This window comes from Paenibacillus sanguinis 2301083 = DSM 16941 (assembly GCF_000374825.1).
Lineage (GTDB): Bacteria > Bacillota > Bacilli > Paenibacillales > Paenibacillaceae > Fontibacillus > Fontibacillus sanguinis.
In genome coordinates this window covers 1-57,671 of sequence record NZ_KB895390.1, presented here as the reverse complement: position 1 = coordinate 57,671, position 57,671 = coordinate 1, and the positions used below count along the sequence as shown (strand labels likewise).

The following is a 57,671-nucleotide window of genomic DNA, read 5'->3' as shown; positions in this document are numbered from 1 at the left end:
TGAATTTGTTGCACTTCGTATCTTGCTTTATCGTAAGTAAGCGTCAAAATAAAACGCTCACCTGGCTGAGCATACATTCTTAATGGTACGTTCAATTGACCTATGGACAGCAGGTCAGAAAAGGTGAGATCTCCACCCGATAACTCCTGCGAGATGTCCACGGGGTAGTTTAGATATACAAGCGTTCGTTCATAGACCGCTTGTTGTAGCACGTTGTAAGGTACACCTGTCCATTTGGCAATCTGATGTGGACTTACATGCTCGTATTTCATCATTTCTACCAGTTGGTCCTGTAGGCACTTGAACTGCTGATTCAGGTCCCTTTCGCCTCTGACTTGGATACGAACAGGCAAGGAATTCGTGAATAATCCAACCATCACGTCGAGTCCTTCGAGATTCGCCGTACGTCCTGAAGTAATCAGACTGACTAGCACATCGTCAGTGTCGGATTGCTCGGCTTGGCAGAGCGCCCAAGCTCCGATGGCAATCGTGCTAAGGGTCAGACCAAGTTCTTTCGCTCGAATGTTCAGTTGGTTAGTCTCCTCTTCTGTGAGCAGGAGTTCACGCTTTGCCGGAGAGACGGTTTGCTGTGTCTGCTGCTCTGCCGTACCAAGTTCCTTGAGAGTCGGTGTGTATCCACTGAAACATCTTTTCCAGTAGTCGCTCGCGAGCTCCGAATCTTGCTCATGAAGCCAACGGATATATGAGGAGAAAGGTGGTGCAGGAGGCAAGGAGATATTTCCCTCCCTACTATCAGCCCTTACCTTTGATTGGTAATAGCTAAGCACTTCTTTAAAGACTAAAGAAATAGCCCACCCGTCAATAAGTGAGTTTTGGAAACTCCATACGAAGTGATAAGCACTGTCAACCTTGATCATATGAATTCGCATTAACGGGAAATTACTCACTTTAAATCCTCTCTTACATTCGGAGTCTACAAACTCCTTATAAGCCGAGGTTTGTTCTTCTCTAGTTAGCTCCGTCCAATCATATTCTGTCCACGGTAGTTCCGCATTTTCATATACCAATTGAACAGGGTATTCAAGACGACGCCAACGGAACGTGGTACGCAAAATGGAATGACGGTTCATTGCCCATTGCCATGCCTCACGGAACTGGTCGATGTGTAGTTCTCCAACTACTCGGCAAGCGAACATGCCCGTGTCCAAACCGGTACCTGCTGAGAACAGATTATGCGTCAAAATCACTTGTTGCATCGGAGTCAAAGGATAAATCCCTCGAATGTTGGTATCTCCGCTAACCAAACGTTCTATCGTACTTTCCTCAAATGTGATCAGCGATGTGTCGAGCTCGTTGCCCGCACACACAGACTCCTTGGTCGTTTCATTCGTATGACCCACCTGTTGATATTCTATCGATTCCTTAATGCGCTCTGAGACCCCAGCCAGAGATGAGGATTCAAAAAAGCCTGCAATCGGTAGTCGCACACCAAACTCTTTTTGGATTTTTGAGATTACAATGATTGCTTTAAGCGAATCACCGCCAAGTTCTAGAAAATCATCCAGTCTTCCGATACGATCCAAGCCGAAGAATTGCTGCCAAAGACAAGACAATCGTTGCTCGACTTCATCAGCAGGTGCCACGTACTCTGTGCTCAAGTCTGGGCGGGCGTGAATATCTGCTGCAATTGTCACACCTGCTTGCAAGATATCGTCCGAGAGTTCTCCCTTGGGCACTTGAAGCTGTGGTCTTTCAATGGCTACAGCAATCTGAGCGACCGTGGTTTCAAGCAACTTAGCGAACGCCTTCTGACCTTCTACACGGGTAATGCCTCCCTCGAGTACTTCACCTGTTAATCGGCGATGCAACTCTTCAACGTTTCGTGCAATCCCGATACTACGCCAACGATCCCAGTTTACGGAGAGTGTCACGCCATTCTCACGAGCAGTCTTATAATGTGCAAATGCGTCGAGGAAAGCGTTGGCACCAGTATAGGCTACTTGTCCGAACCCACCTTGGACAGAAGCCATCGAGGAGCACAGCAGGAAAAAGTCCGGTTCCATTCCACTCAACACTTCATTCAGCAACAAGGTCCCACGAATTTTCGGAGCGAGAATGTTTTCGGTATTTTCAACGGTCCTTCGCTGGATCATCGCACCATCGGCAAGACCGGCTGCATGAATAACACCATGCAGGGTCGTGAAACGGGCTCGTACTTGTTCGATCGCCGTTTGTAGTTGTGCTTTATCCGTTAAATCGGCTTGCAGAACGAGCACCTCACTCCCCTTCGACTCCAATTGTCGCAGGGATTCTTGTTTTTCAACACTTGGAGCTGAACGCCCGATCAAGATGAGCTTAACGGGAGCAGCGCTCGCCAGTACCTCCGCAAAAGCTAAACCCATGTCACCCAATCCGCCGGTAATTAGGTAGACACCATTTTCTCGTACAGGTGGTAAAGAAGTTGAGCCTTTTCCCACGTGTACCTCTTCAAAAGTCTGTACCAGACGGTACCCCCCGCGATAGGCGACGATTTGGTCCGTACCTTCAGACCTCACTTCGTCGAGAATTTGATGAATTTGCTTCGCTTCCTGTTCTTGGGTTTCTGGGACACGGAGATCGATGGATATACAGTTTATATTCGAGTATTCAAGTGGAATTACCTTGACTGGACCCAGCAAAGTTGCCTTTTCCGGATCGCAGAGATCACCGCCTTGCACGTCTTGCATGAAGCTGCTGATTACCGACAGAGTGATTGGCGTTTCCACGCGATACTTGCCAAGCGCTTGTGTCAAGTAGAGCAAACTGTAAAAACCACGGGCCAGCAGACTTTCCATTCGCCTGACACTCGGTTCGATTTCATCCGGTCGATCATAGTTCCAGAGGTGTACAATACGATTCGGAAGCAGACCGTCTGCTTTCAAGTCCGCCACCAACTGCTCATACTGAACACTTTGCTCTGGGTTGAGGGTGAACGTATTGGATTCACGTTGAAACGTTACTCCAGATCGAATACGTACGACATGATGACCTTCCGCTCTCAAAGCTGTGATTAGGCGATCCCCGAATCCCAAATCATCTTCAAAGAACCACCATGTAGCCGGCGTTATATCAACTGCACCCTGTAGGGAGCGTTTCCAAGATGGGATATGATAGCGGACTGGCTTTTTGCCTGTCTCCACTGCCGTTGCATCCTCTCCGTTCAGACCCATGCGTGTGGCTTGCAGTACTTGGGTTGGGTGAGGAACGTTTGCTGGAAAATGTCGTTGTTCAAATGGGTAGGTTGGAAGTGCGATCCGAATCCGTCTTTCGCCATTGTAGAACGCCTTCCAATTTAATTTGACGCCATGCGCCCAGAGACCCGCAACTTTGTACAAAAAGTAGAAGTGATCCGACACCTCTCGCGCTGGAATCCGTATAAGATCGAAAACTTGTTGCGTTGAATCTGGCTTGAGGAAACGACGAGTCAACACGGATAGATCTCGACCTGGACCTACCTCGATAAACAGCGCGTTTGGCTGTTTCAACAATTCCTCTACACCATCGGCAAACCGTACCGTGTCGCGAATATGACGTACCCAATACTCAACCGACGTCGCTTCTTCAACCGTGATCCACCCGCTGCTGATGTCCGAGATATAAGGTAATTGCGGTTTGTGGAAAGTCACGCTACGCACGACTTTTTCGAATTCTCCCAAAATGCCATCCATCAATAGAGAATGTCCAGCTAGTGGGGAATTGACCCGCATGCACAGCAAGCGACGGTCTCTCATTTTCGTTTCGAATGCCTCGATTGCCTGTATAGAACCTGCAACAATACACGAATTTCCGTTGTCCACCGCCAGAGACACATCCGGGGTCAACAACGGTTGCAGTTCCTGCTCCCTCATTGGCACGCTTAACATCGAACCCGATGGCACAGATTGCATCAGTTTCCCACGCGTAATGATCAGTTTGAGCGCGTCGTCCAGGGAAAAGACGCCTGCGAGACAAGCTGCCGCATATTCCCCTAAGCTATATCCTATCATCGCCGATGGCTGCAATCCCCAGTACATTAGCAACTTGGCGAGGCTGTATTCGAAGGCAAAAATCAACGGTTGTGCATACTGCGTCTGGCTAAGCAGGCTTTTTGAAACTTCCGTCTCCTCTTTCACTGGATAGAGAATGCAGGCGAAGGTTTCACCCGTCAGCACTTGTAACTTATCTAAACACTCATTTAGATGATCTCGGAAAATAGGTTCCTGTTCGTAAAGTTCGCGTCCCATTTGTATGTACTGAGATCCTTGACCTGGGAACAAGAAGTACAAGGGACGCCGATCTTGAGAAACTGCCAAATGAGCACGGGCGCTTTGTTTACTTGGATTGACCAGCGATTCCAACTCGCGCACGGCTTCTTCTACAGACGATACAACCAAGCTACGACGATGCTTCATCTCCCGACGCCCAACTTTCAGCGTGTAGGCGATATCCGCAAGTGATACCTGCGAGTTGTGTTTGAAAAAGTTCAGTAGGTTCTCCGTTTGCTTCTCCAACGCCCTAGGTGTCATCGCGGACAGTATCAGGATCTGCTGAGAACGTTGAGAAGGGGCGCTCTCGACTTGTGGTGCTTGTTCTAAGATTACATGCACGTTCGTCCCGCCGATACCAAACGAACTGACCCCAGCCCGAAGCGGTTCACTCTCCTCTTTCCACTCGTTCAACCGAGCGTTTACAACAAACGTACCTTTCGCCAGGTCTGTACGTGGATTCTGTTTTTCAAAATGTAGGCTCGGCGGCAGATAACCATGTTGCAATGATAGGACCGTTTTAATAAAACCTGCCACCCCTGCAGCCGCATCTAGATGCCCGATGTTCGATTTAACCGAACCAATTTTAATACCAGGTCGTGCTTTCGTCCCAAATGCAACTTTTAACGCCTCCAATTCGATCGGATCACCCATCACAGTCCCCGTACCATGTGCTTCAATGTAGGAGATCGTTTCAGGTTCAACGCGAGCAATCCGGTGCGAAGCACGGATGACTTCTGCCTGTCCCTCAATACTTGGGGCCGTATACCCAACCTTGCGAACACCGTCATTGTTTGAAGCCGACCCTTTGATAACCGCATAGATCGTATCTCCATCAGCCAAAGCAGCCTTCAATGGCTTCAGCATGACAACGCCTACCCCCTCACCAGGGACCGACCCTTGAGCCGCTGCATCAAACGGGCGGCAATGTCCATCTGGAGACAAAATCATGCCTTCCGTGTATAGATATCCATCCTTCTGCGGCGTGCTAATGGAAACCCCACCAGCCAAAGCGATACGGCATTCCCCTGTAAGCAGCGCCCGGGATGCCATGTGAATGGCCGCAAGCGATGTCGAACAAGCCGTATTCACAGAAACACTAGGCCCCTGCAAATTGAGTTTGTAGGAGACCCGCGTATTCAGATAGTCGCGGTTGGCCAACTGTCCAACCGCAAACTGCTCGGTGCTTGACTCCATGCCGTTCATTGATGCCGTTATTTGCCAAAAGACATTCGGGGAAGCTCCCGAGTAGAGGCCGATCGCTCCCTCCAAGTCTGGGTTATATCCAGCATGTTCAATCGCTTCCCAAGCGACTTCATGAAAAATGCGAATCTGTGGATCCAAAAGGGCAGCCTCGCGTGGTGAGTATTCGAAAAATTGGTTGTCGAACCAATCCGCGCGTTCGAGAACTCCCTTGGCGGGGACGTAATCGGGGTGTTTGACCAACGACTCGTCTACGCCCGCCGCGAGCAATTCTTCTTCAGAGAAAAATGTGATCGATTCAACTCCGTTTTTTAAGTTGTTCCAAAACCCTGCCAAGTCAGAAGCACCCGGAAAACGGCAAGCCATACCGATAACGGCGATCTCAAGACCAGTACGAGCGGGTTCAACCTTCTTAGTCATGGTGTACCTCCCCAAACAAACTTAATGAAACGTCCAACATATCCAACTGTTCATCCGACAGTTCCCGTACCTTAATCCCTTCTTCCAAACGTAGATACTCCGCAAGCGAATGAATCGTCGGGTAATTGTACATCGTTAGGACAGGAATTGCTTTGGAGAACATCTCATTGACTCGGATGTTCACTTGAACCATGTTGTATGAATCGCCACCCAAGTCGAAAAAGCGATCGTTTACTCCGATTTTCTCCTCATCTATGCTAAGTACGGTGGCCCAGATCTTCCGGATTTCGACTTCTACATCGTTGGAAGGTGTGACATACTCGACCTTTGCTGTACCTGTCACGACTGGGATTGGTAGTGCTTTGATGTCTACTTTACCATTGGCTGTCAGTGGTAGGCTGGGCAGTTGCACAAAGTAGGTTGGCACCATATACGATGGCAACTCTAATGCTAACGTCACGCGAAGCCAATCCGCTTCGAGTTCATCTTTAGCGACAATGTAAGCACAGAGTTTTTCCTGCCCACTGCCTTCACGGATTGGCACCACAACGACGTCTTCGATCTTCGGTGCTTGGAAGTAGCCGATATCCTTTAGTACACGCTCAACATGGTTGGCTTCACCTTTGTAAGTGATTTCCTGCAAACCTTCTTCTCGGGTAATGATGCCAAATCGGATATCCCAAGACGATGGGGCTGCGTAGTTGTGATAACCCTCATTCATCAGATGGACATATATGCCGATATCATTGATACGACAGTTGGACGAGCAAAATCCTGTGTCCTTCGGCGGCACCCAACCTTGTTCATACAGATACTCACGAATCTGGTGAGTCGGTGTATTGTCATAACGAAAGAAGTCCACGAAGTACAACGATTCCACAAAATTTCCATCTAATTCCACATTGAGTGTCTTAGAGAAGATGTTGTCCCGGGTATGGAAGCCCTTGCGAAACAACAGCAGTTTCTCTTCGATCTCCTGCTCGTCAAAGATGCCGAGTTGGAATAGTCCCCATAGACGCATGTCAAAAATTTGACCACGCGATAAGCCGGAGATGATAACTTTGCATCCGGTTTCTTCAGCAAGTTGAGCCCCAAGTCCGTTGATCGCATTCCAACAGCCGTTACAAACGTTGCTAAACGTCTTCAGCGACTTCACGAAGACTGATTTCATCTGGCCCGCCGTTAGGACGCGGTGATCGACACCGAGTCGCTTCGTGATGTTTTTGATGTTGGTAAAGGCACCTTCGGAAATAAAACCGTTGTCGAAGGTAAACGTGAGCACCTTATATCCCATGTTCACCAAGCGGTATAGGACATAGGTGGAATCCTTGCCACCCGAGAAGAGCAACAGAACATCATAATCGGTACCTTTATTTGCATCGACGAGTTCGCGGAAGTCGTCCATCGTCTTGAAATACTTTTCCGTATGTGGTTGATACGTTTCATAGTCTCGGCAAGCGGAGCAGACACCATGGTCGTCAAACGTAATCTTTGGATAGTTAGAGGGCAACACGCAACGTGTGCAATAGGTCACCCCTTCCGGTTGTGCGTATTGCGTAATATCGTGAAAAACTGAGTCTTTAGGTATGTACCTTTCATGCAGATGTAGAAGCTGAGTCTCAATTTCACCGAGTTCAATACGGTAACCGTTAATTTTAACTTGGTTGTCTGCTCGGCCCAAATATTCTAGTTGCCCAGACGGCAAGAACCTGGCGAGATCGCCCGACCTGTAGACGCGTCCTTGAGGTAGAGTAACAAACCGTTCTGCCGTCAATTCAGGACGGTTGCGGTAGCCACGCGCCACGCCATCACCACCGATGAATATCTCGCCAACTACACCCACTGGCACGGGATTTCGATCCGCATCGAGCAGAAAAATGTCCGTGTTGTCAGCAGGAACACCGATCGGCACGGAATCACGTGTATCCGATGACTCGTCAAAGCGGTGAATCATACAACCGACGACCGTCTCGGTAGGACCGTACTCGTTATAGATTTTAATGTTCCCGCCAAAAGCCACGATCACTTCGCGGGCGAGGTCAGCTTTGAGGTCTTCTCCGCCCACAACCAGTCTCTTTACGGAGGAGTTCGACCAATCACGGTGCTTAATTAACTTCAAATGAGAAGGTGTTGCTTTCACAACACCTACACGATTATCTTCCAAGACTCGCTCCAAGAGTCGTTCTTTGTGTTCATCTTGGTAGACAATAACAGCATTGCCGGTCAGGAGCGGAGTGAAGATGGAAGTAACAGTGAGATCAAAGGCGATGGATGTGAACAGTGGAAAATCAACCTTTTCCCCTTGAACGTAATGTTTCGCAGCAAACATTACGTAGTTGACTGCTCCCTTATTCTCGATCAACACCCCTTTTGGTTTACCTGTGGTGCCCGAAGTATAAATAACGTACGCAAGGTTCGATGGTCCTGCGACAGGTGCAAGGTTGGTCTCGTCTTGCTCCGCATACACATCGAGGTCATCAATCAGCAACACACGCTCCGATTCGACACCTTCAAACAGTTCTGCTTGAGTTGTCAGCAAATGCTGTTGTGTTAAGATAACGACCGCTTGGCTATCTTCGAGCAAGAATTTTTTTCGTTCAATTGGGTTGTCTGGATCAATAGGCACATAAGCACCGCCTGCTTTTAATACAGCCAGCATGCCCACAATGGTATCTGCAGAGTTCTCAACGATCAGTGCGACAAGCGAGTCCGCACTGACACCGCGACTTTGCAACACGCGAGCAAGACGGTTGGCATTGGCATTCAATTCTCGGTAGGTCAGCGAGACATCACCCGCCACTACTGCTAGATTTTCATAATTATTTTCCACTTGTTGCTCAAAGAGTTGAGCAACAGTCTTGTCTGCAGGATACTCGGTTGTTTTCGCGTTGTAAGCAACTACCAGAGCCTCCTCTTCCGCTTGACTTAACAACGAAATAGTGGCGAGGTCTGCGTTCATATCGCCAAGCACTTTTTCCAGCAACGTGATGAAGTGGCTAATGATACGCTCGATACTTTCCTCTTGATAGCGGCTGTTATTGTACTCCACCGTCGCCTCTACAACACCGTTACGATGTATAAACACGAAATTCAGCACTGCCGGCAAACGATCAAGATGTTGTGGCAATTGGATGTTTTCCATCACCAGTGAGACCTCATACAAATGCGGGCAATTCAATTTTGTGAGCAGGACTTCCATCGGATATTCCTGATGCTCGACGGCTTCGAGCATCGTTGAGCGCACCTGCAGGAGCAGATCGCGGAACGAATTCCCCGTATCGATTCGTGTTCGAAGTGGCAAGGCCGTGTTCAGGAACTGACCGTCCGTCTCAGGACGGTAAATTGGAGTACCGACAACAAGGTCCCGCTCGCCGGTGTACTTCGCTAGCAACAAATTCAAAGCTGCGGCCAAAATGATATGCAAAGTGTGATCAGACCCTTTGGAAAGCACAGAGACCTTTTCGTACAGCGATCCGGTCAACTCAAAACGCAGACATCTAGTTTGATCTCCGTTCTGGAAAGCGTTATGGTCGGTTGGGAAAGCCGCAGCTGCGACTTCCCCCGATAATTTTTCGATCCAATACACTTCTTCACGAGTGTGTTGGTTGGCAGCCAATACAAGTTCACCGGACAAAACATGGTCGGACATGTGCTTTTCCTCCTTAAAAATCAAACTCGATCGACGGAACGGAACTCTTTGCATCTACTAGATCGTGAATAAACGAGATGTCTCCGATACGTCGGTTTGGATTTTCTGCGACTTGAGCTGCGATTTCGACGAAGCGTTGTATCATTTTTTCAACGGTCTGGCGCTTGAACAGTGCAGTTTTGAAATCAAGCCAAAGCGTGACGGTCTCTCCGCTTTCCACCGCTTGCAGGTAAAGATCGAAGATTGAGGTCTTCATGGATATGTCATAAGGTGTGAGACGCAAACCTTCGAGTTCGACCTTGCCCTCTTCCATATTTTGCATAACCAACACCGTTTCGAACAGTGGGTTGCGGTTCGTCACACGCTCGAGTTGCAAACGTGCCACGAGATCTTCGAATGGATACTCTTGATTTTCGTAAGCATCAAGTGCGTGTTTCTTCACTTCTCCGAGTAGTTCGGTAAATGTCTTATCGGCTGTCGGACGATTCCAGATCGCGAGCATGTTCACAAAAATACCAGCGATCCTTTGCAGGTCGGGGCGCGTTCGCCCCGCGATTGGTGATCCGATGATTACATCTTCCTGCATCGAGTATTTTGCGAGAAGGATGTTATAAATGCCAAGCAGAGACATATACAGCGTCGCACCCTGACGTTGCGCCACCTCTTTCAGACCGAGGACAGTTGAGGCATCGAGTTCAAATTTCAAGCGTTCCCCCGTATAGGATTGAACCAGCGGGCGTGGGAAATCAGTCGGCAGGTTCAGCATCGGCACCTCTCCCGCGAAACGTTTCAACCAATACTGCTCCTGCTTTTTGATCTTGTCGCTCTTCAGTTGCTCCGTTTGCCATGCAGCAAAATCGCGATATTGCAATCGCAATGGCGGCAACTCGAGGCCTTGATACAATTCAGCGATCTCGCGCTTGACAATTTCGATGGTCACGCCGTCTGAGCAGAGATGATGTAAATCGACCAGTAAAAAGTGTACATCTACCCCCGTCTGTACCAACTGAGCTCGTAGCAACGGAGCTACTCCCAGATCAAATGGACGGATGAAAGCTGCGATGACGTCATCTATTTCCGCCTCATCGGCTGTGGACGTCATGATCTCAAAATTAACTTTGTCATACACCCTCTGAACAGGTTGGCCCTCAAAAATTTCAAAAGAGGTACGGAGTGCTTCATGACGTTGGATCAATTTTGCAAAGGCTGCCTCCATTCGTGAACGGTCAAAATTCCCTTCTAGACGCATCGCCAGCGGTGTGTTGTAATTCGTACTGGTGCTGTCGAATTGGTTCAGGATAAACAGGCGACGTTGAGCAGAAGACAGCGGGTAAAACTCCTTCTTGGCTATCGGTTGGATCTCTTCGTATAACTCAGCCTTACGGTTTTGGCGTATGAAATCTGCCAGCTTTTCAATCGTCGAACATTCAAAAAACTCATGGAGTGGGATATCAGCATTAACTTTTTTGTGGATCGCTGAAATCACAGAGACAACCTTGACAGAGTCACCTCCCAGCTCAAGAAAATCATCTTTGATCCCGATCTTCTGAAAGCCGAGAACATTTTCCCAAATCGACGCAATCTGTTGTTCAAGTTCGTCACGCGCCTCGACATATGGGTTCGAAAGCGATGGACGAGCGTGGCCTACCGTATGCGGTATGTATGCAATCTCGGCATCGCGGGGTTCCACCTGAATCCATTGATCGAGTCGTGCTTCCAGATCAGCTGTCGATATCAGAATTTGACTGTCTTCACAACCGTTGAGCAGAGCTTCCAGAACTGTTAGTCCCTCCTCTGGTGTCATCGCAAACTCTGTTGCACTTTTGCCAAAGTACGCGCCTTGCTTCGTTTCGTCCTTTTCAAAAAGCCAGAAATCCCAATTCACGCTGATCCAGCGTACGACTCCTTCTGAATTATGACGATGAACGTAATGATCGACGAACAAATTGGCCGCGGAGTAGACGATGTGCCCCAGACCACCTAATACGGAAGTCAAAGAGGACATCAGCATACAGAAGTCGAGCTCTTTACCACGCAACACGTTTTCCAGCGAGAGAGTCCCGTACACTTTCGCTTGGAATTGCTCCTCAACATGGGAAGGTATTGTTTCTTGAATCGAGATGAACGAGTTTTTTCCGGCGATGCCAGCCGCATGGATCACGCCATTCAGAGTCCCAAAGTGTTCTTCTGCCTCCTGTACCACGATTCGCATCCGTTCTTCATCGGCGACATTCGCTTCCATAACGAGTACGTCTCCGCCATTTTCTAACATCGCTTGCAGACGTCGAATTTTTTGGGAGGTCGCATCTTCTGTTGAATGAGTCACCAGATAATCATCCCACTCCTGTTTGGTAGGGAATGGGGTACGGCCTGTGATTATGAGTTTTGCATGCCAGTGGGTGATCAGATACTCCGCAAACAAGAGACCAATCGCACCAAGACCGCCGGTGATTAAATAGACACCCCCTTCGCGCAGCTGCAAAGCTTTTTCTTGTGGGTAATGGAGTGTTATAGGCTCCAACGACCGCACCAATCGTGCTCCTCTGCGATACGCAACCAACAGGTCTCGTACAGGTGAAGACAGCTCTCTTACCAGTTGATCGAGGAGCTTTTTCTCTTGCCATTCAGATCGGTTGACATGGTCGATGTCTATGCTGCGGCAACGAATGGCTGGATACTCTTGCGGGATGACCGTGACGCCGCCGAGCAGTGTCGCTTTCTCCGCCTGAATCACCTCATCTCCGTTAACCACATAGAGGTTGTCGGTGAGGATGGTGATTTCGTAGTCATGCTTTGTACGGACACGATTCATCGCTTGAGCTAGATACAATAGACTGTAAAAACCAAGAGTCTGTGCATCATGTACGACTTCTGGAGTCATGGTTCTAGTCTCTTCCGACAGGCTCCACGCATGGACAATTTTGTAGAGTCGCTTTTCAGACTGGTTCAGATGTTTTAAAACCGCATCATAGTCTTGTGCATTTGCTGGATTCAACACGATTCTCTGATCGTTGTGCACAGAAAACCACGTCCCTAACTCAACCGTCACGACCGTTTCTCCCCGCTTAACGAAGTGTTCGGCAAGGGATTGGCCTATACTTTCCTGACTCGTAAGAAACAGCCAGCTTACTCGTTCATTATTCGCCTCTTCTTGCAGGTCAGCTGTGCGTTTCCACGTCGGGATATACCCCCAGCTTGTCGTGTCTTTACTTTTCCCAATATTTGAGTGAGAACGCAATACCCTTGACGATTCAGCAGCAGAGCCGTCGACCCAGTAACGTTTGCGGTCAAACGCATACGTTGGCAAATTGAGTCGATGTCGGACTGAACCTTTATAAAAGGAATTCCAATCTATCGTCACCCCATATGCCCATAGCCAACCGAGCTTTGACAAAAGGTGTTCGCTGTCGGCTACTTGACGTTGTGCATTACGGATGAGATCGACGATGTTTTGACCTTTCTTTTCGTCCACGAAACGCCCAATAAGATTGGACAGGTTCCGGCCTGGTCCTACTTCCAAGAAGACGAGATTCGAAGTCTTCGCCAGTTCTTCTACCCCCGCTGCGAAGCGTACCGTCTCGCGCAAATGGCGAATCCAATACATCGGATCAGTCGCTTCCTGATCGGTGATCCAGCGTCCGGTGAGGTCGGAAATATAAGGACGTTGTGGCTTGCGAAGCCCAACACTTCGCACCAACTGTTCAAAAGGTTCCAAAATTTCGTCCATCAAAAGGGAGTGCCCTGCGAGTGAAGTTTTCACACGCATGCAGAGCACATGTTCTTCCTTCATGCGACGTTCAAACGCATCAATTGAGTCGATGGTCCCTGCTACAATACAGGACGTTCCGTTGTCGACTGCAAGAGATACATCAGGGGGCAGATAAGGCAGTACTTTTGATTCGGACAGCGGAATCGAAAGCATCGCTCCCTCTGTAACACGTTGCATCAATTTACCACGAGCAACGATTAACTTTAACGCGTCTTCTAATGTAAACACGTCTGCGAGGCAGGCTGCCACGTACTCACCAAAGCTATACCCGATCATAGCGTGAGGTTGAATTCCTATATTCAGCAACAGTTTGGCGAGTGCGTATTCAAATGCAAAAATTAGCGGTTGAGCATTCTCCGTCTTACATATCTCTTCCTCTGCGGCCGCAACATCTCCAGTTGGATATAACACATTTTGCAGGTGTGAACATCCTAAATGATTGAGAATCGCGAAACAGCGGTCGAGTTCAGTGCGAAATACAACCTCTTGCTTATACAAGTCTCGGCCCATGTTGACGTACTGCGACCCTTGACCAGGGAACAGGAAGACGACTGGACGGTTCTTTTCGCGGGAAAAATGGGTATGTACCTTACGCTTGTCCGATGTCTCTGAACGTAAAGCCTCTACCGCTTCCTGCACGTTCGTAACCACTAGATGACGACGATAGTTGAACAAGTTGCGCCCCGTTTGAAGCGTATACGCAACGTCCGCTAGATTCACGTCCGCCTTCAATTCCAAGAAATCGGCCAACTCGGATGTCATGAACTGAAGTGATACATCCGATTGAGCAGAAAGCGTTATAAGATGGGCTCCTCTGCCTTGTCCCGATGGCTGACGTGACGGGGCTTCTTCAAGTACGACGTGCGCATTTGTTCCGCCGATTCCAAAGGCACTCACACCCGCACGTAATGGCGTGTTCCCCGTTCTTTCCCACCGTTTAAGTTCGGTGTTTACGTAAAATGGGCTATTCTCAAAGTCAATTTTTGAATTCGCCTTCTTAAAATGAAGAGCCGGTACCAGTTCTTTGTGATACAAAGAGAGCACCGTCTTGATGAATCCGGTGACGCCTGCAGCTTGGTTGAGGTGACCTGTATTGGTCTTAACTGATCCCAAAGCGCAAAATCCCTTTTTGACGGAATTGAAAGCGAGTTTCAGACCTTCAAACTCAATTGGGTCACCGAGGGTTGATCCCGCTCCGTGTGTCTCGACGTACGTGATCGTTTCAGGATTAATTTCGGCAACATGATGGGCGGAACGAATGGCAATCATCTGCCCTTTTGGTGATGGTGCAGTGTAGCCCGCCTTGAGGTTGCCATCGTTGTTAATCGCAGTTCCTTTGATCACCGCATAAATGTGGTCACCGTCTCGAATCGCGTCGTCGAGCATCTTCAATAGGACACACCCTGCCCCATCACCAAACACAAGTCCGTCTGCCTTTTCATCAAATGCGCGGCAAGCTCCACTCTTTGACAACAGCATTCCCTCTTCGTACAAGTAACCATTTTTAAGTGGAACCACGATAGAAGCCCCACCTGCCAGTGCCATGTTGCACTCACCTGCGATCAGCGCTTGGCTGGCTAGGTGGATCGCAACCAGCGAGGTTGAACAAGCTGTCTGCACGGTCAACGCTGGACCTCTCAAGTTCAACTTATATGCCACACGTGTACTGAACGTGTTACTGTCGTTGAGGCTGACGATCTCAAATTGGTCGTTCGGTGACTGCATATGAGGAAGCAGGTGCCCCATCCAGAAAAGGTTCTGGGTATTTCCGGCGTAGAGACCGATTCTGCCTTTATATGTCTCGTTGGCATAGCCCGCGTCTTCAAGCGCTTCGTAGCTAATCTCATGGAAGAGTCTGAACTGCGGGTCCATGTAACTCGCTTCCTTTGGGGTGTAGCCAAAAAATGAAGCGTCAAACTCTTCGATAGCATCGAGGCTGCCCTTTTTCTTCACGTAGTCGGGGTGGTTGAGGAGTTTGGGATCAACCCCGAACTCCAGCAACTCCTCATCGGTAAATGTCGATAGGGCGTCTACACCCCTCCGTAGATTTTCCCAAAACTCCTGAATGTTCTTCGCTTTAGGAAAACGTCCAGACATACCGATGACGGCAATTTCTAAGCCGGTTCTCTCATCACTCACTAAATTCCACCTCGCGTGCCTGTCTTCTTCGTTTTCGGTTTTCGCGACCTTTTTTCTGCTCGTCGAGCCAATCGTTTTCTTCTTCGGATACGGTCTCTGTGCCATTTTGTGTAACCAAGTGATTGACCAACGCACGTATCGTAGGATACGTGAACAGTGTCAGCACTGGGACTTCTTGCCCCAAGACTGATTGCAATTGCTTTGTAATCTGTACCATGTCGATTGAAGACACTCCAAGTTCAAAAAAGTTGTCATGCACACCTACCTGCTCTAAACCAAGGAAGTTCTGCCAGATCTCACAGAGTTTCTGCTCGATTTGATTAGTTGGTGCAAGATACGATGTGGTCAATTCTGGACGGGCAAACACGACACCAGCATCTTGCTTCTTTTCCTTATCGCTAAACGTAACCCAACGGTTGAAGCGAGGTTGCAATTCCTCGGTAGAAACCAGAACCTGTGTCAATCCCTGTTGAATCAGGATACGTCCTAGTGCGTCACCGCCCTCGTCTGGATCGATCATTATCTGATCGTTACTCGTGAACACTTCGCGTTGCGGTTTGGCATGGATTCGCCAGCCATCCCATGCCACACTGATCCAACGGGTCGGAGTGAGTTTCGATTGTTGCTTGGCAAACGTATCAAGAAATGCATTTGCAGCAGCATATCCCGCGTACCCGAGACCGCCAAGGATCGAAGACAAGGACGATGTCAGCACGACGAAATCCAATTTATGACCACGGAGCGCCTGTTCCAGCACGAGCGTGCCGTAGACTTTCGGTGCAAATTGAGTCTCCACCTCTGCTTCCGTAATGGATTTGATTGCCGTGATAGAAGTACCCTTGGTAATACCTGCAGCGTGAATCACGCCGTGCAATGCCCCGAAGTGCCCTTTCGTTTGATCAATTGCCGCAACGAGCTCTGCTCCGTTCGTTACATCCGCTTGCAGACACAAGATCTCGACTCCATATTCTTGCAACTGTTTGATGCGCTCTAGTTGTTCGTCACTTGGTGATGAACGACCGAGCAAGGCGAACTTCACGTCTTTGCCTACAACTTTTACGATATATTCAGTGAGAGTCAGACCTATTCCGCCAAAACCTCCCGTGAAAAGGTAGACACCATTTGCACGCAAAGACAGGTTCTTCTGACCTTCCAATCTCAGTGGGGAGAAGGACTGCAAGAGACGTTGCCCTCCACGATAAGCAACGACCGGATCGAAGGTCTTGCTTGTGAACTCCGTGATCAACTGGTCGAATAGTTGGCGTTCTTGCCAGCCTCCTACCGTTGGTACGGCTACATCGATAGAACGGACTTTTAGGAATGGATACTCCTGTCCAACAACTTTTAGCAAGCCAAGCAACGTTGCTTTCCCTGCTTCCACCGATGTTTCGCCAGTTATATCGTGCAATCCAGAAGAAAGCACATAGATGTCGAGCGGTGAGGAATCGAGCGCTTTTACTAGGTACAGGAGGCTATAGAACCCTCGCTCTTGCGCCTCTTGTACATTTGGCAATGAATCTAGTGTCCACGCATGAACGATTATTTGTGGTTTTACGGTTTGTAAATGAGTGATGAGTTCATCGAGTGAAAACGCAGTAAACACCTCGTGACCTCTCAACTTTAGTTCCATTGCCAATCGTGTTACTAATCCACTCCGATCGACCAGAAGCAACCATGTTTTTGGTTCTTCCGATGTCTCCTTTACTAACGGATTCTGTTGCCATGTTGGGAGATAAAACCAATCGGCCAGTTTTTTACGCTTCGGCGTGCCGCTAGGAAGCCGGATTATTTGTCCATTTCTTTTCATATCTAGAAGCTCTTCTGCGTGCTTCCAAAAATATTGGCGTTCGAAAGGATACGTTGGGAGCGGGATTCGGCGGCGTTTTTGTTCTCCGTAGAGATGCGACCACTCTAAACGCAGGCCCGCAGCATACAGAATTCCAATTTTCGAGAGCAAATGCTCGCGGTCGGATACAGCTTCCTGCGGATGACGGATCATGTTCAAGATGATGTGTTCGGAACGTCTGGCTGGATGTTTTCGCAACAAAGTTACGAGGGTGTTGCCCGCACCGAGTTCGATGAACACTGCTTTTTCCATCTTCAGTAAACGTCCGATCCCATCACTAAAACGCACAGTTTCACGCAGATGGTGTATCCAGTAGCGACTATCCTTCACATCCTCTTCCGTAATCTCTCCCCCAGTCACGTTCGAGAGATATGGAATCTGAGGTGCATGGAAGGTGATTTCCTGAACTTTTTGCTCAAACTGCGCCAGCATCGGTTCCATCATCGGAGAGTGGAATGCGTGCGACGTGTGCAACCGTGAGAAAGAATGTCCAGATGCTTGCAATGTATACTCGAACGAATCCACCGCGTCGAAGGAGCCAGATACCACACACATACCTGGACCGTTAACAGCTGCTAATGCGAGATCAGCGCTAAGTAGCGGACGAATTTTCTCTTCCGAAAGCTGAACGGCTGTCATCGCACCCGGTGCCATACGTTGCATGAGTTTGCCACGCCATGCCACCAGTTTTAACGAATCTTCAAGCGACATGACTCCCGAGAGACAGGCGGCTGTAAACTCGCCGATGCTGTGGCCGATCATCACTTGCGGGCGGATTCCTAAGCTCAGCAGGAACTGAGCAAGCGCGTATTCTACTGCAAAAATTGCAACTTGTGCAACTTCGGTTTGGTTAATGCGCAGAGCATCTTGTTCAGAAGGGATAGACGGATAGAAACACTCTTTTAAATCAAAGTCCACATAAGGACGAACTAGTTTGAAACAAGAGTCCAGTGCATCACGGAATATAGGCTCTTTTTCGTAGAGCCCACACGCCATGTTTACATACTGTGATCCCTGTCCAGAGAACAGGAACACCACTGGCGATTCGCCCGATTCCTTGGTGTGGAACGTTTGCGATTTCGATGGGTCTGTCAACGCATCTGCCATGTCCAACACGTTTGAAGCAACGACTATTCGCTTGTGTGCAAACGTACGGCGACCCACTTGCAACGTATAGGCAACATCAGCTAAGTTCAGTGTCGGATTCTCTCGGAGATACGTGGCGAGATTGGTGCTCATTGCTTCGAGTGCAGTCGCGGTCTTCGCACTAAGCAGGAACAGTTGAGCCGCTCCCGCTGGTGAGGAAGAAATGTCTTGTTGTGCTTCTTCCAGAACTACGTGGGCATTTGTACCGCCAATGCCAAAGGAACTAACCCCCGCCCGACGAGGTCTTGCTCCCGTCCACGGAGTGAGTACGGTATTTACCACGAATGGCGAACTGGCGAAATCGATTTTCGGATTTGGCACTTTATAGTGCAGCGTTGGTGGAATCAATCCATCACGGACGGTCAACACCGTCTTGATGAAGCCAGCAACACCAGCAGCAGTGTTCAAATGCCCCAAGTTCGATTTGACCGAACCAATACGGCAGAATCCTATCTGTTTCGTGTCAAATGCAACTTTTAATCCTTCAATTTCGATTGGGTCACCGATCGCTGTACCTGTACCATGCGCTTCAATATAGCCGATGCTTTCCGGCTCCACTTCCGCCATATAATGAGCGGCTTTAATCACTTCAGCTTGCCCTTCTACGGACGGAGCCGTATAGTCCACTTTACGTGCACCGTCGTTGTTCGTAGCCGATCCCTTAATCACAGCATGAATCGTGTCACCATCGACAATGGCGTCTTCAAGACGCTTTAATACGACGATTCCAACGCCATCCCCTTCCAACGTCCCTTGGGCATCGGCATCAAACGGGCGGCAGTGACCATCTGGAGAGTTGATCATGCCTTCAGTATATAGATACCCCTTTTTTTGTGGCAGGGAAAGCGAGATACCGCCAGCGAGCGCGATATCACACCCCCCTGTCAACAAGCCTTTGCAAGCGAGATCGATCAACACGAGGGATGTTGAACAAGCCGTGTCGACGGTATAACTCGGTCCCGTTAAATTCAGATTGAACGAGACACGTGTAGCCAGAAAGTCCTTGTCGTTCAAGAGCCAAGCCGTGTGGTTGGCTTGAGCGTCATCGGAGAGCACAGACAATTGGTGCCAAAAGTGGTTCACAGCAGCACCTGTGTAGTTCCCGATCAAACCGTTGTACGATTCACTAGCGTATCCAGCATTCTCCAAAGCTTCATAAGCGACCTCATGATAGAGGCGAATCTGCGGGTCCATTAATTCAGCCTCGCGTGGCGTGTAACCGAAAAACGAAGCGTCAAACCATTCAATTTTTTCTAAGTATCCTTTGGCTTTGACATACCGTGAGGAGCGGATAAGGTCGAGGTCTACCCCGGCCTGTTCCAATTCCTCATCGGTGAAGTGTGTAATGCTCTCCACACCGTTTTTCAGATTTTCCCAGTATATCGATACGTTGTCTGCTCCTGGGAAGCGCGCTGCCATTCCGATGACGGCAATCTCAAATCCGGTGCGATCCGTTCCATTGTCAACTCGGTTTAACGTGTCCGTCATTTTGGCCTCCTGTTGAGCTTTTGCAGGGTTTGTTTCATGGTCTTTTTGCCCTTATTCAACGTCTCTGTGCGCTCTGCCTCTAATTGTGCAGCAGCAATTTGAGGGCCTCCATCTATCTGCTCGGTCAGAAATCCTGCTAAGGCTTGGATCGTCGGATACTGGAACATCTTAACTACTGGAATATCCAGCCCAAATTCTTCTTGTAGCTTGCCATTCACTTGGATCAGAGCGAGCGAACTGCCGCCAACTTTAAAAAAGTTGTCTTTCGTACCCACGGTAATGCCCTTCTCACTTAAGTGTAAAGTGTTCTCCCAAAGTTCCAACAAGCGCTTCTCCATATCGTTTTTCGGTGACTCATAAGCAACGGTTGCTGGCTTCTCCATATTTGAAGGTACTGCCGTTAGATATACCGGCAACGAAGCTAACTTCTGACCCGTTGCATGTTGGAGTGGTAGCCAGTATGAACGGTGCAACAAAAGGTCTTCGTTTAGCAACGTCACACACCATTCATGGTTGCTTGGAATTACGGATCCAGGGACAGACTCCACCTCTCCTTGAAGCACTTCGTAAAGATGCGGACCATTTACTTCGAAATGTTCGCGCTCTGCTGGAGTCGTAGGAATAAACAGTTCCAACACACCAGAACCGGATCTATTCAGGCGAACCCGGTGATCTGCAGCTTGCACATCATTCGTTTGACCGTAGCCAAGGGCTTGGAAAAAAGCCCTTGGCGAACTCAAATCGGCGACTGCCATTCGGGTAACCGTCTTAATCACAGCGACTTCGGACACTGCTGGTGCCTTTGTGAACTCATGATCTTCAATCAGTTCGATTAACCCGACATCTTTGACATAAATGAACATGACTGATTTTTCACCAAAAATTTTGACAGGTAGCAGATCGCTAACCACTTGGTACTCTACTGTCCAACTGGACAAAAATGCCTTTGCATCTTGCACACGGTAGCAGAGATGATACGGCGAATTATCACCGTTTTTCACGAGGATACCAAGTGTCGGCGAAGTTTCATCCATCGGCGCGACCAACTCGATATTGGCAGAGTCAGCTTTTATACACATCACCAGTTTCGAGCGTTGTGTCTCTTCCTCGAAGACGGGGCCACATTGGTAACCAAGAGCTTGGTACCTACTGATGGCCTCGTCCATATCTGCCACGGCTACGCCAATATGATCGAACGCGAGTACAATCTGACTCTTCTTTTCCTGCTTGTCCTCGACTAAGGGCATCTTCCCATCGTAAATTTCAATTACTGGAAGCGTCATTTCACTCACATCCGACACGTGTGCCAGATAGGTTGTACACGCTTCGGAATGATGGTTTTCTTTCCACGGTCCTTTTTGCAGGAATTCGAGGAATGGTTGATTCTTCGCAGTTGGATAGTAATCGGCTTTCAGAGACTTCAATCCTTTTTGAAGACAGAACTTGCAAAGAGCCACCAAGATCGCCTGTTCAACTTTGCGCCCCAGCACACGGCAACTGAGTAAGAACGTGTCAATGACCAATGATTCATTTACTTCTTTGGCGAGGATTACACCGACTAACCCGTAATCGCCAAAACGATCAGCTACCTCGACGATCCATCCATTCGTATCAGACGCTTTCAACCACTCAATCAACTCTTCCTCGGTACGACGGATGGTACTCAAGTTGAACTGATTCGTACGGAATGTCAATTGTGACGCACGTGAGATGTGGTTTGCTTCAATTGGTTGAAAACTCACTTTTAACTGCAGGCTCTCCAAAAAGCGGTCAAGCGACAAAACGTTCGCTTGTAGTTCTTTACGTTTGCGCTCTGTTACGTACATAGCGCTGCGCTTACGGTCTTCCTCTGTTACTTTTGCTCGGTCGAACGCCCAGACGTGGCGGAGAAATGCAGGAATGTTTTCTGGGTCTTCTGGTAACTGCAGAGCAAGGACTTCCGGTAGATTCTGCATCACCTCATGGGTTTCAACCACGCTGTCATCAACGAGTACGAAGCTGTCGACGCCTACGTTCAGCTCGCGAGCGAGCTCACGGACGTTTTCAGACTTTGCTTTCCAATTGATCCGCCATGCTGCGATATGTTCCTTCTTAAGGATCATCTGTGGATTTTTCTCGAAAACTTCCAACACGTCGCCTTCGTTGTTTTTCGAAACCAGCGTCAGGATCATGCCTTCGTTGTGCTTCTCCAGCAGAAATTGATGCAGGTACTGGTATGGTGCATCAACCTGCACACCTAATGCTCCCTCCTCACCACAGATACCACGCCAGAGCGTGTTGTCACAATCAAGTGCGATTACTTTGAAAATTGGCTGTTTCAAAGCTATGATCTTACGTGCGATCGCTGTAGCAATCGTTGCGGAAAACTCGTTTGTGAATGGTACATGGCCTTCACGGTCAGTTTTCGAATTGAACATTTCCTTGATCTGATACTCATCAACCAATGTTGTGCAGTCAATGAGAGTTGCGGATTCGTGTTCTTGAATGAACGTTTTCCAACGATCATTCAACTGATTTAACTTGGCCAATATCTCCTTGCTAAACCCTAGGTGTGTCGACACTGGGAAAAGTGCAACGAGCAATGGTGCTTGGAACGTCTTTTGCTTCATTATCCTCGTAAGTTGTGCATAGTTAGCCTCCAGGTTGTTGTAACGCTCGGTATCGGAGGATACATTATCGCGAATCCAATCTTCAAAACGTATGAGGAGGACATTCACTCCCTTATTCGTCGAGAGCAGACTCTGATCATCAAGCAGTTCTTGGAAGACTTGATTGTAAGGTGCAAATTGCACGTCGAGATTGAGCCCGAACTGCGTTCCCCACCATGCCACATGGGGGTGGATCGTATCCGCTGTAAACGTAGCTGCGATAGCAAGAACCGTGGAGGCAGAATCAGTTATGTACGATTCCTCGGTTGTTTCCACCTGTGCGTATGACTTTTGACTAAGTTCGTACAGGAAATACGAACCCTGCGCCTTACGAATCTCTGTCACAAAATTATAAACATCAGCCACCACATCCATTGGCGATGGGAGATATTGAGCACTGATGTTGGTGATCGTCTGATCCGAGAGGAACTTTTGTGGACGAATCACAGCCTGTTTTACGTGACGGAACTCACGAGACAACGATTTCATCAATCCCTCGATAGCTGACTTAGCAGTCACATACTCTACAAAGCCTTCCTCTGGTATATCCACGTATCTGGAAGAGATCGTTAACATCGTACCTGCTGTCCGTTCCAATTCCGGCAAGAAGGTCTTCGCCATCTGGAAAACCATTCGTAGAGCATTAGAGACAGACACTTGGAGCTCATCAAATGAAATCGTATCCCAACCGCGTTTGACGATGAATTCGAATGCGTTGTTGACAACGAGATCTACTCGTCCAAAGCGTTGGAGCGTTTCCTTAAGCAGACATTGGCAGTCTTCTTGACGGATAATATTCCCTTGAACGATTATCACTTCTGCACCCGCCGCAACCAATTCATCTTGCATGGTCTGGGCTTCGAAGATGCTGCTTCGATAGTTGAGCACGACCTTGGCCCCTTGAATAGCAAATAACTTAGCCAGATTCGCACCCAAGCCTCGGCTAGCACCCGTTACAACCACAACCTGTCCATCAAAAGCTCGTCCAGACGGAATACGACCGTGGGCCGCGAACTCTTCTAGCCCGTATTGTTGTAAGCGAGGGCGTACAAAGCTCTCCAGTCGAACTTTGCCAAGCAAGGTACCACTTGCGTAAATCGAACCCGTTACAGACAGCGAACCGAGTTGTGCATCAAACTGATCTGTGTTGACCATATAAGAGATCGTCGTTGCTCGCTGTGCTTTTTCAGGCAAATGTGGCAAGAAATCCAATTCGAAACCTGTGAATAACGCTTGGCGCCCTGGTGCCAGCATCCCAACACAATAGCTTGTCCAGATGATTGAAGTCAGTTGGGATTGTAACAGAAACGTCTCGACCAAAGCGGAAGCGTTCAAACTGTATTGACCACCATTCGAGAGTGTTGCTATTTCATCCTTTTCCAGTTCGGAAATATCCAACGAAACCGATGCCGTTGTGTAGTTGAGATTGTACCGTTGTCGAGGCACCCGTTCGTAACGCACGTCAATTTCAAACAAAGTATCTCCATGTTCAAAAATCGCGAGTTTCGCCTGTGAACCGTCCGTCGAACATAGCTCCGACTCGTACACATTCCCGACTTTCAACGGTCCGTTAAAACGAACTTTTAAGGAGTGCAAATACAACGATTCCTGAATACCCGGATTTAAATGTTGTTGCAATACGGTCAGCATACCGAGTACACCATGGACAAGACAACCACCATATGGCGTTTTGCGTGCATACTCAGCATCCACATGAAGCGGGTTGATATCGTGGGAAAGCTCCGCAAAGGACAGAATATCTTGCTCCGTAAACGAGATGATCTGGCGCTGAGGTTTAGCCTCCAGCGATAATTCCACCAACTTTTTTGATGGAGCAAGACTGATTTCTTCTAATAAGTGGAGGAATTGATGGGTCATCTTTTCGACTGTCTCTGCCTTGAATAGACGAGTCGCATATTCCAGATTAAACTCAATATCCCCGTTTCGTTCCCATGCTTCCAAGAAGAGGTCAAACTTCGCTGTCTTGGTCTGATACTCATAAGGCGTAAACGTGAAAACATCCGTTTGAACATCTGTGTTATAGGCGTTTTGCAAAATGAACAACGTGTCGAACAGCGGGCTGCGTGATGGGTCGCGTTCCAGTTCCATACGCTCTACAAGTAGGTCAAATGGATAGTCTTGATTCTCAAACGCTTCAAACGTATGTTTTGAAGTCTCCGCGAGGAAGTCGAGGAACGACAACTCTCTACGTGGACGGTTATATAGAGCAAGTGTGTTAACAAATACTCCGATCTGATTTTGCAGATCCTCATGGTTTCGGTTGGCAATCGCTGTGCCTACAACGATCTCTTCCTGACCCGTCAGCTTGTGTAGAAACACATTGTATGCCGCTAGCAACACTATGAACAGCGAAGCGTTCGTCTCTTTCGCCAATCCTAAGAGTTTCGATGTCAGTTCTTCGCCTGCCTTAAAAGAGAGACGTCGTCCCTCAACCGTTTTTAAATCTGGACGCTGTTCGTCTGTTGGCAAGTACAAGACAGGAACGCCCATCTCAAACTTTTGAAGCCAATACTGTTCTTGGCGTTTCAGTTCGTCCGTTTCGAGCAAGCGGTTCTGCCAATCTGCATAGTCTTTGTACTGTAATCGTAGATCAGACAGTATCCGTCCTTCATACACCGCGAGAAATTCGCGGACGAGTACAGCCATCGAAGCTCCATCCGAGATGATATGATGCATATCAATCATGAACAAATATCTATCTGTTTCTCGGCGGATCAACCCGATGCGGAACAGAGGTGCTCGGGTCAGGTCAAACGGGCGCACGAATCGCTCGATCTCTGCGTTCAAGCGGACATCATCCGCTCCGAGCGCCTCTATTACTTCTACTTGCACTGGAACCTCACTCGCACGGATCACTTGTTGTACAGGCTGTCCATTAACGAACAAATAGCGGGTACGCAGCGATTCATGGCGTTTCACCAACTGACGGAATACCGATTCACAGCGCAATGGATCAACAAACCAACCATTCATTTGCATAACGATGGTAGCGTTATAGTACGTGCTCTCTGGATCAAACTGATTCAAGATGTAAATTCGGGTCTGTGCCGATGACAACGGATAGTAACTCGATTCAGCAACTGGCACCAATGGCAGGAGAACCGATACATCGTCTACGTTCGCTCCTGGCACCTTTCCCACAAGCAGTTGCGCTAGTTCCGCAATAGTTGGCGAACGAAAAAATTCCTGAAGTGAGAGTTCCGTCTGGAACTCCTTACGAATCTTAGAAACTACCGTCGCAGCATTGAGTGAATTACCACCAATTTCGAAGTAGTTGGTATACACGCCGAATGGTTCATGGGGTGCGAGCACATCCTCCCAAATGGTAGCGAGCTTTCCTTCTATCTCATTACGTGGTGCCATGACCTCCTGCGGGCTCAAGAGGAATTCATCAACCTCAGGCAATGCTTTTTTGTCCACTTTTCCGTTCGGACTAACCGGGATGCGATCAAGTTGGACAAGGGAAGTTGGGATCATATAAGACGGGAGTGTTTGGGCAAGGAACACACGCACTTCCTGCATGTCTAGCTGTTCGTTAGCGACCACGTAGCCAACCAGGTATTTGTCCTCACGCTCACCACGTGCAATCACAATCGCTTCTGTAATCAGATCGTACTTCACAAGATGGCTCTCAATTTCCCCGAGTTCGATTCGGAAGCCACGGATCTTCACTTGATCATCATGACGGCCAAGGAACTCCAAGTTGCCGTCTGCAAACCAGCGCGCACTGTCACCCGTCTTGTATATGAACTCACCTGCGGTAAACGGAGATGGTAGGAACTTCTGTGCCGTCAATTCGGGATCAGTGTATCGTGCAGCCAACACTTCCCCACCGATGTAGAGATTACCAGGCACGCCAACTGGGCATGGTTTGAGGTCTGCATCCAGTACGTAGTACTTCGCGTTTTGGATTGGCTTACCATACGGAATTGAATTCCAACTAGGGCCAACTTGCTCCACTGGGAAATAGTTAGACCAGACCGTGGCCTCTGTTGCCCCTCCGAGCCCAACCACCTGAATCCCAGGGAAATGTGCCTGAAGTTGACCTGGCAATTTTACAGGAATCCAGTCACCCGATAGGAAGACGAGGCGTAATTTCGAATTAGCAGCCACACCCTCAAAGAATGGTACGAGTTGCATCAATGCTTGCGGCGCCGAATCCCAGAACGTAATGCCCTCCGTACGGATGATGTCAAGCAATCGCTCTGGCTCACCGATCTCCTCCTCGTTTGACAAGCGCACTGTTGCGCCCGCAGCAAGAATTCCAAAGATGTCATATACGGAAAGATCAAAGCTCAACGAGGTGACAAACAGCAGTTTGTCGCCCTGACTGACTTGGAACTTTCCATTTACCCACTCGATTAAGTTGATCACAGGACGATGTTTCACGACAACGCCCTTTGGCAGACCTGTCGAACCAGATGTAAAAATCGTATAGGCGACATCGTTCGAATTGTTCACAATCGTGAGATTGTCGGTCGGTATCGTACGATCTATCTTCTGTGGCACCAACACGTGATTCAAATCGGACAATTCAGCTTGCAGCCTCTCAACAGACTGATCGGTAATCAATGACCCGACCTGTAATACACGCAAGATGTGAAGCAAGCGCTCCTGTGGCAACGTCAACTGTAACGGCACATAGGCACCACCTGCCTTCAACACGGCGAGGACACTTACGATCATCTCCACAGAGCGGGTCAAATAGATCCCGATGAATTGGTTCGGTTTAATGCCTTGTTGACGTAATACGTATGCCATCTGATTCGCCCGCGCGTTCAGTTCTGCGTACGTCAACTTGACTCTTCCATCATCAACAGCCAGCGTATCTGGGGTTTCGAATGCACGCTGTTCGAACAATTGGTGGATCAAGGTTTCCGAAGCATATGGAACTTGAGTATCGTTAAAGCCAAACAACACCTGTTCACGTTCTTCTGGCAACAAAATAGAATTACCATCCATTTTCGACTCTGGGTTTTCAATCACGCATTGCAGGAATCGAACAAAGTATGCGCAGAGCTTATCATCCACACCTTCACCAAACACGGTGGAAGTATATCGCAGGGTCAGTTTCATCTGACCCATCGTAGTGTCCAACATGAAGTCAAACAGCGTATTCGTGTCTTGATGTCCGCTGACTTCTAGAGATTCATTGACAATCTCCTCGGAAAAATCATTCAGTATGTGGAAATCCATGAAGTTGAACAGCGTATCAAAGATCGGGTTCCTGTCACCACTCTTTTCACCTATGACGTTGGCAATCTCAAAGAGTGGCATGCGTTCATGACGCTTTACCTGCAATAATTTCGCATCCACCTGTTTCAAGAACTCACTCCAACGCCTGCCACGCGGAACCTCCATTCGCACAGGTACCGTGTTCAGAAAACAGCCAAGTAAACGGTCACCCTCTTCGTGAACAGGACGATTGTTCGTTAGATAACCCACAACCAGTTCTTTCTCGTAAGAGATCAGATTCAGCAAATAGAGATATCCGGCAAAGCAGATGTTTTTCAGACTCGTGTTGTACGCCTTTGCCACCTCTTTCAGTTTTACCAGTAGATCACGATCGAGGTCATACACTTTTGTTACCCGTTTCACGCGATCAGGCTTGTCCGGCCCTGTCTTTACCGAAAAGTCCAGTCGGTGGTAACCCTCAAGTTCTTCCTGCCAGTAACGGATATTCTCTTCGTTTCGAATCTCGACCAACTCGTCTATAACGCTGTCTTTGTACGTAATCCCCAATTTCTTAGGAACGAACGTTTCATTGTTCTCAAGTGCCTTATAGATCTCATGAAACTCAATGACCAATTGATTGATACTCCAGCCATCAAGCAGAGCGTGGTGGCAAATGAATAGGAACGTCACATTTCCTTCATCTAATTGGAACGTGCGCAACTTCCACAACGGACGATACTCCGAAAAATCGAATGGATGACGACGATCTTCGGCAATATACTCACGAATATAAGCCGACTGCTGCTCTAAGTTCAAAGCGGAGAGATCGAAGTGTTTCAGATCGTTTTCCAGTTCCCGATAAACAACCGCCATCGGACGCTCGAAATCTTCCATAAGAAAGACGGTACGTAGAATATCATGCTTTTCGACTAGCAAAGCCCAAGCACGGTTCAAGCGACCGATATCAAAGGAATGATAGCGAATACGAAACACGAACTGTTCATAGTAAACTGACTTTTCTGTGTCCTTTAAATAATAAAAGACCATGCCGTTTTCAATCGCTGACAGTGGATAAATATCCTCAATCTCTCCTTGTGGGCGGAAGTTTTGGAGCAATCTGCCTTTTAAATTATCCAACTCTTCTGCAACTTGTGCATGCAACGCTGGAACCTCTCCGGCCTCGGGAGCCATGAGTTTAGCCGCCATTTTTTCGACCGTGTCGTACTCGTAGAGATCTGAAAGCGATAAGTTTGCTCCCAGTTTTCCGTTTAGGGCACTGACCAGACGGATCGCTCGTAAAGAATCGCCTCCACTGTTAAAAAAGTTGGCATGGATACTAATCTGAGCGACGCCTAAGATGCGGGCAAACTGTGCGGCCACGTTCATTTCCAGTTCTGTGCGTGGTTCAACGTAGAATTCATCCTCCACGAACGTCTCCAACTTGAGCAAAGCCTTGCGGTCGGTTTTGCCACTCGAAGTGAGTGGTATACTACCAACACGGGTAAACGCAGATGGTATCATGTATTCAGGCAGGCGTAAGGAAAGGTGCGAACGCAGCTCGGCGTAAGTCAAATCACGGTTTGCTACATAGAATGCATAGATTAGGTTCGACCCGTCTTCCTCCTGCTTCGTTAACGTCACCGCCTCGCGAATATCTCCATGAACGGACAATGCTGCTTCGATCTCACCCAATTCAATACGGTAACCTCGTACCTTGACTTGATGGTCGATCCTCCCCAAGAAGTCGAGATTCCCATCTGGCAACCAACGCACCAAATCTCCTGTGCGATATGCACGCTCTCCTTCTATAAATGGATGAGCGACAAATTGATCCGCTGTCAGTTCGGGACGGTTGAGATAGCCACGAGCCAATTGAACGCCAGCAATGTACAGCTCACCTGGGACGCCAATCGGTTGCAATTGACCATCATGGCTCAAAACCAACAACTGTGTATTGTGTATTGGTTTACCAATTGGGGGTCGCTCCGCATTAAGATCCGGTGTGCAATCGAAGTACGAGACGTCGATGGTTGCCTCTGTTGGTCCGTACAAGTTGATTAGACGAATCGTTGTATCCAGCCCATTTTTTCGCATCAATTCGTACCAACGCTTGACTTGATGTGCTCCAAGAGCCTCACCAGAAGTGTAAACTTGACGTAACCCCGATAATTTACTTGCTTGGTCTTTGCTGCTAATATAATCAAGGAATCCTTGCAACATTGACGGTACAAAGTGCATCGTAGTTACACTATAGGTCTCAATCGCTTGTAACAATGCCGATGGATCTTTCTCTGCGCCCGGTGCCAACATCGCGATGCGTGCACCTTGGAAAGCCCACCAGAATAACTCCCACACCGAGACATCAAACGTGTAGGATGTCTTTTGTAAAAGAGTATCTCCTGTCCCGATCGCTGCATGACTCTGCATCCACTGCAGGCGATTGATTAACGAATGTTGTTCGATCAACGTACCCTTTGGCAACCCGGTAGAGCCGGACGTGTAAATGACATAAGCCAGATCGTTCGGTTGGTTGATTACTTCCAGGTTCGAATCATCCCCTATGTATAGTCCATCTTCATCAAGATTCAAAATCTCACCGTCAAAAGACAGTCGTTTGAGCAAGTGTTCTTGTGTCAGAAGTAATGAACATTGACTGTCTTCTAACATGTAGCGAAGACGATCATCAGGGAACTTGTGATCGAGTGGTAGATAAGCGCCTCCTGCCTTCACGATCGCCCAAATGCCGACAATCATCTCTAGAGAACGCTCTACCATCAGACCTACGATACTGTCACGAGTCACACCTTTGGCACGAAGAACACGAGCCAGTTGGTTTGCTTTTTCATTTAACTGGGCAAATGTGAGATATCCACTTTCGGACACGACCGCTTCCAGATCCCTATAACGATCCACGGTCCCCTCAAGGATCTGTGGTAACGTCTTTTCTATATCATACGGTGCGTTTGTATCGTTAAAAGAAGCCAATCTCTGTAATTCTACATCACCAACCAAGACCAATTCCTTTATGTTCACCTTTCCATCTGAATCGACAATCTGGGTGAGAATTTTGGCTAAATGCTGAAGCGTTGTCCCCGCGAATTCTTCCGTATACAACTCACTTGCAAAAGACAAAACCGCGTGCAGACACTCATCAGCCACGAGGTTCAGGGTCAGGTCGAAATTCGTTTGCTCAAACATGGAATACGACTCGACGTGCAGGCCCTCTTTGCCTTCGGTCAACAACTTGTCGAGTGGATAGTTCTCCAATACAACAATCGAGTTGAACATGCTCTCATGATGTTTAGCGCCACTGTACGATTTAATTTCAGCAAGAGACGAGGATAAGAATTCCCCACGCTCTTGTAGGTCGTGTGCAACTTGGGCGAGTATCGTCTGAACTGAAGTGACTCCCGTGGATTTCAGACGTAATGGCAACGTGTTCATGAACAACCCGACCATCTCTTCAATACCGTCCACCCTTGCTTCACGCCCAGACACTGTCGTACCGAACACAACATCATGGCTGTTAGTATAGCGCTGCAACAGTAGACCCCACGCAGTGTAAAACAGAGAAGCCAATGTGATGTTCTGCTCGACACAGAACGCTTCCATCCGTGCAAATTGCCCAGCGGGTATAGTCAACTCCACTGTTTTGATACCTATATCCGCAGTCATGCTGTGGTTCGTAACCTTGAATATCGCTGGGGCTTGAAACTCTTCGAAATAACGCGACCAGAACGCTTTTTGTTTTTCCTTATTCTGCTTCTGCAGGTATTGAATGAACGACTTAAAGGACATTTTTTGAGGTAGCTGCAACGTGAAACCATTACTCAGACGGTAATACGCATCCAGAAATTCTCGTATTAAAATCCCTGTAGACCAACCATCAAACAAAATGTGATGGTTACTGATCAGCAGAGCGTACTTTTCATCCGGCAACCTAACCAGCATTACTCGAAATGGTATCTCGTTCAAATCGAACTTGTGCTTACGATCTAAGTGCTTGACTGCTTCAAGGTCATCCGATTCTACGACTGTTACTTCAAATTTTCGATCTTTAAGAATAATCTGAATCGGTTGCTCAACTTTCTCCCAACGAAACGTCGTCCTCAACATCTCATTGACTCTGACTACCTCGTTCCACGCTGAATTTACCCATTCTTCATTCACTCCGCCTGCGAGATGAAGACAGAGTTGTTCAAAGTAGCGATCCGATTGCGGATTCTCAAGATAGTGGAAGAGCATACCTTCTTGCATAGGTGTCAGGGCGATGATGTCTTGGACGTTTTTACGATCTAACTTTTGAGACATCGTCATTGGCACGTTCTCCTCTTGTTATCGCTTACAAGCTTTGTTGTATTTCCGTAGTGCAAATCCAGAGATGATCTCCTGCTGAATCTGCGAGGTACCTTCGATAATCTCGAGCATCTTTGCCTCGCGGAACAATCGCTCCGCTGGGTAATCCGAGAAGCATCCGTTGCCTCCATGTACCTGCACGCAGTCGGTCGCCACCTTCATGGCCACTTTCGAGGCGAAGTACTTCGCCATTGTCGTCTCTATGACCGCGTCCTGTGCTTTGTTCATGCGCATTTCGCCCGCTTTCAGGCATAGGGCTCGAGCTGCGTGCGTCTCGGTGGTTGCGTCGGCGATTAGACCTTTAATCAACTGGAATTCCACCAAACGCTTACCAAATTGCTTGCGCTCACGAGCGTATGAAACCATCTGCTCGACCGCCTCTTGAGCAATCGATACACCTGCCCACGCGATACTGTAACGTCCGTGATCAAGCGCCGTCGAAACAACGTATGTAAAGCCACCACCTTCCTTGCCGATCAAATTTGCGGCTGGCACTTCCACATTGTTGAACTCAATCATCGCAATGTGCGTTGCACGTCCAGCGAGCATGCCCTTCAGCGGTTTAGTAGTAACACCAGGGAAATCGCGCTGAACGAGAAATGCTGAAATCTGCCCCTTCTGCCCCTGATCATTGCCCGCAATCACCACAAACAAATCCGCCTTGTCCCCAAAGGAAATCCATTTTTTGTTACCGTTTAAGACATAAGTATCGCCTACCTTGCGATAGCGCGTCTCTACAGACTTTGCATCCGTCCCTACGTTCGGTTCGGACAAAGCAAATGCGGCCAGCGTTTCACCTTTTGCCATACGCGGCAACCACAATTCCTTTTGCTCCTCATTGCCCCAGCGGAGCAAGCTCTCACCACACAAGGCCGAGTGAACAGTGATCAATGTACGGGTTGCGCAGTCCGCCTTGCCGATTGCCTGCTGGAACAAGCCGTAATGCACCGGGTCTAGGCCGAGTCCGCCGTACTCTCTCGGGAGATTGGCGGTTAAGTATCCGCGAGTCGCCATTTCTTGAATCAAATCGTCTGCTAGCACCTCAGCTTCATCAAACTCACGTGCACGTGGACCGATCTTTTCTTCTGCAAACCGTTCCGCTTCTGCGACGAGCTGTGACTGGCGTTCCTCTTGCATCATTAGGCCGAGAACGTGACTCATTGGCTTATCCAACCTTTCTGCTGACCAGTGCGGCGATGTTGTTGACGGTGGAAAAGTTTTTAATGTCAAGGTCGTCGTTATCAACGGTAATACTGAACTCCGTCTCGATGTATTCCAACAATTGCATCGCAAACAACGAGTTCACAAACCCCATTTCGAAAATGTTGTCGTCGTCCTCAAATTTCGCTTCATCTTCAAATACAACCAGTTTGGATTCAATAAACGAACGAATTTTTTGATTGAGTTCCATCTGTAAAACGCTCCTTAGTCGATGTATTTTGTTCACAGACATTGACTTCGATATAAGGTGGGAACGGCTGAATGGTGCTCATGTCGTTCTCAAACAAAATGTTGCCTTGCCCGTCGTTTTCGATTTCTTTGAAATTGGCAAAACGATAGGTCACGTACATCATGCGGTTGCGATCAGTCTGTTTAAAGTCAGCGAGCAATTTTTTGTTGTACTGCTTTGCTTGCTGCATAATGTGTGACATCAAAACCGTTCCAACACCTCGAGACATCACACGGCAGGACATCAACATCAATTGGAGATGCCAGTGCGTTTCCGTCAGTTCAACCAATGCAAGACCAATCTTCCCATAGGAACCATAACGGTCTGTCAATTCACAAACCAACAATCGGTGGCGATTCGACTTACGAAACGCGTTCAGTTCGTCATAGTCGAACGTCCGCCCTGTTGAATTTAGTTGATTAGTACGTTGGGTCAACTCCTCAGCGCGTTTCAGGTCTTCCTCTTGGCAATCCGAGATAGTGAACGCCATCTGCAGGGATGACAGAAACGACTCCTTAGGTCCTTCATACTCCTCTTCCTCTTGATTACGCCGAATATCTTCGAGATACATAAGGCGACGACGTTTCGAATCTTCCGTAATGAACTTCGGAATCAGACGTGGATGAGCAGGGAGTTCCGCATACTCCAGAGCGTCAACGCAGAACACCTCCGAGTACACACTTGCCACTTCATCTCGCTCAAAGCTTTGATCGTCCACAAAAACGAACGTGTCAATTCCAATGTTCAACTTCTCACGAATGATCGCAAGCGATTGTGACTTCGCGTTCCAATGAATCTGTGGGTAGAGAAAATAGCGGTCGATGCCAAACTCCTTCAACTTACTCATCGCATCGTCATAATTGTTTTTGCTAGCAATGGATTGCAGGATGCCTCGAGAGTCAAGCAATTCGAGAATTTCCACAATACCTTCCTTCAACCTTACGTCTTCCGACTCCAACAAAACGCCATCCCAAATCGTATTATCCAGATCCCAGACTACACACTTAATTTCTTTTCCTTTCGAACTCACTAGATTCACCCCTTCCGTGTATATTCAAAGAATCCCCTACCCGACTTGCGACCCAACAAACCTGCGTCAACCATCTTGACCAGTAGTGGAGCCGGGCGAAATTTCGGATCGTTGAACTGTTCATACAGGGTGTACAGAGAATTCAGAATCGTATCCAGACCAATCAGATCACCCGTTGCTAATGGCCCCATTTTATGCCCAAAGCCCATACGAAATATCCTATCAACATCTTGTGGGTTAGCTACTCCGTCTTGAACCGTCCAGATGCACTCATTGATCGTCAACATTAGAACACGGTTAGTAACAAAGCCTGGGAAATCATTTACAACGACAGGTGTTTTTCTGCAAGATTGCAGAAATTCCTCAGCCACCGCCACCGTTTCATCGGATGTATGCATCCCGCGGATGACTTCAACCATCTCTTTCAATGGTACCGGATTCATAAAATGCATCCCTATGACAAGTTCTGGATGTGGTAACAGTGCTGCCACCTTCGTAATTGAAATGCAGGACGTATTGACCGCATAATAGACATTCTTACGACATACATCACGTAATTCGGAATATACATGCTTCTTCGTATCCCAATGTTCCGTCACATTTTCGATGATATAATCAACCTCTTCAAATCCTTCATAAGTGGTTGTGAAGACAATGCGAGATAACAGATCATCTACGGTCAAAGCCTTCAAGTGCTTCTGCGTCATCTGATACACCCGAAATTCTTTACGGATCTTTTCCTTCGCTCGAAGAATTATATCTTCATGAAGATCCTTCAAGAGCACTTTATATCCATAACCTGCTAGATCAAGTGCAATGTCTGTACCCATAACTCCTGCTCCGATAACTCCGAATGTTCGTAGCATACCGTTAACCCTCCAACAATCATTTCATATAGATTTCTCCAGTATTACATTGGATAACGATTCTCATCTCCACAGTTATCTGCCTCTAATACCGAGTCAGCAGTGCAATGCGATCTTATTTTGGGCTTTCCATGTTTCATAAGAACGATGTTTTTCATTTTTAGCAAACAAGATTATCAGGTTATCACGTTCATACCATTACCATTCGAACTGGTACTCAAACTGAGAGGGTTTGCTCTTCAAGAACTAAAATAAAATCCCGGATTATTCTCTTTTCCTTTTCCATAATTTCTTGAAGTCCACTAATAAGGGTCTGAATGATACTTTTATTTTTCATAATGTTGTATTTTATTGCCACATTTCTCAATACAAATGTTCTTTCTTGGAGTTCTATATATTGCTTCAATAAACTTCTTAGTAGCACCTTTCCATGCTCCTCGAGCATATATTGAATGCGTAACACCATACACTTCTTATGTTCCCAAAAAAGATGGAATGCCCTTATATCGATATCAAATGATTCCTGTTCAATCCCTGCTATTATCTGACTAGCTAATTTATTGTAGACTTCTATTCCATATGTGCAATCATACGTCCACCATGATGGCGGGGATGGTTGCATCAGGCTAGGTGTACCGTCAAGATATGCCTTTAAGGACCGTAAGACGTATTCTTCATTAAATTTCACTTTCATTTCTGGATCATTTTTTCTATATAGACGAATTCCCACCCAATCGAAGGCTACATGGTGAAAAGAGTTTTCTAACTCTTGAAAGGTGCACTTACTTTTAATATATTTTCCGTTCTCAAAGTTGTTTGCTATGTAAACCCATTCATTTTCCAAGTCATAACCGAAGATAAGTATTTCATGAATACCCTGTTCGTCGGAATTAAATGCAGATATACAATATGGATTGACCAAAAAGTAAGCATAAAAATCGGAATCGATAGATTCGATAACAAACTCAGTTACATTACTATATCTTCGTTGGATAGTATCACGAGTTAACTTGCAATTTTCTAACCATAAGCAAGTATCTAGCACATTATGGTTTTCAAAAAAAAACCAATTACTTTTAGAGTCGTAACATATTTGAATAAAGTTGCTATGAAACCAAGGCAAAGTCACTTTATTTAATTCAACTATTGAAAATGTGCTTGCATAGCAGTTGTATGTATTTATTATAGGATTTTCATTTACTCTCAGAATTTTCTTCTTCTGCTGTTTCTTTTGCTCAATCATCTGCCTTGTGATTGCTTTGAATTTTTGATGCTCTTTTGATGATCTTATACTAAAAGTATTAAACCTGACTTTCATGTCTAACACTGACATTGGTTGTACTGGATACTCTATACCGGATTCTATCATAAAAAAAACGGTTTCGTTCCCCATATTCTCTATCGCAATGTAATGCTGTTTTTGATTATACTTATAACTTGTTAGCTCCATCCTTGCCGCATCAGTGAACAGTATTTCCTGCTCTTTATCATTAATTGATCGAGCCGGTTCAAGTACTCTTGGCACTCTCTGACCCTCCTCGACTAACAGTATCGTTCTATATTCAATTTCCACGTTACAACGTTACATGTACCGCTACCTAGGATAAAGAATTGGATTGATTACTTAATACTTCACTGCAATTAGCAAGTGTACCTTTCCAAATATACAGCCCAATTTATCCACTTGTGTCAATCCTTTGTGACTCAATACTGACACTACTATCAAAGCCTTCTTCATTAGATCAGTATCAAAAGCATTATCGATGTCAACTATTTCCTAATTTAACTCATGCACATTTTGAAATTATCGCTAATATGGCTTTCAACTGTTATATCGTGATTCTTCATCATCTCACATGTGTTAACAGACTTCCACCAGGACCTTGTTAATATAACCTACTACATCTTGAATCATATCCTTCAAATAAAAATGACCACCTTTAAACGTAACCAAATGACATGAATGAGATGTGTAGCATTTCCATGATTCTATATCCTCTTGTGTAACATCAGGATCTTCTTGGCCAGCTAAGATTGAAATATCAAAATCATATTTTGAATGATCGTTATGAATATAGGTATCTATAAGATGAAAATCAGCTTTGAAAATTTCCAAGTACATTTCTGCCAACTCTGGTACTTCAAATATTTCCTTTGGCGTCCCACCAAACCTTAAAATTCTTTGGATAAGTTCGTCATTCGACTGGCATGCTTTTAGGCCCTCCTTATGAATGTGAGGCGGCCATCTTCCAGAAAAAAACAGATGTTCAGGAGGAGGCCCTCCTTTATTTCGTATCCGCTCGATCAAAGCATAGACGAGTAACGCTCCCATACTGTGGCCAAACATCACATATTGCCCTTCATTTAAACAGGGGTAAACCTGCTCATATGTATCGTCAATTGCCTCTTTAAAATCAGTATAAAATGGCAATTTACATCGTGTTCCGCGACCAGCCAATTCGATAGGCTGAAGCTTAATAGTCGGATGCAAAAAGCGTTTCCAAGGAAGATATGCGAATGAAGACCCTCCCGCAAATGGAAAGCAAAATAAATTAATAGATTTCATAATGTGCTCCTCAAACGAAAATTCTAACCAAAAACGCTATCAATTCACTATTAGAGAAAGACTATTTTAAAATTTAATCGAACAAGATTTGGATAACGTTTTCAATTTTATTAAATATTATATTTTTCATACAAGTATTAATTTCCATTATTTACATACTTATAAAAATTGGTATTCACAGTCTCCCTTGGTACAATCGTTATTAATTATAACGCTTACATTCCATATTTTTCATATACCTAATATTACCATAATAAACTGTTTATAAATCATATAAAAATTAGTTCTATTTTCATGTCCATATTAGATATCATTCAGGATAGTTCTTTTTTTCTTAGGTGGTTGCCTCAAATTTCGAAGGTCTGTTGCAGCTTCGAGCATTCATTAAGGAAATAACCCGGTCACCGCTTAGGATATGCAGAATACTTTGAAAACCTGTTCGCTAAATCGTTGCAGAAATGCCCAGGGCAAAGCTGGACATGCATCTGAACTACGAAAAACATGACATAATACAAAACAAGCGAACAAACAACAGCCATAGCGGGAAGAGAATGCAGACGATTACCAGCGAGAACGGCGAACAGAAGAGTGCCGTACAGAGGGACGGTGAAGGCGAGTTTGTACCGCTCGTCATCTTGAAGCATCAATCGAACGTGACCGACATCGACTGCGAATCAACTCGTTTGCGCACCTTTTTTGGCCGTCGCGTTGGTTGTGGCGGGTGCTCTGCAAAGAGCTTGCGATACGAAAAGCCCGATTATAGTACGGCCATCGGCATATGGCTGGTACTGGGGCGTTGGTGTCTATACGCTTTATATATACAGGGGTTGGGAGTCGCTGGTGTCTGGCTGTCCATCGCCTCGGATCTTCTGATTCGAGCCGTATTCTTGCTCTATCGCTTTGTCCGGATGTTCCGGGATAAGCCTACGGGTCAAGCGGTTAGTCATGCGGAGCAAAATGCCGCAAACCATAAACAACCCTTGCCTCATTAAATAAGACAAGGGTTACTGCTAGGTTCCCAGCAATAAATTCGATTCTATGATGCCAAACAAAAAGAATAGCACCTCCCTTGGGTTTTAAGGCGCTGTTCGCATCTTTCAATATTAAAATGAGCATTTTGCATTAACCTAAGCCCTTGATACGTAAGGAATTCCGGACATAAAAAAGGGACTTCACCCCAACTTGGAGAAGTTTTTCGTTGACCAAACCAAAAATCTCAAGAATGGAGGAAGTCACCTTGTATATTCTCCAAGAAAGTCTATTTTCCTTTGAAGATCTGCTAAAAATGCAATCAAAAGATCGATTGCCTATCTTTTTTAGTGCTTTGGATCTTCGGCCTTATGCCAAAGAACTGCGAAGTCGTTCGCCCCGAGTGGCTTACGGCCACTGTAGAGAAGGCACTTTACGTGCACTTTTAGCTGCTCATCTTGAGCACATTCAAACATTTACCGGCCTACATCATCGCTTGGACACCGATCTTCGATTTCGCTATTAATGTGGACTTCCCCTCGGTCGCGAAGCTCCGTCCAGCGCTACATTAAGCCGAGTCTTGCTGAGCTGACGAAGAAAGACTTAGCTAAGCAGTTTCGATGATTTGGTAAAACGCTGTAGGCAAAGACGGCATCATCGACGGCAGCCACGTTGCGATCGATAGCGCCGCTATTCATGCTTACGAAATGAAGCAGCCCAAGAAGAAGAGCAAACAAACTGACAATGGCAATTGGGAACCAAATTCGACTCCTTTGGCAACAAGATCACTTGGTTCGGTTACAAACTTCGCCTCGCCGTGGATACGAAAAGTGAACTTCCATTGGTACTGGAAGTCACGCCAGCGCATGTCAACGACGGGGAGATGGCTCCAAGCCTGATGAAGGAGGTCGCTACCGAAACCAGCGTTAAATTCTTTATACTTAATGCAGGCTACGACCAAATAAAGGTTTATGAAACCGCCCGAAACGTAAAGGTACAAGCTATTGTTCCTCTCAATCCTCGAGGAGCAAAAGAGCCACCTGCCGGGATGACAACAAACGGAACACCATGTTGCTCAATGGGATTTGCGATGACCTATTGGGGCGCTGACGGCGATTTTTTGAAATTTCGCTGCCCTTACGTCACCGATAAAGTCGATTGTCCGTTAGGTACGGCGGCTTGTTCATCCTCTACTACGGCATGGTAATTAAAGTAGATACAAAGGACGACCTGCGGCGATTCAGCAGCCCACACCGGATACGAAGCGCTGGAAGGAACTTTACAACGAACGTACCAGCGTGGAAAGGTGCAACTCCAGAATGAAAACTTATCTAACCGCAGACAGCCTACATGTCTGGGGGATTTAGAAAGTGAACTCAGCAGTATCTTAATGCCATTGTATTGCTCGTCTCCGCACTTTCTGCAACTTTTATGAAGAACGAAATAGCCATTTAAAAACAAGAAAAGGCAAAAAATTTTGCAGGTCTGCCCATATTTAGGCTTAAGGCACAATTAAGCATTGATCCCGATGGATTCTTGTTGTCTTTACGTCCAAATTGGATTATGCAAAATGCTCAATATACATGGACCTTATAATATTCCTTTCAATTTTGCTTTTTTGGCAGCTTCTCTGCCGGTATGGACCATTAATTTTCGAATCACTCGGTTTACATGCTTTTTGACCGTACTTTCCGTTATATGCAAATGTTCCCCAATTGCGGAACGGGTATGACCATTGTGAATAAAACGGAGGATTTCAACTTCGGTTCGCGTTAATTTTTGGCGCATTTTTTGTTGCTTCATTCGTATAAACTCGGATCGAAGCACGCCTGCGGCAGAAGCATGAATGGAGGATAGGCCCGCATATGCGGCTCGAATAGCCTCCGGAATATCTTCAAGCGCCGTCTTGAGAATATAATTGAAAGCACCGTTGCCGAACGCCTCAGAAACGATCTCTGCCTGATCTAATACTGTAAGCATGATGACTTTCGCATTACTCATGCTGACAATCTCGAGCGCCGCGTCAAGCCCGTCTGCCTTTTTCCCATCCAGCACCACATCAATGTCTAACATACTGACAATGCGAATTGCATTGACTTTCGTCTGAGCCGTTCCGACCAAAAACAAATCCGGTTCCCGATTCACCGTTTCGGATATATATTCGTTCCACACCGGATCGTCTTCCACCAATAGTACTTTGATCTTGCTCATGATCTCCCTCCCATCGGTTCAATGGCGGTGAATGACGAATGACTCTTTGGATGGGAAAATGAAGCGTAAATGACGTACCGATTCCGATTAGACTTTGTACCTCGATGGATCCTTGATGGTGACGCATGACTTCATGACTGTAGAATAACCCAAATCCATCATTCCCTTCGTTTGATTTGGTTGTAAAGTGAGGTTCAAAAATATATGGCATGGCTTCCGGTGCGATGCCGCAACCGGAATCACGAACGGTAATATCCATCGTTTCTTGCGAGAGATTCGACGTTATTGTCAGACACCCTCCTTCGGACATCGCTTCAATCGCGTTATAGAAGAGGTTCTTCATGACTTGTTGCACGTGAACGGAATCACAATACAAAACAAGCGATTCATCCAATTTTTTTCGGACTTTAAGATTCTTGCTGCAAAATTCTCCCGCCAAGCTATTCAATAGTTGATCAACGAGTTCATTTATAATACATGACTGCTCGTATAATACCAACTGTTGTGATGAATGACGAAAACGGAAAGCTATTGCTATTATCCGCTCGGTAGCATCGATCAAATGAGATGTATCCCGAAACAACTCCTGTTGCTTGTTTCGTTGGGCAAGATAAAATATAAGTTTGGCCGTGACTCTTTTACCCACTCCAGTCCGGCTATAATTGGATCGTTAGCCAAAGGGACAATTCCGGGAATTAAATTCACATCTATGGCGATGGTCAACTCTCCGAGTACAGAGAAAAAAGCGACTGAACTGGCCAACGATTTGGCTCGCTTCTCGGATGGGCGAATAGCAGAATGGCAGTCATCAACAATAATGACAATACAAGCACCACTTTCGGTTCCCTCCCTCGATGAGGTTCCTCGGCTTATTCGGAATCGGACATAGACGACAAAAAAGACACGTACCCTAACGTGCCTTTTCTCTGGAAGCCTGCCTTTTAGGGTAACCCGGCGATCATAGCCTTACGGCCGCAGACCCGTGGCTTTGCGTCCCCGTCTTTCGAGCGGGTTTGCCATTTTTCCTTCAGCTCATATTTATTTGGACAACCAATCGGAGATTACTTCATAACCCATTCGTCCATGGCGATGATCGAATCCCTCACCTGACCTCATAATGTCATTTAACAGCCTTCAGGTGCTACTACCTACATAGGTTCGACATCAAATCCCTCCCTCTTTTCCAATCTTTCTTTAGGAAAAGCACAAGAAGCACAGTTTCGACCAAAAAATGGACCTTTGTCCTAATAACCAACCCAGAAAATATAGTCCAAATCCCTGTCTAATCCTCGCTTTATAGATATATTATACTAGAAGATTCCAACTTTTGCGAGATTAGAGTTACAAAACTTCCCTTATTTATTTTCATCTCAAAATCTTAATATCCGAATTGGAAATAAAGATTTCGAACTACGGCGTCTTTTTGTTTTTCGTAACATGTGCAAGCGTGCGTTAATAAATTAGAATCTCCTGCATTCCACCCCCTTGCCCTTTCCGCTTGGGGTTCTTCATTGTTTTTCTGTAACAGGCTATCCGTACGCAATTTTCGAAGAATTCCATTATCTAGGTTGATTCGCCGAACCTGCAGGTGTCAGTCAATCTGGGGTAAAAAGGGGCGCTTAACTATAGGCATTCGCCGGATACGGACTAGGTATCTAACCATAGAATGATGTTGTAAGTCAATTCGAAATGAGAGTGATCAACCGAAACCAAGTTCTAAGTTGGCCAATAATTTGTTACGAGTATCGGAATATTACAGAAATGATCAAAGTAAGCATTAACTCCCCCAACTCTCTCGAAGTTGGAGGTACTTTTTAGATCTAAAATAAACTATAAAAAGTAATTATGATCTTACTAGCAGTAAATGATAATCAGGCGACGCTTCTATTTTGAGAACCTCTTGAATAATTGGACTACTAGGGACATTAATGAAACCCATTTTCCTTGCCAATCCAATACTCGCCTCCGTGTTGGCATTTTCGATACAAATTCGTTCAAAACCTTTGCTTCTGGCATAATTTTTTAACCATTCGATCACTATTGTCCCAATCCCCATCCGCTCAGGGACCAATGCAATAACACCAATAATCAGGCTTTGATAATAGACACCTTCATGGAAATAAAGCTCTGAACGTAAGTCTAGTCTAACTTTTCCTTCGGCAGAATTGATTTCAACTTTTCTTAGCGACCTTCCACCTAAATAATTTTGTACTTCGACCTTATCAGAGGTCAACTGTTCTAACAAAAAACGTAAACCATCAAAATCAGTATCTGGTATATCAAATGATTTTAGCATTGTATCATCCTCTTTCTTAATATTTTTCTAAAACTTCAATAGGTATATTTCTATGCATAACAAACAAACCTTTCTCTCTTTCAGTTACTACACCAGAAAGGATTTTTACTAACCATGTCGAAATTGGTAATTTAATCATAAGGCAAGGATGATGGACATGGGAGAGCGTATCTTACATTGTGGAACTTCTTTGGAAAATTATTATACATGCATCAATCAACAAGTAGCCGGCTTTACGAAAAGAGTCGCTAACGTGAATGACCGGGTCTATATTGTAGTGAAAGTAGGAAATAAATCACTATGCGGAGCTCGCGGTAAATTAAAAGAACCTACCGATTTTCGGCCTTGGAAAGACAGCGATCAATATCCGCAATGTTTTTCACTTTGCGAAATCGAATACTGCCAACCGTTTGACATCAGCATTCTGGAGCAAGCTGGTGGAAAGTATTGGAGCCTAAAATATGTGCAATCCGCAAAAACCATAACCGATGAGACGGCTCTGCTGTTGCTTCAAACTGGTTTCGAGCAGAATCGAACCAATGAGCTGCTTCAATTCGAACATCCTTTTACGATTAACGGCAACGGTAACCCTTCTGACGCTGAAGAGTGGTCTACGGATGCGGTGACCGAAGAAAATTACCAAGAAGTCTTGAATACTGTTCCCGATGTTAAAATCAACATCACGAGCACTTATGTCACCGTCAAATTCGAGAATGAAACAGACAAGCTCAAAGGATTGGAGCCGCTGGTCAATGCAAACTTTTATCATTTATTCGATGATTTTTCCGAGTATCGATCCGTGCTAATTCCACAAAACAGGATGTTCATGACTGCCCCTAAAAAAGATACTAATAACAAAATGATCGCTGGGATCAGCGGATATCCTGATGCACTGCTCGTCCGCTTCTTTCCCGACGATAAAACGATGCCCATCCAAATTAACTTAATTGAATACGAATGTTATGGACGATACAAAAAAACACGTTTGGAAAAATTCGAGCATCTAAATGGGCACATTATCCCTCAGTTGATGCGGTTTGCATCTACCTTTAGCATTGCTACAGACACGAAAATCAGAGAAGATACGATCCATAAATGGTCCGAGAAAATCATTAAGTACATCAACGAGGATGATTCAATCATGTCCAAAGCAGCCACGTGGATGCATGAACTGGATCCTGAAATCAAAGAACAGACCATTTCATATAAGCTTCACGGCTTGCTGGACAGGGCTTTCCGCTCCAATTTGAGAATCATTCTGATTATAGATGAATTAACCTCCGAACAAAACGAAACCATCAAAAATATCATCAACTCATTCAAATTGGAAAATAAAAAAAACACCGACTTCTTGAGCTTCGTAGTCAAACTGCAGCAAAAAATCGATTTGCTCAACAATACGGAAGAATACACTCTTTCGCTGCAAAAGTGACTGGAAGTAGCTGAGATCGTTTTTTATACCGAAGAACAATATCTTTAGCCTGATTGTGACGTCGGAACCGGATCAAGGAGGTGAAACGTATGGCGAAGTATTCGGATGAAGAGATCAGAAATATCCCCAAAATCACAATAAAAATCGCTGCAGATTATTTGGGTATATCCCCGAGCATGCTGACACTCGGCATGCGCAACGACTTGTTGCCCATCGGTTTTGCGGTCCGTAACGAAGACCGCTACAGAGAAAGTTGGTCCTATACCATCATACCGGAACGTCTCATTGCTTATAACCACGGAAAAATCAATGCTGTCCAGGTCGAGAATATCGAGAAAAATTTGAATACGATTATTAATCAATTCGAGGAAATGAAACGGGACCTGGTTTTTCTATTAAGCGAAAACGAGGGATAGGGGGAATCAGACAATTTGACGCTATTCTCGCACCACAGACAGTGAATAAACCGCTAAAAGAAAGTGCTGCAGCGGGTACTGCTGATGCGGAAGAAGAAAATCAACAAGCCATGCAAATAGAACAGGAGGTCACGTCTGAGCCAAAGGCTCGCATTTCTACTGTTGTAAAGAGCTTATCCGAGGAAGGGAAGGAGGTGAAAGCTGTGCCAGAGCATTCGGAGATCGTAATGACACGTAAGCAATTATACGATGAAATCTGGGAAATGTCTGTCACCGGTGTAGCCAAAAAATATAATCTTCCCTATGCTCATCTAATGAAACAGATTAAGGAAGCTGGCATTCCGATTCCTCCGTCCGGATACTGGACCAAGCTCAATTTCAACAAGCCTGTAACCAAACTGGAACTACCGGAACCGGCGGATGAGAGGATTTTCATTTACAGAACCGTACCGGCCGCCCGTAAAAAGAAACATCGAGCGATTTCTGAAAAGGATTCCGGTAGATCGGAGATGGAAACAGCTGTCGGCGAATCTACACCAACGCTTGAATCTTCTGTGTTACTGGTCGAGGAACAGACGCCGTCCGTTTCAGTACCTAAGAAAGACGATGCCAGCGAAGCTGCTCAAACGGTCGGACAACCTGAAACGTACGAGCAATATGGACAACCCTACAATATTTATGACAGAGAAACCTTGTACAAAGAAGTATGGATGGTGCCGGTAACCGAAGTAGCGAAAAGATATGGTGTCTCGGATGTTGCGATCCGTAAAGTCTGCCAGTCCCTTGATATTCCCACGCCTCCGGTCGGATACTGGGCCAAGCTTCGTGCGGGTAAACCGGTTAACCCAATACCGCTCCCGATAAGTAGCAAGCCCGCTAAGAAATCAGGCGTAAGAACCGGAACTGAGTATGCACCTCAGATTGAAAAAGAGACGCTCGCATTTCTGAATGAGGAAGAGAGAACAGTCGTGCTTTCCATTGCAACACAAATCAGGATACCTAACGAAAACGCGAAGATGCACCCAACAATTGTTACTCATCGCAAAGCAGTCATGGAATGGAAGAAAAAACGCAAACAACAAGAAGCAATAGGCTTCAATCGGCGTGCCATGGATTCTCCTCTCTTTCTTGCCGACACGGTGTCCGAAGAAACATTACCTCGGGTATTACATATCATTGATGCGCTTATCAAAGCCATGGAGCCGTTAGGATGTTCGCTTACCAGCGATCTTAAATTTATAGTCAATGGGGAAACTGTCTCTATATCGGTTTCAGAAGCGCAAGACGAGATCAAGCATATTCCCACGAAAGAAGAAAATATGCTGCTTCTGAAATATGAGGAAGACAAGCGCCGCAGTTCATGGGCGTCAAAGCCAAAAATCAGAAAGTATGACTATGTTTACAATGGTCGAATCAGCTTTTCGGTGTATGCCGCAAGAAACTTTCGCGATTGCAAATCATACGTCATCGAAGATCGCCTTGGCGATATCATGATCGCGTTTTACGAAGCTTCTGATATTCGCCATCAAGAGCGCGAGGCCCGCGAGGAAGCTGAACGTAAACGCCAGGAAGAAGAGCGGCAAAAAGAGGAGCGCAGACAACGCTTTAATGCGGAAGTGGAGCAAACGCTCGCTTTGGAAAATCTTTCGGAGGACTACGATACCGCCTGCAAAATAAGGCGTTATATTGCCGCAGTGGAGGCATCCGGAAACCTCGATCCCAAGTCGATGAAGTGGGTGGAATGGGCGAAAGACAAAGCGGACTGGTATGACCCAACGATCGCGAGAGAAGACGAATTTTTCGGAAAACGCGATCATGAAAAGAACTCGGATCAGAAGAAGCTGGAGCGTAACGGCTACAAATGGTGGTGAAGGGCAGGAAGAGCAAAGCAAGCGGACTATCTCTAGGTTCGCTTGCTTTGTTTTTGACCATAATACTCGGCTTCAACATTAACTTATTATGAACATTAAAAGCAGCTGTATTGTTTCCCACCGGGCTGCTCAAGTCGATTTTTCCGATCATTCATCCAAGTTCCGATCTCGCTTGTTCAACTGCGCTATGATCTCCTTACAGGGGCACCTGCTAATCTCATCTCAATCGCCTTCATCTTTACTTTGACGGGATAACTTATACTCTAGTTTCCGACGCAAAAACATCTCCAAATCGTCATCTATAACTTACGACATAGAGGCATTTTCTTGAAGACGTTTTGATTTATTTCACGGTTATGCGGCTGATTCCCTAGAGTCTTATTATTCTTCCACTTTGCACTTTTATTGAAGATATGGAGATGACCAAGCACATTATCTATTAATAGTTCTCCGACCAATAGCTCGGTAATAGTTCGGATCATTCTTGTCAACATCAAAACCTGATATCCACTTTTTATTTTGGAATATCGTTAGTATCTTATTGTTCTCCTTAGTTTGTTCTAGTTTAGGTCTCTTACCAAAAAACAACCCAAGAAAGTCTTCTCTTTCCAAAATTTCTAAACAGACATGAACTTGTCTCTCATTGAGCTTACTAAGAAGGGAAATAAATAATTCGGATTTGTCCTCTCGAGATATCTCGTCCATTCGAAGAAGCTCTTTCAAAAGATTAAATGAAACCTCTAATCCGTTTGATATGGTGTAACCAATATGATCTTTGCAAATAGAAATTACTAATCTTTTTAAGTTAGAATTGCTTAAATCGTAATTCACTATCAAGTCACTAAGATCATTGATATCAAAATTATGTTTTAAAATATGTGACTTAACTACTTCTGAATACCGTTTCCCTCTTACTGAGATCGGATCAGATATTAATTCAAGTAATTTAATCTTATATGAATCAGCAAGTTCTCTGTCTATCAGACTAATTATTTCAGTTGTTATAAAATTATCTCGATTGATTACTTCATTTGTATACGTTTCAATATTGGTAAGTATAAAGTATTCAACCTGTGAACCAGTATAGTTCTCTCTGAAAAATTGTAAATTTATTTCATTCATCATGATTACTCCATGCTTTATTAAAAGCCTGATCATGTTATCAGGAATACTTGTAAATGTGAATGATTTATAATATGTGCCAAATTCTTTGACCAACGACTCATACTTCTCATTTGTTAAGTTGTCACATTGTATAATATCATCCATAAAAGCATAGGCCTTATCTTCTCCAAAGTTCTCACACAAGATCTCATAATTAATGCGCAAATCAGATGGATTAGAATTGATGAAATCGATTAAGATATCATCTAACCCATTACCTGATTGAAAATAGTATTGAAGAACATTGAACTCCGAGTATTTAAGGTGTCCAAATTGCAATAGCGTTTGCCATAAGTCCTCATCATTTATACTATCAAGCTTTTCTATTTCTGTTTGGAGATACTTAATGTACATGATGCGATGGTCTATATTAATCTCTGAGTGATTAATAATTTCAAGTGCTGCAAAAAGTTCATCTGTCATTTTTGAATTACAGTTTTCTAGAATCAACTCCAAATAAGAATTAATATTGGATTGCACGTATTTCACAATGCTTTCCTGTGGTTTTGATACCAAGAGAGTATAATTTTTGTATATGTAGTCATCATTTTCCTGAAGCATATACACTTTATTTAGAATTAGCGAGATCATAAAGATGTTTAATTCATATAGATCCGCTTTATACACCGCCATAAATAATGATGGATTTGCTTTTGAAAAATCAATCTGCTTAAATTTAACATTAAGAAGCTGTAGACTTAAAATTAATTTATCTATTTCAGGTACCGGAACATTAAGAAACTCTTTATTATTCGATATATACTCCGTCATACACTCCTCAATATTCAATTTCTCTATAATTTCCATTGAGGAAAAATGTAAGGTGTCTAGTGTGTACTGTTGTTTCTGATATTCAGAGAAGTAATCACTATTTAAAACTTCCTTGAAAACACTTGGCCAAGTTTTATTCAACACAGCTACAAATGAGCGTTTCTCTTCACCTTCAATCCAAAATTGGGAGATAAAATCTAGTCGTTTTTTCTTTTTAAGTTGAGTTAGTATTCTAGTTAGATGAGGGTCTTGAGTTTTTAACAAATAGCTCAATAAGTCAAAATTCAGTACTTCCTCGTGATCATAGTCAACTTCCCTTAATCGTGAAACGACTAGAGCATGATCCTTTAATTTATATGAAAATTCTTTGGCGACCTCATCAGTTACACTGCGAAGAAATATCTTATCCACTCTACTCAGACTATGTTCATAGAAATAGGTCATATAATCCGAATAGGTTTCGTCAATATACCCATTTCTAATTAAGAACTTAATTAATGGGAAATAAGGACTTGATTTCACATCTTTAAACAAGAATTTTTCTCCAACTTCATTTGTGAAAGACACACTGAAAATTTCATTAATGTTTTCTTTGTTGATTATTTCTTGTAACTTGCAACTTTCCAGTTTGTACTTTCTATCTATTAATTGGCTAATCTCGTTTTTTAATTCTTCAATTACGGTTGGATTTTTATTTTCAATATATGATTTTCTATGAAGGTATTCAGGATTTTGTGATAACCTTCCGTACCCTTCTTCAAAATTGAATTGATAACGGTAACTACTTTCTATATAGTATATATCTCCCGAATTATTCTTCATTGCTCTAATAAAAGCTGCTTTAGACTTGAATTGGTTTTCTCTTTTACTATCTACTATTAAAGGGTTTGGATATGTAAAATAAATCGCATCCAATTCATCAATATCATTACACAGTTCATTTTCTGCATTAATTACACTAGTCTTTTTCTCTAGTATTTCCAGCTCAAGTTTTTGTACTTCAGAACTTATAAAAGTTGATTTGTTAGAAAAAAGATTGTGAACAAATCCTGCACCAAGCTGTAATTCACTAAAGTCTCTTGGGAAAATATTCTTATATGCAACAATGGCAAGTAGCCTATCGTTGTTTAAATCTGTAGTCTGGATGCGGTCGTGATATATAAGATACTCATTGTAAATATTTTTTAGAATGCGCATATCATCAATATACAACGACAGTCCTTGCAAAAACTGGCGATCAAATTTTTCCAATATTCCGCCTACCTTGAAATGATCGATAAATTGATCATACGAGTTTGAACCGTCAACAACTGGTACAATGGGAATAATAAAATCGAAAAACTTGGTTCGATCTTTAGAAGAAAATGTATCATCACGAAGCAGGTAAAAGAAACGTATAACTTGGTTCGACTTCTTATTTATTAGCCAGTTTATCTCTCGTAACTTCTGAAAGATTTGATTATTTTCAAATCGGTCCATATCTTCGAATACGATAACTTCCGCATTAGCATTTTCAAAAAGATATAATACCTCATTAAGATATTTATCAAAGTAAGATTCATTCGCTTCTTCAAATATTTCAATCTCATTTCCCTGTATCTTCAGCTTTTTGAACAAAAATTTGTTATATCGAATCATCTGAATTGTCACGAATATAAGATACATAGAGATAAAACCGAAAATACTCCCCCCGATAACAGTTGTGGTATCTTGCGTCGTAAATGTCAAAAGATCTTTCAACCACGTATCAGATGAATTCAATACAAAATGACGCCAGTCAGTAAATCTAATCATGTACAGTAATAGAATAATAGCAAAAGTTAATAAAAGCGTAGCTAAGAACATTTTGAACTTAGACAATTTCTTTTTCACTTTAAAATGAGTCTGGGGAATATCATCAGGATTTATTTGATGAATTAGTTGATTTAGTATTTTCCCTTCCAATACTGCATCATTATTTTGTGTCCCTTTAACAGTCTTATGATTACCTCTATCCTCTTGACTATCTAAATCATGACTGTCTGAATCAAAATGAGCGAGAGAAATATTTAAAAACCTTTTATCTGGTTGCTTGGCTTTATATGTCTCCAAAACACTACTCTTCCCAGCACTATATGGACCGGTTATTGCTACATTCTTCAAGTCTTCTTCTTGAAAAACAAAATTAAGGGCATCTTCGTATATTTTCAAATCGGCATCTTTAATAGGCGTGAGCTTTCTAAAAATATATTTGCTTGATTCCATAGTTATATCCTCACTTATTTAGAGATCAAAAGATAGTAATATTATACCATATTATACGAACGTGTGATCTCTTTTGAGGTTGCCAATACAAACTTGACTATATTGTCAGCCTCGTATATCACGTAAAAATTAGGTGCGAATATCATTTTCTGCGTATAACCCACTGGGGCCTGGTTCGTATATCTTGGCTGAGAAGATTAAAGTTATGCGAAGACAAAGAAATGAAAGCGAAGTAGTGGAACGGGAAAAATCCTTACGGGACAAGGGGTTAGAACTCTTTTTGTGTTAAACTAGCTTTTTGTACTTCTTCTCAACTTTTTGTTAGGTTTCTGTTTCTTCTGGAAATAAGCGTAAGCGTCTGTTCATCTCCAATAAGCTTTGACTCACAATATTGGATTGCAAAGTCGTTATTTCATCACCAGCGATATAATGATCTAGATCCTCATTTGAGATTCCGTAATAACCGCTAATATATCCGGTTTGTCTACTTGATTCCAATAATCCTAACAATGGAAAGTGAACACACACTTGCGTAATCAGTTCGATTTTCAACTCTTGATCTTCACTTTTGATTTCTATAGTCCTACACAAATATGGAATTTTTTTCGATAATTCACTTCTGATATGTACAACCATTTTTTTAATATGATGCGCCTCTATCTTTCTTCTTTCCAGGACAGTACACCCCATACCAAAAATCACGTTAAAAAGAATATCCATTGAACTAATTACCGATGGTTGCTGAAATATTATGTTTGAGCCGAATTCCCTGTCGTATTGATCGATAGGCTTCATTCTCCGAAATGACCGGTATATATAATAGTACTTTACTGCATTCTTTGCAGTAGAAAGTGAATAGCCGTATCCTTTCAATATGTCAGATACTTTATGATCATGATAAAATTGTTCGATGTACTTCCAACCCTGTTCTTCTTTGTTCATAACCAGACTTAATTCGATTAGTTCATGAACAATTTGAGAAGCACCGGAGGTGTATTCAAGCAGAATTGAAAATACCTATAAGCAAGAGAAACATACTTTTTATCCTTTCTCCATAACTCGGACAGAATCGAGGCTTTTAATTCTAGTAGACCCTGATGGACGAAGCATAAGTAAGGCCTGTCTCTACTTTATTTAGTGCTTCGACTTTTTTATTTCGGCGCAGATATCCCAAAGTAAGCCAATACCAAACATGTGGCCAACGCATACCTATCTGCGGATTCGAATTCAAACCCTGTTCAATGAATTGTATGCCGAGAATTGCTTTGTTGAAAATCTGCAAAAAAGTTACCCCTTTACTGATGTAAGCTTCTGCGAGATTTTCATCTAGCTCCAACACCTTGTCCAAGCATCTAAGTTCCTCATCGTGTTGACCAAGCGTATTGTATACACTCCCCATGTTTTTCCACAATTCAGGTTGATGACTATCCAACTTATTGCCTTCAGATATTGGGTTAAAGCCTCTTCTGGCTCATCTAATGCGCTCAGCACATTTCCATAATTATAGTAGTCAAACCAATGATCACTTTCCATCGAAATATCCTTAAATAACTCTTTAGCAGTAAGTAGATTCGCGCGGTTTGAACATGCAATCCCATCTTCAGTCAAAATTGAGGCTTTTATTGACTTGCTTACTCGATTAGAATGATCGATTCTTAGCGCTTCGTTAATGCTGAACAACGCTTCTTTGTATTGGTACACGTGATACTGGCATGAAGCCAACCCTTGCCAAGCCAAAATATCCTTGGGGTATTGGATCAGCCATTTTTTAAACCCGAGGGCCGCTTCTTCATAGTTTTTGTTTTTATAAAGATGCCAACTAGCTGTATCAGAATTTTCACACGAAGAAAAGGGGAAAATCGTGTCCTGCTGCCGATAGCTTAACAATATATCAGGAATAGCCAAATATTTTTTCGCCATATCAGGATGACGTTCTTCGAGCTGTAGTCTTAACCATGTACGGTCATAAATTTGAAGGTTCCAACCGTATTCATTCGCCAGAAGTTCAAATTTGTCTCGCGCTGCTCCAGTTACAGTTTGGCTTGTCACAAACACGAAAGTCGTAACTTGCCGATTGTAATCTCGAATTTTTTTTATTTCATCCGATAGCTTTTTGTTCCAAGATTTGTTCAAACTAAATTGAAATAAAAATGACTTGCTTTTCCCCACCACTCGTGTAGCGAATGACCTCTGCATCACGTCCCCGATCATGCATACCTCCAACAGGAATAATATCGGGATATCCCGACCGACTCATCAGATCTGTACATAACTTTTCAAAATTGCTTCCATCCATATGGTCCAAAGACCAGAGCACAGCATTAAACATGCAACTCATCCCTTACATTTACAGATTTATGGATCGACGCTGTTCTAGCTATTTTTTCGCACTATTCAATAACTTCAACTTCGCCTATTCAACACCACTGCAGCGGTTTCCCAGTTCAAGGTCAAACTCTCTTTACATTTCAAATCCCAGCATTCAAGAATGTGTTTGTGATTTCGATATTGTAGCCTCATGGAACCATCGCACTTCGGACATTTACTTTTTGAAGCAGGCCACCCCATAAGTCGAAGGAATTCGAAAATGGACCTTCCTAACTTGGAATACAACCCTTTCAATGCCTCTCGAGACGACTCATTCAGTTGATCTACTGTAAAGCGATGCTCCATAACTTGCTCTTGAAGGGAGTGATCAGCCGGAAGCCATGCTTGTCCATAGGCCGTATAAAGCTGCATAATGGCTCTAATGACTACACTGGATTCATCCTCTGCGTTGCATTGAAATCGAAGGAACAGTTCCCACTTCGGGTGGCCAAACGGGATACGGAAAAGATGCGAATCAAATGAAGCCAATATCCCCTTCAGCCTTGTCTCTAAAACTGTCCAGCGTTCCATTTTCTCAATTTCTTGATTCTGCTTATCCAAAGACTGCTTCCATTTATCCCAATCACGCTTTTTCTCATGATATCGGTAAAGTTTTCTTTCATTCTCATTAAGGTTTCCTTGGATTCCTTGAGCATGCTGTTGAAGTTGATTTTGTTGCTCCTCTAGCGTACTTAATGTTCTCCGGTTAAAGCCAAACTTTGAAGAAAACTTCGCCGCTTTAACCTCGTAAGCAGAGATGAGCTTTCTCAAATTCATCTGTAATTGTTCGAGCTGTTGTTTGTCATTTGCGACTTGTGACCGAAGATCGTTCCAGCTTACTATGAATGCGTCGTAGCTATTTTGTTTCCCTGCTTCTATTGCTAAATCCACTTTCCTCTGTTCCAACATTGTTTGCCCATGAACGGTTAATACATTAATGATTTCTTGATCGGAAAGCCTTTCTGTTCCCCAGAATCGCTTTGTAAAACTCATGCACTCTTCAAGGGCATACGCTACAGAATCGTCAGGATCATGAATCGAACCTATTTGTTTTCGATTTGTAGGATAATCGAAGAAATAAATTTGATGCTCTATAGAGTACAATTCCATTTGGTAAACTGCGCCATGAGTCCATATCTTCTTCTCTACAAATCCGTAGCAGGCAATCTTCTGATTTTCCAATAGTGTGATATCTCCAACTTTGCTGGCATATTCGTGATGTACAAAAAGTCGAAATGGTTTCGAATTTCGTCGCTTCTCTACTCTGCTTGTGGTGAAATCGATGAGAATATAACCTTTATGTATCACTTTTCTTACCGTACCCACGACTACTGCCAAACAACTGGATCCTTCTTTTTCAACTCGATGAATGATATCGTCCTGCAATCCAAATATATCAGCAAACTTGACGGGTTTGCCGGACTCGGTTGTCACATAAAATGCAGAGACTCTACTTTGAAATGTGGTAACCTCATATTCCTCCAGCAAGCTGGTTAAGAAAAAATAAAACCTTTGGTGGGCCTGATGGGTAAAGAACTTTGTATATGCTGTTCTGGAATACCCCGGCGAATCGCCGCTTTCCCTGACCAGTTTAGCACTCGTTAAAATTTTAAGCACTTTAGTCCGATTATCAATAGATATTCCATTACTTTCCGCCAGCGAAATGACTTTGGATTCCGGGCTGCGAAAGCGACAACGTTCATAATGCTGCTGCCCCTTACCTCTCCGAAAATAAGGGTGTTCGTCATCACTAACATGCTCAAGAATCGTTGGTTCTTTCTTCTTTTCGTATGCCTGTATTAAATGTTCGGGAGTCTCTTTGCATCCAAGACAAAGATAACGATTGGGCTCTTTTAAATGGGGATGATTGTGGACTTCCCTGGCTGATCTTATCTTTCCCGTTATCATGTCAATCGCCTGATTCATACTTAAATCGGAAGTTTTTTCTTTTGACACTGTTCATCATTCCTTATTCTGATACTTCATACTCCGAAGGATATCCCTGAAATCAAATAAAAGCCCTTAGGATCTTCATCCCAAGAGCTTGATTTCATTGTTGGTACCGGCGAGAGGACTCGAACCTCCACGGTTTCCCACTCGATTTTGAGTCGAGCGCGTCTGCCATTCCGCCACGCCGGCGTATTATAAGGTTGTTCAAAGTGCGGAAGACCAGACTTGAACTGGTACGGTAGTCACCTACCGCAGGATTTTAAGTCCTGTGCGTCTGCCGATTCCGCCACTCCCGCATAGTTAAGATGGAGGCGCCACCCAGACTCGAACTGGGGATAAAGCTTTTGCAGAGCTGTGCCTTACCACTTGGCTATGGCGCCATATATAAAAAATGGAGCGGACGACGGGAATCGAACCCGCGACCCTCGCCTTGGCAAGGCGATGCTCTACCGCTGAGCCACGTCCGCATATAAAAGACTGGGGATATAGGATTCGAACCTATGAGTGACGGAGTCAAAGTCCGTTGCCTTACCGCTTGGCTAATCCCCAATATTCAATTATTTAGATAAAAATGGGGCGATCGATGGGACTTGAACCCACGAATGCCGGAGCCACAATCCGGTGCGTTAACCCCTTCGCCACGACCGCCATAAATAAAATATTAAGTTGTTGAAAAAAAGTGGCAGGGGCAGCAGGAATTGAACCCACACCAAAGGTTTTGGAGACCTTTGTTCTACCTTTAAACTATGCCCCTAAATAGGTAAAACTGGTGGAGGCTGATGGATTCGAACCACCGAACTCGTCAGAGAACAGATTTACAGTCTGCTGCGTTTGGCCACTTCGCTAAGCCTCCATGTGGTGCCGGCGAGAGGACTTGAACCCCCAACCTACTGATTACAAGTCAGTTGCTCTACCAGTTGAGCTACACCGGCTCTTCAATTGTCAATATTACAATGGTGGCTCGGGACGGAATCGAACCGCCGACACGAGGATTTTCAGTCCTCTGCTCTACCGACTGAGCTACCGAGCCTTACACAAAATAAGTTAAATGGCGGAGCCGACGGGATTCGAACCCGCGGTCTCCTGCGTGACAGGCAGGCATGTTAGGCCTCTACACCACGGCTCCACACTAGGTTATTTCTGGGGTCCCCGAAAAGTAATCGGAATATGCTACAAAGCCATTCTTCACTTTTAGAGGATAAGTTGCGGGGGCAGGATTTGAACCTGCGGCCTTCGGGTTATGAGCCCGACGAGCTACCGGGCTGCTCCACCCCGCGTCAGTAAATATCTATGGTGGAGGCTGAGGGGCTCGAACCCCCGACCCTCTGCTTGTAAGGCAGATGCTCTCCCAGCTGAGCTAAGCCTCCAATGGGAAAAGACAAGTTCTATTGTACCAGATCATAACAGAGTAAATCAAGTCATGATTTTAAAGAAATGGTGACCCGTAGGGGATTCGAACCCCTGTTACCTCCGTGAAAGGGAGGTGTCTTAACCCCTTGACCAACGGGCCTAAATATTATGGCGGAGAGAGAGGGATTCGAACCCTCGAGACGCTTGTGACGCCTACACGATTTCCAATCGTGCTCCTTCGGCCAACTCGGACACCTCTCCAGATATAAGATCCCAGGAAGTAATGAAGTATATCTCGGAAGTATAACCTACTTCCTGGGAACTTGACTCCCCGAACAGGACTCGAACCTGTGACAACTCGATTAACAGTCGAGTGCTCTACCAACTGAGCTATCAGGGACCATTATGAAGTTTTCAAGCGTTTAATCGCTTGAAAACTGGATACGAAACGAAATTTGCGTGTTAGTTCTCTTGGAGTGCTCTTCACGGCTTGCTCAGCCTGACGCCACTCTTCCGAGTGATTTTTTGGATAAGCCCTCGACCGATTAGTACCTGTCAGCTCCATACATTGCTGTACTTCCACCTCAGGCCTATCAACCTCGTCGTCTTCAAGG

General features: G+C 45.1%; 23 protein-coding genes, 16 tRNA genes, 1 rRNA gene, 4 pseudogenes and 1 riboswitch (1 of these 45 running past the window's edge). Of the genes and pseudogenes, 5 read left to right on the top strand and 39 right to left on the bottom strand.

Features of this window, described 5'->3' with window-relative positions:
- From C557_RS23800 to C557_RS0118760, 12 genes and pseudogenes are all read right to left on the bottom strand, one after another.
- Positions 1-5,867, bottom strand: the 5' portion of a protein-coding gene (locus C557_RS23800) for a type I polyketide synthase (RefSeq protein ID WP_018753420.1). It extends 49 nt beyond the left edge of the window; the window shows 5,867 of its 5,916 coding nt (coding positions 1-5,867); it begins with the start codon at positions 5,865-5,867; its stop codon lies beyond the left edge, outside the window.
- The gene (locus C557_RS24260; RefSeq protein ID WP_018753419.1) at positions 5,860-9,516 is read right to left on the bottom strand and encodes a non-ribosomal peptide synthetase; all 3,657 of its coding nucleotides are present in this window, start codon (positions 9,514-9,516) and stop codon (positions 5,860-5,862) included. Before C557_RS24260 ends, C557_RS23800 begins: the two co-directional genes overlap by 8 nt.
- A 13-nt stretch (positions 9,517-9,529) precedes the next feature.
- On the bottom strand, positions 9,530-15,424 hold the full coding sequence (locus C557_RS0118800; protein ID WP_018753418.1) for a type I polyketide synthase: 5,895 nt from the start codon (positions 15,422-15,424) through the stop codon (positions 9,530-9,532).
- Positions 15,417-18,737 carry an SDR family NAD(P)-dependent oxidoreductase gene (locus C557_RS23790; RefSeq protein ID WP_420805405.1) on the bottom strand — a complete coding sequence of 1,107 codons (3,321 nt, stop codon included), beginning with the start codon at positions 18,735-18,737 and terminating at the stop codon, positions 15,417-15,419. Before C557_RS23790 ends, C557_RS0118800 begins: the two co-directional genes overlap by 8 nt.
- A 15-nt stretch (positions 18,738-18,752) precedes the next feature.
- Positions 18,753-19,904: pseudogene (locus C557_RS25740) on the bottom strand (beta-ketoacyl synthase N-terminal-like domain-containing protein); the annotation flags it as partial.
- Positions 19,901-32,065: a non-ribosomal peptide synthetase gene (locus C557_RS0118790; RefSeq protein ID WP_018753416.1), complete on the bottom strand. Its 12,165-nt coding sequence runs from the start codon at positions 32,063-32,065 to the stop codon at positions 19,901-19,903. The pseudogene C557_RS25740 and the gene C557_RS0118790, both read right to left, overlap by 4 nt.
- A gap of 18 nt (positions 32,066-32,083) precedes the next feature.
- Positions 32,084-33,244 carry an acyl-CoA dehydrogenase family protein gene (locus tag C557_RS0118785; RefSeq protein ID WP_018753415.1) on the bottom strand — a complete coding sequence of 387 codons (1,161 nt, stop codon included), beginning with the start codon at positions 33,242-33,244 and terminating at the stop codon, positions 32,084-32,086.
- Between the two features lie 25 nt (positions 33,245-33,269).
- Positions 33,270-33,515, bottom strand: a complete 246-nt coding sequence (locus C557_RS0118780) for an acyl carrier protein (RefSeq protein WP_018753414.1) — start codon at positions 33,513-33,515, stop codon at positions 33,270-33,272.
- Positions 33,481-34,584 (bottom strand): HAD-IIIC family phosphatase, encoded by a 1,104-nt coding sequence (locus C557_RS23785; protein ID WP_018753413.1) that lies wholly within the window; start codon positions 34,582-34,584, stop codon positions 33,481-33,483. Before C557_RS23785 ends, C557_RS0118780 begins: the two co-directional genes overlap by 35 nt.
- A gap of 5 nt (positions 34,585-34,589) precedes the next feature.
- Positions 34,590-35,450, bottom strand: coding sequence for a 3-hydroxyacyl-CoA dehydrogenase family protein (locus tag C557_RS0118770; RefSeq protein ID WP_018753412.1), 861 nt, complete (start codon positions 35,448-35,450; stop codon positions 34,590-34,592).
- Between the two features lie 217 nt (positions 35,451-35,667).
- A complete protein-coding gene (locus tag C557_RS24255) occupies positions 35,668-36,975 on the bottom strand; it encodes a hypothetical protein (protein WP_018753411.1) in 1,308 nt (435 codons plus the stop codon).
- A 336-nt stretch (positions 36,976-37,311) separates the two neighbouring features.
- Entirely contained in the window at positions 37,312-38,016 is a 705-nt protein-coding gene (locus tag C557_RS0118760) for a thioesterase II family protein (protein WP_018753410.1), read from the bottom strand.
- Between the two features lie 551 nt (positions 38,017-38,567).
- Here C557_RS0118760 and C557_RS0118755 point away from each other — a divergent pair.
- Together C557_RS0118755 and C557_RS23775 are read left to right on the top strand one after the other, a co-directional pair.
- Positions 38,568-39,008 (top strand): hypothetical protein, encoded by a 441-nt coding sequence (locus tag C557_RS0118755; RefSeq protein WP_154656279.1) that lies wholly within the window; start codon positions 38,568-38,570, stop codon positions 39,006-39,008.
- Positions 39,009-39,253: 245 nt separating this feature from the next.
- Positions 39,254-40,440: pseudogene (locus tag C557_RS23775) on the top strand (transposase).
- Between the two features lie 135 nt (positions 40,441-40,575).
- On the opposite strand, the gene C557_RS0118745 reads toward C557_RS23775, so the two are convergent.
- From C557_RS0118745 to C557_RS0118740, 3 genes and pseudogenes are all read right to left on the bottom strand, one after another.
- A complete protein-coding gene (locus C557_RS0118745; protein WP_018753407.1) occupies positions 40,576-41,196 on the bottom strand; it encodes a LuxR C-terminal-related transcriptional regulator in 621 nt (206 codons plus the stop codon).
- 58 nt (positions 41,197-41,254) lie between these two features.
- Positions 41,255-41,551: pseudogene (locus tag C557_RS25735) on the bottom strand (ATP-binding protein); the annotation flags it as partial.
- Between the two features lie 587 nt (positions 41,552-42,138).
- Positions 42,139-42,224, bottom strand: a riboswitch (cyclic di-GMP riboswitch).
- 815 nt (positions 42,225-43,039) lie between these two features.
- The gene (locus tag C557_RS0118740) at positions 43,040-43,492 is read right to left on the bottom strand and encodes a GNAT family N-acetyltransferase (protein ID WP_018753406.1); all 453 of its coding nucleotides are present in this window, start codon (positions 43,490-43,492) and stop codon (positions 43,040-43,042) included.
- Between the two features lie 157 nt (positions 43,493-43,649).
- Between C557_RS0118740 and C557_RS0118735 the strand changes: the two genes are divergently transcribed.
- The 3 genes from C557_RS0118735 to C557_RS0118725 all read left to right on the top strand — a co-directional run bounded on the left by C557_RS0118735 (position 43,650) and on the right by C557_RS0118725 (position 47,211).
- Complete coding sequence (locus tag C557_RS0118735) at positions 43,650-44,924, top strand: hypothetical protein (RefSeq protein ID WP_018753405.1); 1,275 nt, start codon at positions 43,650-43,652, stop codon at positions 44,922-44,924.
- Between the two features lie 89 nt (positions 44,925-45,013).
- Positions 45,014-45,340, top strand: a complete 327-nt coding sequence (locus C557_RS0118730) for a hypothetical protein (protein ID WP_018753404.1) — start codon at positions 45,014-45,016, stop codon at positions 45,338-45,340.
- A gap of 41 nt (positions 45,341-45,381) precedes the next feature.
- Entirely contained in the window at positions 45,382-47,211 is a 1,830-nt protein-coding gene (locus C557_RS0118725; RefSeq protein WP_018753403.1) for a hypothetical protein, read from the top strand.
- Positions 47,212-47,315: 104 nt separating this feature from the next.
- On the opposite strand, the pseudogene C557_RS25730 reads toward C557_RS0118725, so the two are convergent.
- The 24 genes and pseudogenes from C557_RS25730 to C557_RS0118615 form a co-directional block, all read right to left on the bottom strand.
- Positions 47,316-47,447 (bottom strand): annotated as a pseudogene (locus tag C557_RS25730) (IS3 family transposase); the annotation flags it as partial.
- A 196-nt stretch (positions 47,448-47,643) separates the two neighbouring features.
- Positions 47,644-51,390, bottom strand: coding sequence for a YobI family P-loop NTPase (locus C557_RS0118720; protein WP_018753402.1), 3,747 nt, complete (start codon positions 51,388-51,390; stop codon positions 47,644-47,646).
- A 321-nt stretch (positions 51,391-51,711) separates the two neighbouring features.
- Complete coding sequence (locus C557_RS0118715) at positions 51,712-52,185, bottom strand: hypothetical protein (protein WP_154656277.1); 474 nt, start codon at positions 52,183-52,185, stop codon at positions 51,712-51,714.
- 289 nt (positions 52,186-52,474) lie between these two features.
- Positions 52,475-52,738, bottom strand: coding sequence for a hypothetical protein (locus tag C557_RS0118710; RefSeq protein WP_018753400.1), 264 nt, complete (start codon positions 52,736-52,738; stop codon positions 52,475-52,477).
- A complete protein-coding gene (locus C557_RS0118705) occupies positions 52,717-53,601 on the bottom strand; it encodes a tetratricopeptide repeat protein (protein WP_018753399.1) in 885 nt (294 codons plus the stop codon). Before C557_RS0118705 ends, C557_RS0118710 begins: the two co-directional genes overlap by 22 nt.
- Complete coding sequence (locus tag C557_RS25725) at positions 53,525-53,686, bottom strand: restriction endonuclease (protein WP_420805404.1); 162 nt, start codon at positions 53,684-53,686, stop codon at positions 53,525-53,527. Before C557_RS25725 ends, C557_RS0118705 begins: the two co-directional genes overlap by 77 nt.
- A 107-nt stretch (positions 53,687-53,793) precedes the next feature.
- Positions 53,794-55,713 carry a hypothetical protein gene (locus C557_RS0118700; protein ID WP_018753398.1) on the bottom strand — a complete coding sequence of 640 codons (1,920 nt, stop codon included), beginning with the start codon at positions 55,711-55,713 and terminating at the stop codon, positions 53,794-53,796.
- 101 nt (positions 55,714-55,814) lie between these two features.
- A tRNA-Leu gene (locus C557_RS0118695) sits at positions 55,815-55,896 on the bottom strand.
- Positions 55,897-55,917: 21 nt separating this feature from the next.
- Positions 55,918-56,003, bottom strand: a tRNA-Leu gene (locus C557_RS0118690).
- 10 nt (positions 56,004-56,013) lie between these two features.
- Positions 56,014-56,087 (bottom strand) — tRNA-Cys (locus C557_RS0118685).
- Between the two features lie 12 nt (positions 56,088-56,099).
- A tRNA-Gly gene (locus C557_RS0118680) sits at positions 56,100-56,174 on the bottom strand.
- Between the two features lie 10 nt (positions 56,175-56,184).
- Positions 56,185-56,256 (bottom strand) — tRNA-Gln (locus C557_RS0118675).
- A 23-nt stretch (positions 56,257-56,279) separates the two neighbouring features.
- Positions 56,280-56,355, bottom strand: a tRNA-His gene (locus C557_RS0118670).
- A 32-nt stretch (positions 56,356-56,387) separates the two neighbouring features.
- Positions 56,388-56,461 (bottom strand) — tRNA-Trp (locus C557_RS0118665).
- A gap of 13 nt (positions 56,462-56,474) precedes the next feature.
- Positions 56,475-56,560 (bottom strand) — tRNA-Tyr (locus C557_RS0118660).
- A 3-nt stretch (positions 56,561-56,563) separates the two neighbouring features.
- Positions 56,564-56,639 (bottom strand) — tRNA-Thr (locus C557_RS0118655).
- Between the two features lie 22 nt (positions 56,640-56,661).
- Positions 56,662-56,737, bottom strand: a tRNA-Phe gene (locus C557_RS0118650).
- 19 nt (positions 56,738-56,756) lie between these two features.
- Positions 56,757-56,833: transfer RNA gene (locus C557_RS0118645), tRNA-Asp, on the bottom strand.
- A 77-nt stretch (positions 56,834-56,910) separates the two neighbouring features.
- Positions 56,911-56,984: transfer RNA gene (locus C557_RS0118640), tRNA-Met, on the bottom strand.
- Positions 56,985-56,998: 14 nt separating this feature from the next.
- A tRNA-Val gene (locus tag C557_RS0118635) sits at positions 56,999-57,074 on the bottom strand.
- A gap of 68 nt (positions 57,075-57,142) precedes the next feature.
- A tRNA-Glu gene (locus C557_RS0118630) sits at positions 57,143-57,217 on the bottom strand.
- 9 nt (positions 57,218-57,226) lie between these two features.
- A tRNA-Ser gene (locus C557_RS0118625) sits at positions 57,227-57,318 on the bottom strand.
- A gap of 66 nt (positions 57,319-57,384) precedes the next feature.
- Positions 57,385-57,457 (bottom strand) — tRNA-Asn (locus C557_RS0118620).
- 125 nt (positions 57,458-57,582) lie between these two features.
- Positions 57,583-57,671 (bottom strand): 23S ribosomal RNA (locus C557_RS0118615); the annotation flags it as partial.

What these genes read in the sequence shown, in the direction of transcription:
- C557_RS24260 (WP_018753419.1), bottom strand. Translation starts at nt 9,516, where the DNA reads ATGTCCGACCATGTTTTGTCCGGTGAACTTGTATTGGCTGCCAACCAA.
- C557_RS0118790 (WP_018753416.1), bottom strand. Translation starts at nt 32,065, where the DNA reads ATGACGATGTCTCAAAAGTTAGATCGTAAAAACGTCCAAGACATCATC.
- C557_RS0118785 (WP_018753415.1), bottom strand. Translation starts at nt 33,244, where the DNA reads ATGATGCAAGAGGAACGCCAGTCACAGCTCGTCGCAGAAGCGGAACGG.
- C557_RS0118780 (WP_018753414.1), bottom strand. Translation starts at nt 33,515, where the DNA reads ATGGAACTCAATCAAAAAATTCGTTCGTTTATTGAATCCAAACTGGTT.
- C557_RS0118770 (WP_018753412.1), bottom strand. Translation starts at nt 35,450, where the DNA reads ATGCTACGAACATTCGGAGTTATCGGAGCAGGAGTTATGGGTACAGAC.
- C557_RS0118760 (WP_018753410.1), bottom strand. Translation starts at nt 38,016, where the DNA reads ATGAAATCTATTAATTTATTTTGCTTTCCATTTGCGGGAGGGTCTTCA.
- C557_RS0118755 (WP_154656279.1), top strand. Translation starts at nt 38,568, where the DNA reads ATGCAGACGATTACCAGCGAGAACGGCGAACAGAAGAGTGCCGTACAG.
- C557_RS0118745 (WP_018753407.1), bottom strand. Translation starts at nt 41,196, where the DNA reads ATGAGCAAGATCAAAGTACTATTGGTGGAAGACGATCCGGTGTGGAAC.
- C557_RS0118740 (WP_018753406.1), bottom strand. Translation starts at nt 43,492, where the DNA reads ATGCTAAAATCATTTGATATACCAGATACTGATTTTGATGGTTTACGT.
- C557_RS0118735 (WP_018753405.1), top strand. Translation starts at nt 43,650, where the DNA reads ATGGGAGAGCGTATCTTACATTGTGGAACTTCTTTGGAAAATTATTAT.
- C557_RS0118730 (WP_018753404.1), top strand. Translation starts at nt 45,014, where the DNA reads ATGGCGAAGTATTCGGATGAAGAGATCAGAAATATCCCCAAAATCACA.
- C557_RS0118720 (WP_018753402.1), bottom strand. Translation starts at nt 51,390, where the DNA reads ATGGAATCAAGCAAATATATTTTTAGAAAGCTCACGCCTATTAAAGAT.
- C557_RS0118715 (WP_154656277.1), bottom strand. Translation starts at nt 52,185, where the DNA reads ATGAAGCCTATCGATCAATACGACAGGGAATTCGGCTCAAACATAATA.
- C557_RS0118705 (WP_018753399.1), bottom strand. Translation starts at nt 53,601, where the DNA reads ATGATCGGGGACGTGATGCAGAGGTCATTCGCTACACGAGTGGTGGGG.
- C557_RS25725 (WP_420805404.1), bottom strand. Translation starts at nt 53,686, where the DNA reads ATGGATGGAAGCAATTTTGAAAAGTTATGTACAGATCTGATGAGTCGG.